Origin of the sequence: Sabulicella glaciei (genome assembly GCF_026183895.1) — a bacterium.
GTDB lineage: Bacteria > Pseudomonadota > Alphaproteobacteria > Acetobacterales > Acetobacteraceae > Roseococcus > Roseococcus glaciei.
The window spans coordinates 1-51,748 of sequence record NZ_JAPFQI010000009.1; the positions used below are offsets into that span (position 1 = coordinate 1).

The following is a 51,748-nucleotide window of genomic DNA, read 5'->3' on the forward strand; positions in this document are numbered from 1 at the left end:
GTGTCGATGGACGTCGAGCTGATCGCGCCCATCGCCATGGACGAGGGGCTGCGCTTCGCCATCCGCGAGGGCGGCCGCACCGTCGGCGCCGGCGTCGTCGCCTCCATCGCGAACTGAGGCGCGGAACCATGGACAGCCAGAATATCCGCATTCGCCTCAAGGCGTTCGATCACCGCGTGCTCGATGGCAGCACGCGGGAGATCGTGCAGACCGCGAAGCGGACCGGCGCGCGCGTGCGGGGCCCGATCCCGCTGCCAACCGAGATCGAGCGTTTCACCGTGAACCGCTCGCCGCATGTGGACAAGAAGAGCCGCGAGCAGTTCGAGATCCGGACGCATCGCCGGCTCCTGGATATCGTGGACCCCACGCCGCAGACCGTGGACGCGCTGATGAAGCTCGACCTCGCCTCCGGCGTGGACGTCGAGATCAAGATCTGAGGACCGGACGATGGCCAGCCAGATCCGGACGGGGCTGATCGCGCGCAAGCTCGGCATGTCCCGCCTGTTCAACGAGGACGGGTCTTCCACCCCCGTCACCCTGCTTCACGTGGACTCCGTCCGCGTCGTCGCTGCCCGCACCGAGGAGAAGGACGGCTATGTCGCCCTGCAGCTCGGCTTCGGCAAGGCGAAGGCGAAGAACGTGTCCAAGGCCAATCGCGGCCACTTCGCCAAGGCGGGCGTGGAAGCGCCGGCGAAGCTCGCCGAGTTCCGCGTCTCCACCGACGCGGCGGTCGAGCCGGGCACGGCGCTTTCGGTCGAGCACTTCGTGAAGGGGCAGTGCGTCGACGTGACCGGCACCACGAAGGGCAAGGGGTTCCAGGGCGCCATGAAGCGCTGGAACTTCTCTGGCCTCGAGGCGACGCACGGCGTGTCGATCAGCCATCGCTCGCACGGCTCCACCGGCAACCGCCAGGATCCGGGCAAGACCTTCAAGAACAAGAAGATGGCCGGCCATCTGGGCCAGGAGCGCGTGACCACGCAGAACCTGGTGATCGCCGGCCACGACGCCGAACGCGGCCTGCTGCTCGTCAAGGGCGCAATTCCGGGTGCGACGGGTTCCTTCGTGCTGGTGCGCGACGCCGTGAAGCGCGCTCGCCCGGCCGAGGCGCCTTTCCCCGCGGCGACGGCCTGAGGACACGATCATGCAGGTGAAAATCGTCACCCTCGACAACGCCGCCGCCGGCGAGGCCGAACTGCCGGAGGACATCTTCGGCGCGGCCCCCCGCCCGGACATCATGGCGCGCGTCGTCCATTGGCAGCTCGCGAAGCGCCGTGCCGGGACCCACAAGGCCAAGGGCATGGGCGAGGTTTCGGGCACGACCAAGAAGCCGTACCGCCAGAAGGGCACGGGCTCGGCCCGCCAGGGCTCGCTGCGCGCGCCGCAGTTCCGCACCGGCGGCGTCGTGCATGGCCCGGTCGTCCGCGACCATGGTTACTCGCTGCCGAAAAAGGTCCGCCGCCTCGGCCTGATCTCCGCCCTGTCGCAGAAGGCGCGGGACGGGCAGCTCGTGGTGCTGGACGCCGCTTCCGTCGAGGAGGGGGCCAAGACCTCCGCCATGGCGAAGCGCGTCAAGGCGCTGGGCTGGAAGAAGGCGCTGGTCATCGACGCCGCGGTGGACGCGAACTTCATTCGCGTCTTCCGCAACATCCCGGGGATGGACGCGCTGCCGACGGCAGGCGCGAACGTCTATGACATCCTGAACCACGACGTGCTCGTCCTGACGCGCGCCGGCGTGGAGGCCCTGAAGGAGCGCCTGGCATGAGCGCGACGGTGAGCAAGCCGAAGGCGCCCGCGCCCATCGGCAAGGAGCGCATGTACCAGGTGGTGCTGTCGCCCATCGTGACCGAGAAGGCGACGGCGATGAGCGAGACGGGGCAGTACGCCTTCCGCGTCACGCTCGACGCCACGAAGCCTGAGATCAAGCAGGCGATCGAGGGGCTGTTCGGCGTCTCCGTCACCGCGGTGAACACGCTGGTGATGAAGGGCAAGACCAAGCGCTTCAAGGGCCGTCCTGGCCAGCGCTCGGATTACAAGAAGGCGATGGTGCGCCTGGCCGAGGGCCAGAGCATCGACCTCACGACGGGGCTCGCGTAAGCCATGGCGCTGAAGAACTACAACCCGGTCACGCCAAGCCTGCGCGGCACGGTGCTGATCGACCGCTCGGGCCTTTGGAAGGGCAACCCGGTCAAGGGGCTGACGGAGGGCAAGTCCTCCTCCGGCGGGCGCAACAACCATGGCCGCATCACGGTGCGGTTCCGGGGCGGCGGGCACAAGCAGGCCTATCGCCTCGTGGACTTCAAGCGCCGCGCCAAGTGGAACGTGCCCGGCACGGTGGAGCGCCTGGAATACGACCCGAACCGCACGGCCTTCATCGCGCTGGTGAAGTACGCGGACGGCGAACTGGCCTATATCCTGGCCCCGCAGCGTCTGAAGGCCGGCGACCCGGTCGTTGCCGGCGATCGCGCGGACATCAAGCCGGGCAACGCCATGCCGCTGGGTGCGATCCCGGTCGGCACGGTCATCCACAACATCGAGCTGAAGCCCGGTGCGGGCGGCAAGGTCGCGCGCTCGGCGGGCACCTTCGCGCAGCTGGTTGGCAAGGATGCCGGCCTAGCGCAGATCAAGCTGATGTCCGGCGAGCTGCGGACGGTGCGGGCGGAGTGCATTGCCTCCATCGGCGCCGTGTCCAACCCGGACAACAGCAATCAGCAGCTGGGCAAGGCCGGGCGCTCGCGCTGGCTGGGCCGCAAGCCGCATAACCGTGGCGTGACCATGAACCCGGTCGACCACCCCCATGGCGGTGGCGAGGGCCGGACCTCCGGTGGCCGCCACCCGGTGACCCCCTGGGGCAAGCCGACCAAGGGCGCCAAGACCCGCAACAACAAGCGGACGGATCGCCAGATCGTGCGCCGCCGCAACGCGACGAAGGGCTGAGGGCGATGCCGCGCAGCGTTTGGAAAGGGCCGTTCGTGGACGGCTACCTCCTGAACAAGGCCGAGGCGGCCCGCGCCTCGACCCGCAACGAGGTCATCAGGACCTGGTCGCGCCGTTCCACCATCATGCCGCAGTTCGTCGGCCTGACCTTCGGTGTCTACAACGGGCGGAAGTTCCTGCCCGTGCAGGTGACCGAGAACATGGTCGGCCACAAACTGGGCGAGTTCTCGCCGACGCGCACCTTCGGTGGGCACTCGGCGGACAAGAAGGCGAAGCGAGGCTGATGCGATGAGCAAGCCGAAGCACCCCCGCGGCCTCGCGGATTCCGAAGCGCAGGCCATCGCGCACAACATCCGCGTGAGCCCGCGCAAGCTGAACCTCGTGGCCGGGCTGATCCGCGGCGCGAAGGCCCAGGACGCGATCGCGACCTTGACCTTCAGCAAGCGCCGCATCGCGCAGACCGTGAAGAAGACGCTGGAAAGCGCCATCGCCAACGCGGAGAACAACCACCAGCTGGACGTCGACCGCCTCGTCGTGTCCCGCGCCGAGGTGGGCCGCGCCATCGTGATGAAGCGCTTCCACGCCCGCGGCCGCGGCAAGTCGTCGCGCGTCGAGAAGTGGTTCAGTCACCTGAAGATCGTGGTGGCCGAGCAGGAAGCACCGAAGGCGGAGGCCGCGTAACATGGGTCACAAAGTCAATCCGATCGGGCTTCGTCTCGGCATCAACCGCACCTGGGACAGCCGCTGGTACGCCGACCGCGACTATGCGCGCCTGCTGCACGACGACGTGAAGCTGCGCGACACGCTGAAGGAGCGGCTGAAGTCCGCCGGCGTGGCCAAGGTCGTGATCGAGCGCCCGGCCAAGAAGCCCCGCGTGACGATCCACGCCGCCCGCCCGGGCGTCGTGATCGGCAAGAAGGGCGAGGGCATCGACTCCCTGCGCAAGGACCTGTCGGCCAAGGCCGGCGCGGACGTGTCGCTGAACATCCTCGAGATCCGCAAGCCGGAGCTGGACGCCACGCTGGTGGCCGAGAGCATCGCGCAGCAGCTCGAGCGCCGCGTGGCCTTCCGCCGTGCGATGAAGCGCGCCGTCCAGTCCGCCATGCGCCTCGGCGCCCTCGGCATCCGCATCAACTGCGGCGGCCGCCTGGGCGGCGCGGAGATCGCGCGGCTCGAGTGGTACCGCGAGGGCCGGGTGCCGCTGCACACGCTGCGCGCGGATATCGACTACGGCATCGCGACCGCGAAGACGACCTATGGCACCTGTGGCGTCAAGGTCTGGATCTTCAAGGGCGAGATCATGGCCCATGACCCGATGGCCCAGGACCGCCGCGCCCATGACCAGGCGCCGCAGCGGTAAGGTGACAGACAATGTTGCAGCCTAAGCGAACCAAGTACCGCAAGGCCCACAAGGGCCGGATCAAGGGCGTGGCCAAGGGCGGCTTCTCGCTGACCTTTGGCGGCTTCGGCCTGAAGGCGCTGGAGCCTGAGCGCGTCACGGCGCGGCAGATCGAGGCGGCTCGCCGCGCGATCACCCGTGCCATGAAGCGCCAGGGCCGCGTCTGGATCCGCATCTTCCCGGACGTTCCCGTTTCGACGAAGCCGGCCGAAGTCCGCATGGGCTCGGGCAAGGGCGCGCCGGAGTACTGGGTGGCCCGGGTGAAGCCCGGCCGCATCATGTTCGAGATCGACGGGGTCCCGGTGGACACGGCGCGCGAGGCCCTGGGCCTAGGCGCGGCGAAGCTGCCGATCCGGACGAAGATCGTGACGCGCCTCGGCGCGGCGGAGGCTTGATCCGATGACCAAGATCGCCGATATCCGCGCGAAGTCCGCTGACGAACTCAGCGGACTGCTCATCGACCTTCGCAAGGAGCAGTTCAATCTCCGTTTCCAGCGGGCCACGGGCCAGCTGGAGGCGACCGGACGTATCAAGGCCCTGCGCCGCGACATCGCCCGGGTGAAGACCATCCTGGCCGAGCGCGAGCGCGCGGCCGCCCACACCAGCAAGGCTTGAGGAGACCCCGGCCGATGCCGAAGCGAGTCCTCACGGGCCGGGTTGTCAGCGACAAGATGGACAAGACGGTCACCGTCTTGGTCGAGCGTCGCGTGATGCACCCGCTCTACAAGAAGTTCATCCGGCGCTCGAAGAAGTACGCCGCCCACGACGAGGCCAACCTGTGCAAGGAAGGCGACCTCGTGAGCATCGAGGAGTGCCCGCCCCTGTCCAAGCGCAAGGCCTGGATGGTGGTCGAGCGCAACGGGCAGCCCCTGGCCGCTGAAGGAGCGCAGGCATGATCGGCGTCGAGGCGAACCTGGACGTGGCCGACAACTCCGGCGCGCGCCGCGTCCAGTGCATCAAGGTGCTGGGCGGCTCCAAGCGGAAGACGGCCAGCGTCGGCGACGTGATCGTGGTTTCCGTGAAGGAAGCGATCCCCCGCGGCAAGGTGAAGAAGGGATCGGTGGAGCGCGCGGTGATCGTGCGGACCGCCTACCCGGTGCGCCGGGCCGATGGCTCAGCGATCCGCTTCGATCGCAACGCTGCCGTGCTGATCAACAAGCAGGGCGAGCCGATCGGGACCCGCATCTTCGGGCCGGTGGTGCGCGAACTACGCGCCCGCAAGTTCATGAAGATCATCTCGCTGGCGCCGGAGGTGCTGTAACCCATGGCCGCCAAGATCAAGAAGGGCGACCGCGTGCAGGTGCTGACCGGGCGCGACAAAGGCAAGCGCGGCGAGGTGCTGCGCGTGCTCCCGACCGAGAACCGTGCCTTCGTCCAGGGCGTGAACCTGGTGAAGAAGCACACGAAGCAGACGCGCGTGGGCGAGACGGGCGGTATCGTCTCCAAGGAGGCGGGCATCAACCTGTCGAACCTCGCGCTGATCGACCCCAAGACGGACAAGCCGACCCGCGTGGGCTTCCGCGTCCTCGAGGACGGGAAGAAGGTGCGCGTGGCCAAGGCTTCTGGTGAGGTGCTCGACCGATGAGCGGCACGAAGAAGGGCAACGCCCCCGCGGCGAAGAAGGGCGACGCGCCCGCCGAGAGCAGCGGGCGTCGCGTCGATGCGATCCCGGCCGCTTCCGGCCCGGCGGCGGCGACGCCGTCCGAGATGGCGCGGCTGCAGAGGCACTATCAGGAGGTCGTGAAGGCCGCGCTCCAGCAGGAGTTCGGCTACGACAACCCGATGCAAGTGCCGAAGCTCGAGAAGATCGTCCTGAACATGGGCGTCGGCGAGGCGGCGGGCGACCAGAAGAAGCTGGACGCGGCCGTGGCCGACATGACGCTCATCTCCGGCCAGAAGCCGGTGCGGACGCGCGCCAAGAAGGCCATCGCGGGCTTCAAGATCCGTGAGGGCCAGGCGATCGGCTGCAAGGTCACGCTTCGCAAGGCGCGCATGTACGAGTTCCTGGACCGCCTGGTCACGATCGCGCTGCCGCGCGTCCGCGACTTCCGCGGCATCCCGGGCAATCGCGGCTTCGACGGGCGCGGGAACTACTCCCTCGGCCTGAAGGAGCAGATCGTCTTCCCCGAGATCAACTACGACAAGGTTGATCAGGTTCGGGGCATGGACATCGTGTTCGTCACGACCGCGAAGACGGACAAGGAAGCCAAGGCCCTCCTCAAGGGCTTCGACCTTCCCTTCGTCAATTGATTCATCGGAAAACCGTGGGCCCGAGGCCCGCAGGTTCCAGGAGACCCTGACGTAATGGCCAAGACCTCTTCCGTCGAGAAGAACGAGTTCCGCAAGAAGCTCGCCGCGCAGCACGCTGCGAAGCGCGCCGCGCTGAAGGCTGTGGTGATGGACCGCGAGGCGCCGATCGAGGATCGCTTCGAGGCGACGCTGAAGCTTGCGGAGATGCCGCGCAACGGCGCGCGGGTCCGCGTGCGGCTGCGCTGCGAGCTGACGGGCCGCCCGCGCGGCAACTACCGGAAGTTCAAGCTGAGCCGCAACATGCTGCGGGACCTGGCCAACAAGGGCCAGCTCCCCGGCGTGGTGAAGGCGAGCTGGTAAGGAGCCCCCGGCATGTCCATGTCCGATCCGCTGGGCGACCTGCTCACCCGCATCCGCAACGCCCATGGCGCGCGGCAGACCAAGTGCCTGGCCCCCGCCAGCCGTCTCAAGACGGACGTGCTGGAGGTGCTGAAGCGCGAGGGCTACATCCGCGCCTGGCGCGTGGCTGAGCTCCGTCCCGGCGTCAGCCAGATCGAGATCGAGCTGAAGTATTCTGAGGGCGAGCCCGCCATCAAGGAAATCAGCCGCGTCTCCAAGCCCGGCCGTCGCGTGTACAGCAAGATCAAGGAGCTGCCGAAGTTCTACAACGGCCTCGGCATCCAGATCCTGTCCACGCCGCGCGGCGTCATGAGCGATGCAGAAGCACGCGCTGCCAATGTTGGCGGCGAAGTGCTCTGCCGCGTGTTCTGAGCCAGGAGGGAATACGATGTCCCGAGTTGGCAAGTATCCTGTGCCGGTTCCGGCGGGCGTCTCGCTCGCGCTGAACGGCCGCACCCTCACCGCCAAGGGCAAGCTGGGCGAGCTTTCGCTCGACCTCACCGACGCGGTCGACGTCGAGATCCGCGAAAAGGAAGTGGCGGTCAGCCCGCGCGGCGAGGACCGGCGCTCCCGCACGCTGTGGGGCACCACGCGCTCCCTGGTGCAGAGCATGGTGCATGGCGTTTCCACGGGCTTCTCGAAGTCCATGGAGATCACCGGCACCGGCTATCGCGCGGCGATGCAGGGCAACGACCTGGTGTTGAACCTCGGCTACAGCCACGAGATCCGGTACCCGGCCCCGGCCGGGATCAAGATCACGACCGAGCGTCCCACCGCCATCAAGGTGGAGGGGATGGACAAGCAGAAGGTCGGCCAGGTGGCAGCTGAGATCCGTTCCTATCGCGGTCCCGAGCCCTACAAGGGCAAGGGCGTGAGGTACGACAACGAGGTGATCCTCCGGAAGGAGGGGAAGAAGAAGTAATGGCCGACAAGCTCGCCATGATGGAGCGCCGCCGCCAGCGGCTGCGCTACCAGATCAAGCAGAAGGGCGCCGGGCGCCCCCGCCTGTCCGTGTTCCGGTCAGGCCGGCACATCTATGCCCAGGTGATCGACGACGCGGCAGGCCGCACCGTCGCCTCCGCCTCGTCGCTCGAGAAGGACATGCGTTCCTCGCTCAAGACCGGCGCCGACAAGTCGGCGGCGGAGGCGGTGGGGAAGCTGGTCGCCGAGCGCGCGGTGGCCGCAGGCGTGACCGCCGTGGTCTTCGACCGTGGGCCCTTCCTGTACCATGGCCGCGTCAAGGCGCTGGCCGATGCCGCCCGCGAGGGCGGGCTGAACTTCTGACGCGAGGGCAACGACATGGCACGTGAACCGCGCGGCGGCGGCGACAACAACGAGAACCGGGGGCGCGGCCGCGGTCGCGACCGCGACCAGAACCGCAATCAGCCCGAGCGGGATCAGGGCGACGAGCTGCAGGACAAGCTCGTCACCATCAACCGCGTCGCCAAGGTGGTGAAGGGCGGCCGTCGCTTCTCCTTCGCCGCCTTGGTGGTGGTGGGCGACCAGAAGGGCCGCGTCGGCTGGGGTTCCGGCAAGGCGCGTGAGGTGCCGGAGGCGATCCGCAAGGCGACGGAGCGTGCCAAGAAGGGCATGATCCGCGTGCCGATGCGCGAGGGACGCACCCTGCACCACGACGTGATCGGCGAGTTCGGCGCCGGCCGCGTGATCCTGCGCGCGGCTCCGGCCGGCACGGGCATCATCGCGGGTGGTCCGATGCGCGCCGTCTTCGAGACGCTGGGCATGGGCGACGTGGTGGCGAAGTGCACCGGATCGACCAATCCCCACAACATGGTGAAGGCGACCTTCGCGGCGCTGGGGCGCGCGGCGAGCCCGCGCGCGGTGGCGAACCGCCGCGGCAAGAAGGTCGCGGACCTGCTCGGCCCCCGCAAGGATGGCGCGGAGCCGGCCCAGGAGGCGGCGAATGTCTGACGCGAAGAAGACCGTGAAGGTCACGCAGGTGTCCAGCGGGAACGGGCGCAAGCCCGGCCAGCAGGACACGCTGAAGGGCCTTGGCCTGAACAAGATCGGCCGCACGCGCGAGCTGGAGGACACCCCCTCCGTGCGCGGCATGATCCGCAAGGTGCAGCACCTGGTGAAGGTGGACGACTGAGATGAAGCTCAACGAACTGCGCGACAACGAGGGCGCGCGGCCCAAGTTCAAGCGCGTCGGGCGCGGCATCGGGTCCGGCAAGGGCAAGACCGCGGGCCGAGGCGTGAAGGGCCAGAAGGCGCGCACCGGCGTGTCGCTGAACGGGTTCGAGGGCGGTCAGCTCCCGATCTACCGGCGTCTGCCGAAGCGCGGCTTCAAGAACATCTTCCGCGTCCAGTACGCGCCGCTGAACGTCGGCGCGCTGCAGGAGGCGATCGAGGCCGGGCGCATCAGCGCCGAGGGCGAGATCACCGAGGCGGCGCTGCGCGAGGCGGGCGTGGTCCGCAGCGGGCCGAAGTATGCCGGCGTCCGGCTGCTGGGCCGCGGCGAGATCAAGAACGCGGTCCGCATCACCGTCTCCGGCGCATCGGCCACGGCCAAGGCGGCGATCGAGGCGGCGGGTGGCACCCTGACCCTGCCGGAAGCGGCGGCCGGGACCGAGGCGGCGTCCGAGTGACGCCGGGGGCGTGCCGCCACGGCGCGCCATGCTAACATGGCGACGGCGCGGGCCGGGGTGGACCCCTGGCCGGCGCCGTTCGCGTGAGACGGGATAGGGACGCGCATGGCTTCGGCCACCGAACAACTCGCGGGCAGCATGAACCTCGGCGTTCTCGCCAAGGCCACCGAGCTCAAGAAGCGCATCTGGTTCACCCTGGGGGCGCTGATCGTCTACCGCATCGGGACCTACGTGCCGGTGCCGGGCGTCGATGCGCAGGTGATGGGCGAGATGCTGCGCCAGCACGGCGGCGGCATCCTGGGCATGTTCGACATGTTCACGGGCGGCGCGCTTGGGCGCATGACCGTCTTCGCGCTGAACATCATGCCCTACATCTCGGCCTCGATCATCACCCAGCTGATGACCGCCGCCATCCCATCCTGGGAGGCTCTCAAGAAGGAGGGCGAGTCCGGGCGCAAGAAGCTGAACCAGTACACGCGCTACCTCACCCTCGTCATCGCCATCGTGCAGGCCTGGGGCATCGCCGTGGGGCTGGAGGGGATCCGGGGCAGCACCGGGGCGGCCGTCGCCGACCCGGGCATGTTCTTCCGCGTCTCGGCCGTCATCACCCTGGTGGGCGGCACCATGTTCCTGATGTGGCTGGGCGAGCAGATCACCGCGCGCGGCGTGGGCAACGGCATCTCGCTGGTCATATTCGCGGGCATCGTGGCGAACCTGCCCTCGGCGCTGGTCTCCACGCTGGAACTGGGCCGCACCGGCGCGCTCTCGACCTTCTTCATCATCTTCTTCCTGCTCGCAGCGCTGTCCGTGATCGCCTTCGTGGTGTTCATGGAGCGCTCGCAGCGGCGCATCCCGGTGCAGTACCCGAAGCGACAGGTGGGCAACCGCATGTTCGGCGGCGAGGCGACGCACCTGCCGCTGAAGCTGAACACGGCGGGCGTGATCCCGCCTATCTTCGCCTCGTCCCTGCTGCTGCTGCCGGCAACGGTCGCGGGCTTCTCCACGGACCAGAGCGCCGATAGCTGGCTGACCACGGTCGCCAACCTTCTGGCGCATGGGCAGCCGCTCTACATGGGGCTTTATCTGGCGCTGATCGCCTTCTTCGCCTTCTTCTACACGGCCGTGGTGTTCAACCCGGCGGAGACGGCGGACAATCTGAAGAAGTACGGCGGCTTCGTGCCGGGCATCCGGCCGGGCCAGCAGACGGCGGATTACCTCGACCGGGTGCTGACGCGCCTCACCGTGGTCGGCGCGGCCTATCTCTGCATCGTCTGCATCATTCCCGAGCTGCTGATCAGCAATTACGGCGTGCCCTTCTATTTCGGCGGCACGTCGCTCCTCATCATCGTGACGGTGACGATGGACACGGTGGCGCAGATCCAGTCCCATCTCTTCGCCCATCAGTATGAGGGGCTGATCAAGAAGGCCCGCCTCGGCGGGCGTGGGCCGCGGCCGCGGTAAGACGGGGGCAGACCGATGAACCTCATCCTTCTGGGGCCGCCGGGGGCTGGCAAGGGCACCCAGGCGAAGCGCCTCGAGGAGCGCTTCGGGATCGTGCAGATCTCGACGGGCGACATGCTGCGGGCCGAGGTGAAGTCCGGCTCGGCGATCGGGCAGGAAGCCAAGGCGATCATGGAGAGCGGGGCGCTGGTCCCGGACTCCATGATCACGGCCATGCTCGCCGCCCGGGTGAAGCAGCCCGACGCCGCCAAGGGGTTCATCCTGGACGGGTTTCCACGCACCGTGCCGCAGGCCGAGGCGCTGGACGGGATGCTGAAGGAGAAGGGCCTCGGTCTCGACCACGTGATCGAACTGAAGGTGGACGATGCGGCCCTGGTGCGGCGCATCTCCGGCCGCTTCACCTGCGCCAAGTGCGGCGAGGGGTATCACGACGAATTCAAGCGCCCCCGGCAGGAAGGGGTTTGCGAGGTGTGCGGCTCGACCGAGTTCAGCCGCCGCGCCGACGACAAGGCGGAGACGGTGGGGGCGCGGCTCGAGGCCTATCACCGCCAGACCGCGCCGCTGCTGCCGTACTATGCGGCGCAGGGAAAGCTTCGGCAGGTGGATGGCATGGCCGACATGTCCGTAGTGACGGAGGAATTGAACCGTCTCCTCGCGAACGCGGCTTGACGGAAACGACCTCACGGCGTAAGACCCCGCCTCTCGCGGGCGGGGCGTGCCGGGTGTGGCTGCCTTCGGCCGCGTTCGGCTTTTGGATCATAGAGGATAGGACCGGCTGTTCCGGTCCGTACGTGTGTGGGCCGAGAGGCCCCAGAGGAGCTGAGACGTGGCGCGCATCGCTGGCGTGAACATTCCCCCCAACAAGCGCGTCGAAATCTCGCTGCGCTACATCTACGGCATCGGTCCGGTGAACGCGAAGCAGATCTGCGACACGGTCGGGATCCCGGTCGAGCGTCGCGTGAACCAGCTCACCGACGACGAGATCATGAAGCTGCGCGAGATCATCGACCGCGACTTCCGCGTCGAGGGTGACCTGCGCCGCGAGACGGCGATGAACATCAAGCGCCTGATGGACATGGCCTGCTATCGCGGCCTCCGTCATCGCCGTGGCCTGCCGGTCCGTGGCCAGCGCACCCACACCAATGCCCGCACGCGCAAGGGCAAGGCCGTGCCCGTGGCCGGCAAGAAGAAGGTGACCAAGTAACATGGCCCGCTCTCCCGCCGCCGGTTCCCGCCCAAAGAAGAAGGAGCGGAAGAACATCTCCTCCGGCGTGGCGCATGTTCTCGCCACCTTCAACAACACCATCGTGACCATCACGGACGCCCAGGGCAACGCGATTGCCTGGTCCTCCTCGGGCACGAAGGGGTTCAAGGGTTCGCGCAAGTCCACCCCCTATGCCGCGCAGGTCGCGGCCGAGGATGCGGGGTTGAAGGCGCGTGACCACGGCATGGAGACGCTCGAGGTCGAGGTGTCGGGCCCGGGTTCGGGCCGTGAGTCGGCGCTGCGCGCGCTGCAGTCCGTGGGCTTCCACGTGACCGCGATCCGCGACGTGACGCCCATCCCGCACAATGGCTGCCGCCCCCGCAAGCGCCGCCGCGTCTGACCGGGGCCAGGAGAAGCACCTTGCTCGAACGGAACTGGGAAACCCTGATCAAGCCGGAGAAGCCGCGCGTTGACTCCGTCAGCGCCGACGGCCGCGGGGCTGAGCTTGTGGTGGAGCCGCTGGAGCGTGGCTTCGGCATGACGCTCGGCAACGCGCTGCGTCGCGTGCTGCTGTCCTCGCTGCAGGGCGCGGCGGTGACGGGCGTCCGCATTGACGGCGTGCTGCACGAATTCAGCAGCCTGGTCGGCGCGCGCGAGGATGTGACGGACATCATCCTCAACCTCAAGCAGCTGGCAATCCGCTACGAGGGCGAGGGCGCCAAGCGCCTGATGCTGACGGCCACCGGCCCTGGCGAAGTGCGTGCCGCCGACATCCAGGTGACTGGCGACATCGAGATCAGCAACCCCGAGCTGCTGATCTGCACGCTGGACGAAGGCGCGAACCTCAACATGGAGCTGACGGTCGAGACTGGCCGCGGCTATGTGCCCGCCTCGCAGAACCGCAAGGAAGACAGCCCGATCGGCCTGATCCCGATCGACGCCATCTTCTCGCCGGTGCGCAAGGTCGCCTATCGCGTCGAGCCGACGCGCGTGGGCCAGCAGACCGACTTCGACAAGCTCGTCATGTCGGTCGAGACCAACGGCACGGTGCCGCCGGAGGACGCGGTGGCGCTGGCCGCCCGCATCCTGACGCATCACCTCGGCATCTTCATCACCTTCGAGGAGCCGCGCGAGCAGCGCCGCGACGAGGTGCAGGACGACCTGCCCTTCAACCGCAACCTGCTTCGCAAGGTGGACGAGCTCGAGCTGTCGGTCCGTTCGGCGAATTGCCTGAAGAACGACAACATCGTCTACATCGGCGACCTGGTGCAGAAGAGCGAGCAGGAGATGCTCCGCACGCCGAACTTCGGCCGCAAGTCGCTGAACGAGATCAAGGAGGTCCTCGCCTCCATGGGGCTCAGCCTCGGCATGCCCGTGTCGGGCTGGCCCCCGGAGAACATCGAGGATCTCGCGAAGAAGGTCGAGGAGCCGTTCTGAGCGGCATCCCACGGCGGGGAGGAGGCTTCCCGCCGCCACTGCACGGATAGGCGGGCCGCGCGCCCGGGAGTTTGAAAGATGCGTCACGGAATGGCCGGCCGGAAGCTCGGCGTCACCTCGGCCCACAGGGTCTCGATGCTCCGCAACATGGCGACGAGCCTGTTGAAGCATGAGCAGATCACGACGACCCTGCCCAAGGCGAAGGAGCTGCGTCCCTATGTCGAGCGCATCATCACGCTCGGCAAGCGCGGCGGGCTGCATGCGCGGCGCCAGGCCTATGCGCAGATCCGTGACGAGAAGGTGGTGGACAAGCTGTTCTCCACCATCGCCGAGCGCTACCAGGCGCGCAGCGGTGGCTACACCCGCGTGCTGAAGGCCGGCTTCCGCTACGGCGACATGGCCTCCATGGCCGTGATCGAACTGATGGACCGCGACCCGGCCGCCAAGGGCCAGGATAGCGGCCCGAAGCCCGAGGCGGCCGAGGAGCAGGAGGCGGTCTGAACCCGCGAGGGTCGGGCCACCGAAAGGGGCGGCGGGGAAACCCGGCCGCCCTTTTTCTTTGTGCGGCCGCTCCTCACAGAAAGCGCATCTGGTCCGGAATCTGTGGGTTGAAGCGGCGCAACGGCTCGCGCAGCCCGCCGGGCCAGGGGGCGTAGCGTGGCGGGATGAAGAGGGAAGGGCGGTTCCCTTCCCACAGCATCACCGCGATCTGCTCGCTGATCGGCGAATAGGCCAGGAAGACATGAGCAGGGCCGTGGGCATGGCCGGAAAGCCAGCCCTCCTCCCAGGCGATGCCGGGGCCCTCGCCGCGCAGCGCGTCGCTGATGACGCGCTGCCGCCCGCCAGTCACCGGGCGCAGCCGCGGCGTCACCGCGGGATGCACGGCCAGAGCCAGGACGGGCTGGCCGGGCAGGCCGGCGAACTCCTCCGGCAGTTCCGCGGAAATCGGTGCCGCGGCGAGGAGGAGGAGGTCGCGTCTAGTCAATGCGGATATTCGCCTCGCGCACCAGCGTCGCCATGGCGGTGCGGCCCTCCGCCACGAAGCGCGCGAAGGTGGCGGGATCGCTGCCGACCGGCACAGCGGCCAGTTGCGCGAGGCGGCGCTGCACGTCGGCCTCGGCCAATGTCGCGGCCAGGGCACCGTGGATCTGCGTCACAAGGGCAGGCGGCGTGCCGGCAGGGGCGAAGAGGGCGCACCACTCGCTGAGTTCGATGCCTGGCGTGCCCGCCTCGGCGAAGGTGTGCACATCGGGGCGCAGGGAAACGCGCTGCGGCGCGGAGACGGCCAGGAAACGCGCGCGGCCGCTATCCACGATCGGCCCGGCGGAAAGCATGGTGATGAAGGCGCCGTCGAGCGTCCCGGCTGCGAGGTCACGAGCCGCGTCGGCACCGCCCCTGTAGGGGACATGCGTCAGCTCGATCCCGGCAGCGCGGGCGAATTGCACGAGTCCGAGATGCCCAGCCGTGGCGTTGCCCTGGGTGCCGATATTCATCGTCTGGCGCCGGGCGAGGGCGATGAACTCGCGCAGGTCGCGGGCCGGGAGGTCGTTCTTCACCGCCAGCACCTGCGGGAAGGTGACGGCCAGCGAGATGGGCGCGAACGCCGTAGCGTATTCGAAGGCGAGGCCGCGCAGCAGGGCGGGGTTCACCAGGTGCGAAGAGGCATCCATCAGCAGCGTGTGCCCGTCCGGTGCGGCGCGCGCCACCTCGTTGCCGCCCAGCGAGCCGCCGGCGCCCGTGCGATTCTCCACCACGATGGTGGCGCCGAGGCGCTGTGACAGACCGGGCGTGAGGGCGCGCGTGGCGCTGTCGGCCGCCCCGCCGGCCGCAAAGGGCACGATGACGCGGATGGGACGGCTGCCGAAGCTCTGCGCCGACGCGGTGGCCGGCAGAAGAGCGGGGAGGGCGAGAAGGGTGCGGCGCTTCATGCGATTCTCTTTCTCCGGCATGGCCGGCCCGTCAAGACGGACTGGTGGTGCGCGTCTGCCCAGAATGGGAGAAACCCGTCCGGCACATTGCCGTTGTTCCAAGGTCATCACAGGAAGGTGGGACCATGAACAACATTGTTTACATCGTTGGCGCCATCGTCATCGTCATCGCGATCCTGAGTTTCCTCGGCCTGCGCTGAAGCGCCGGACGTGAAGCGGGGGCGGCCGGTGGATCCGGCCGCCCCCTTTTTGTATCCGGCCGAGAAGCGCTGGAGAACGCTCAGGCCGCGCGGCGCCGTCGCAGGAGGGCGACGCCCAGCACGCCTGCACCCAGCAGCGAAAGCCCCGCCGGGACCGGAACCGGTACCGGGATCGTGGCAGACCCGCCCGAGAAGGCGAAGCTGCCGACGAGGTTCAGCCCGTCCGTTTGACCGGAGAAGGTGAAGGTCCCGGGTGTGTCGTCGAACCCGGCCGCGCGCAGCACCCCCACGCCGTTGATGAGCAGGTAGTCCGTCGGCTGCGCCTGAGGCGAGGCAGCAGGGATCGTGTACTGGGTCACCGCGACGTCCTGCAGGTCGAACGACAAGCCGCCGACCGTGAAGAAGTCGGTGATCGGTCCCGAGAACCCCGCGAAGACGAAGTCCTGAATCGTCCCGATGTCGCCGGCCGTGACGGGCAGGTTGGATCCGGTATCCACGTTGTTGACCAGGAAGGCCCCGGTCCCGCCGCCCGCTCCGGCATCGGTGACGCAGGGGCCCGACACGGAAGCGCAGAAATCGACCGCCACCGCGTCCGCGAGACGAACGGTGTTACCACCGGCATCCTCGCCCTGGAACAAACCCGTGAAATCGATGGAGCCGCTCAGAGGCACTGCCTGTGCGGCTATGGGGGCCAGCAGCACCCCCAGCCCCAAGGCCATTCCTTGGATGATTTTTGATTTTGCCATTCCACGGCACCTCCCCCCGGCCAAGGCGCGCACAGCGCGCACCCTGATGGGGCCAGGGTCATGAGTAGAATTCCTGGAATGGTCATGTCGTTATGCGTGCATTCTGTTTTATTAACGAACCGTTCATTGAAATATGGGATGTCGCATTACTTGCGATTGAGACAATCATGACATTAACAATTAAGGAGGGTGGCCAGCCTGCTTACAGGCTGGAAGGGCAAAAGTCAGTGGAAGAAAGCCAGCAAAGCTGCCCGGGCGAAGGGAGACCGACGCCCCCGCCGCCCGATCGGTGCAGCTGGATCGCAAACAAGCCGGCGTGGTCGCGTCGAAGGAAAGATCTAAGGGCCGGTGCCCAGCAGCGAGAGGCCGCCGAGCACGGGCCGGATCATCAGCGCGGCAGCGTCCCGAGGCCTTGCTCCAGATCGGCGAGCAGGTCGGGCACTTCCTCCAGCCCCACATGAATGCGGAAGGTCGGTCCACCGAAGTCACCGGTTTCTGCCGTGCGGGTCAGGAAGCCCGTGGTCGGGATGGCCAAGCTCTCGAACCCGCCCCACGACGCCCCGATCCCGAAGAGCCGCAGCGAGTCCACGAGGCGGAACATGTCCTCCTGGCTGTAGCGCGGCTGCAGCACCACGCCGAACAGGGAGCATGTGCCGGAAAAGTCCCGCTTCCACAGCGCGTGCTGCGGGTGGGAGGGAAGGGCCGGGTGCAGCACCTGCTTGACCTCGGGCCGGGCCTCCAGCCAGCGCGCCACTTCCAGCCCGGCCTCCGCCTGGGCCTTCAGCCGCATCGCCATGGTGCGGACGCCACGCAGCGCCAGCCAGCAATCATCCGGGGAGGCGTACTGGCCGAGGATGGAGGCGGCGGAGCGCACGGCGAGGTGATCCTCCTCCGAATTCACCGTCGCGGAGCCGAGCAGGATGTCGGAATGCCCGCCGACATACTTGGTGAGCGCCTGGATGGAGACGTCCACCCCGTGCCGGAAGGGCTGGAAATGATGGATGCCCCAGGTGTTGTCCATCAGCACCTTGCAGCCCCGCGCATGGGCGGCGCGGCTGATGGCGGGGACGTCCTGCACCTCGAAGGTGTGGGACCCCGGGCTCTCCGTGTAGACGACCTTGGTGTTCGGGCGGATCAGCGCCGCCATCCCCGCCTCGTCCACGCAGGGGTCGTAGAAGGTGGTCTCGATCCCCCAGCCCTGCATCAGCGTGGTGGCAAGGTTTCGCGCCGGGCCATAGACGCTGTCCGGCATCAGGCAATGGTCGCCGGCCTTCAGGAAGGCCAGCAGCGGCACCGCGACGGCGGCGAGGCCGGTCCCGAGGATGGTGCAGCGCGTGCCGCCCTCAATCTCCGCAATCACGTCCTCCAGCGCGTAGTGCGTCGGCCCGCCCTGGGTGCCGTAGGTCATGAACTGGTCGTAGCGCTTCTTCGCACCAGCAACTCGGGACTCGCAATCGGGGAAGAGGACGGTGGAGCCGCGATGCACGGGCGGGTTCACGAAGCCGTGGATGCGAACGCCGGCGCGCCCCGCATGGCTCATGCGGGTGGCGAAGCCGTGCTTGCCATGGGGAGCCTCAGGCATCAGGAAGCGACCTTCTCGGTTTCGGGGCGCGAGGCCCATTCGGTCCAGGAGCCGTCATAGACGGCCGGTTCGGGCAGTCCGGCGCGCAGTGCGCCCAGGGAAAGGATGCAGGCGGTCACCCCCGTCCCGCAGGAGGTGATGAGCGGGCGTGACCCGTCCGCGCCCGCCTGGGCGAAGCGGGCGCGCAGCGCCTCGGGCGGCAGCATGGTGCCGTCGGCGGCGAAGAGCTCGTTGAAGGGCAGGTTGGCCGCACCGGGCATGTGGCCGGAGGGCAGGCCGGGGCGCGGTTCCGGCGCCGTGCCGTCGAAGCGGCCCTTTGCGCGCGCATCCAGCACCAGCGCCGAGCCGTCGCGCAGCGCCGCCTTCACGTCACCGATGCCGCGCAACCGCGCCGTGGAGAGATCGGCCGTGTAGCTGGACTGCGGGCGCTCCGCCGCCTCCCCGGACTCCACGGGGCGTCCCTCGGCGAGCCACTTGGGCAGGCCGCCATCCAGCACGGCGGCCTTCGTGTGGCCCATCAGCCGCATGAGCCACCAGCCGCGCGCCGAGGATTGCAGCCCCTTCTGGTCGTAGAACACGACGGGCGTGTCATTGCCTACGCCCATCCAGCCCAGGAGCCGCTCGAACCGCGCTGGGGTGGGGGCCATGTGCGGCAGGGTGGCGTCGGGATCCGCCACCTCGTCGATGTCGAAGAAGGCGGCGCCCGGGATGTGGGCCTCGCGGAACTTCGTGCGCCCATCGTGCGGCTCGTTGGGCAGGTACTTCGTCGTGTCGAAGACCCGCACCTCAGAGAGGTTCGCGGCCAGCCATTCGGTGGAGACGAGGTGCTCCATCTGTCTCAATCCTCCAGCCCGATGGAGATGCGGCGATTCTGCCGCCCCTTGCTTTCCAGCTTCAGCACCGTAACCCGGCCGATCTCGCCGGTGCGGGCGACATGGGTGCCGCCGCAGGGCTGGAGGTCCACGGGCTTCTCCTCGTCGCCGATCCGCACCAGCCGGACCTGTCCGCCGCTGCGGGGCGGTTGCACCGACAAGGTGCGCACCAGCCCGGGATTGGCGTCCAGCTCCGCCTCGCTGATGGAGGAGAAGGACACCGGGTGATCTTCCGCCACCAGTGCATTCAGCCTCTCCTGCCACCATTCCTTGGGCGGCGGCTCGGGCAGGTTGAAATCGAGGCGCGACTTCTCCGCACCGATCTGCCCGCCCGTGACGCCGATGCCCGGCGTGAGCGAGCAAAGCAGGTGCATGGTGGTGTGCATCCGCATGTGGCGGTGCCGCCGCGCCCAGTCGAGCGCGACCGTCACCTCCGCGCCGACGGGTGGCGCCTCGCCTTCGATGGGATGGACGACCACGCCGTCCTCGCCCTTCAGCGCCTCGCCGATCGCGGCCTCGCCGCCGGGCCAGCGCATCGTGCCGGTGTCGCCCGGCTGCCCGCCGGAGCGCGCATAGAACACGGTGCGGTCCAGCACGATGCCGGCCGGCCGGTGCTCGACGATGCGGGCGGTGCATTCGCGCAGTGCCGCGTCTTCCAGGAAGAGTTTTTCGGTCATGTCCAGGCCTCGCGCAGGCGTGCGCGGTTCTGCCGCAGCCAGAACAGGCAAAGCGCGGCGGTGGCGTTGCGGATCGCGCCGCCGTCGAGGCGGGCGAAACCCTCCTCCGCGGGCAGCAGCAGGGTGCGGATGTCCTCGCCCTCGGCGGCGAGGCCATGGTTGGCCCCGGAATCGGGCAGGCGGGTGCGGCCGCAATACAGGTGGATGTGCTCATCGCAGCCACCCTGCATCAGCATGTAGTGGCCGATGGATTCGAGCCGGTCGGTTTCCAGCCCTGCTTCCTCCGCCGTTTCGCGGCGGGCGCAATCCGCGGGGTCCTCGCCGGCTTCCAGCAGCCCGGCGACGCATTCCGTCATCACCGGCTCGAAGCCGGCGGCGAGGGCGGGGAGGCGGAACTGCTCGATCAGGCAGATCCGGTCGGTCCAGGGGTCGTAGGGCAGCACGGCCACCGCCCCGCCACGGCGCCACAGCTCCCACACCAGCTCGGGCGAGCGGGCGCCGTCGAAGCGGCGATAGGTGAAGCGGACGCGTTGCACGGGGAAGCGGCCATTCCAGGCCACCTCATCCTCCCGCACCTCGAGTCCCGGATGCGGCGGGATCGTCGGAGCCTTGCTTGGTCTGGCGCTCATCGGCCGCGGAGCCTAGCCTCGCCCCCGACGCCCGTCCACATGACCAACCCCGACATCAAATCCGCCCGAAGGCGCGCCATCCTCGCCATCCTGCTGGCCGCCTTGCTTTTCGCGGGCGCGGCGGCCTGCGTGAAGGCGCTGGGCGGGGAGGTGCCGCTGGCGCAGATCATCCTGTTCCGGTCCGCCTTCGCGCTGCCCGTGCTCCTGCCGCTGCTGCGTGCCGCCGGGGGCTGGAGGGCGCTGCGGACGACGCGCCCGGGCGGGCACGCGCTGCGCCTCGCCTTCGGCTTCGCGGGCATGGTGGGCGCGTTCTACGGCTATGCGCACCTGCCGCTCGCGACGGTGACGGCGCTGGGCTTCACCATGCCGCTCTTTCTCGCGCTGCTCGCCGTGCCGCTGCTGGGGGAAAAGCTGGAGGCGGCGCGCGGCCTCGCCGCGCTGGTGGGGTTCGGCGGCGTGCTGCTGATGGTGCGCCCCGGGGCGGGCGGCGATGGCTGGACCATGCTGGTGGTGCTGGGCGCGGCCCTGGCCTGGGCGCTGGCGATGATCACCATCCGGCGCATGGGCGCGCAGGGGGAAAGCGGCGTTGCCATCGTGCTGTGGTTCTCCTTCGGATCCACTCTCGTCGCCCTGGCCTGGAGCGTTCCGGGCTGGGTCTGGCCCACCCCCACCCAATGGCTGTTGCTGGCCGTGATCGGCGGCGTGTCCGCCTTCGCGCAGATCCTGATGACGGAGGCGTACCGCGTCGCCGAGCCCACGGTGGTCGCGCCCTTCGAGTATTCGGGCATCGTCTGGACGACCGCGCTGGGCGCGCTGATCTGGGCGGAGGCGCCGGATGGCTGGGACGCGCTGGGGATCCTCCTGCTGGTCGGGGCGGGGCTGGCGCTGTGGCGGCGCGAGGCGATGGCGGCAGGCTTGAAGCGGTGAGGCTTCCGGCCGCACATGGCGCCATGCCCGCGCGCATCGCCTGGCCCCTGGCCCTCCTGCTTCTGCCGCTGATCGCGCTGGGGCTGCGCTGGGCTTCCTTTCTCCCTTCCGTGATCGACTGGGACGAGAGCCTGTACCTCCTCCAGGCGCGGGAATGGCTGCGCGGGAACTGGCCGCTGTCCGGCGTGTGGGACATGCACCCGGTGGGCGCGCCGGGGATGATCGCCCTGGCCTTCCTCCTGTTCGGCGAGAATCTCTGGGCGGTTCGGCTGCTCGGCGCGCTTTGCGTCGCGGCGACGGGGTATGCGCTGATCTGGTTGATCCGCAATCTCGGCGGCGGGCGGCCCATGGCCTATGCGGCGGCGCTTCTCTACGCCGCGCATTCGGTGCTGCTGGGCGGGCTGGCCTCGAACACCGAGATCCTGTTCGCGCCGATGGTCGTCTCCGCCCTGGCCCTCGCCGTGGCGCCGGGCGGGCCGTGGCGGCGCCTGCTGCCCATGGGGGCGCTGGTCGGGCTGGCGCTGCTGGTGAAGCCGGTGGCGACGCCGGAAGGCTGCCTCGCCTTCGCCCTGCTCGTCCTGCCGGTGCTGCGCGCGCGGCGGTGGCGCGAGGTGGCGGCCATGGCGCTCGCCTATGCGGTGCTTTGCGCCGCGCCGACGCTGCTCACCGGGCTGGTCTATGCGCTGCGCGGCGAATTCTCGGACTGGCTCAACTCCTCCATCCTCGCGCCGCTGCAATACGCCTCGGGCCGCATGTCGGCGGAGCAGGCGCTGTGGCGCAGCACCCTGGCGGGGCTGGAGTTCCGCTGGCTGCTCCTGCTGGCGCTGCCCGCTTTCGCGGCGCTGGACGCGGCGGAGGAAGGGCCACGCCGGGTCGCACGCTTCGGGTTGCTGTGGCTTGCCGTCGCGCTGGTGGCTGTGGTGGGGCCGGGGCATTTCTTCGGGCATTACTTCCTGATCCTGCTGCCGCCGCTGTCGCTGCTGGCGGCGCTCGGGCTGTTCCTGGGCGTGCGCGCTCTTGCTGCGGCGCGCGCCCGCGCCGCGATGCTGATGGTCCTCGCCCTTGTCGGGACGGACCTCGTCGCGCGCGACCTTTCGCCGCGGCTGTCGCGCGGCTTCGCCCTGGGCAGCCCGGACACGCCGCGCCGCATAGCGAACCTCATGAACGAGGAACTGCAGGAGGGCGACACGATCTTCGTGCCGAACTACCAGCCCGTCGTGTACTTCCTCACCGAGGCGCGGCTGCCGACGCGCTTTCCATTTCCGGTCCATCTGACCGGTTCCTTCGCCACGCTGGCCGGGGTGGACACGGATGCGGAGGTGCGGCGCATCCTGGAATCCCGCCCGCGCTTCATCGTGCTCGACCGCTCGGAATGGTTCGCCATGCGCGTCAGCGCCATGGCGATGCTGAGCGAGGCGCTGGAGGAAGGCTACGAACTCGCCGCCTCCTTTGTGGAGGAGCGGGGGACGGTGGAGCTGTGGCGGCGGCTGGAGTCGGAGTAGCGTGGTTCAGGACATCCTCTTCTTCGCCTCGAAGATCTTCTGGCTCTTCGCCCGGCCCAACACCTTCGCGCTGCTGCTCCTCGCCATCGGCCTGGCGCTGCTGTGGCGCGGGCGGCGCTGGGGCCACTGGCCGGCGCTGCTGGGCTTTTGCTGGTATGCGGCGGTGCTGCTGACGCCGCTCGCCGCCTGGCTCACCCTGCCGCTGGAGGACCGCTTCCCGCGCCCCGCCCCGCCCGAGCGGGTGGATGGCATCGTGATCCTCGGCGGAGCGGTGGAAACCAAGCTGACCGAGGGCCGCGGCCTTCCGTCGCTGAACGGCGCGGCGGAGCGCATGACGGAGGCGGTGGCATTGGCGCGCCGCTATCCGGAAGCGCGGATCGTGTTCAGCGGCGGCACCGGCTCGCCCATCCCGGGCCAACTCACCGAGGCGGAGGTGGCGCGGCGCCTCTGGGCATCGCTCGGGCTGGAAGGGGAGCGGGTGATCTTCGAGGACCGCTCGCGCAACACCTGGGAGAACGCGACCGAGACCCACGCCCTGCTGGACCCGCGGGAGGGGGAGACATGGCTGCTCGTCACGAGCGCCAGCCACATGCCGCGCTCGGTGGGGTGCTTCCGGCAGGCCGGGTGGCGCATCACGGCTTGGCCCGTGAACTACTCCACCCTGCCAGGCGGGGCGGGATGGTTCGACCCCCCGCTCTCGATGCGGCTGGGGCAGGCGGAATGGGCGGTGCGGGAGTTCGTGGGCCTCGTGGCCTACCACCTGTTGGGGCGCACGGACGCGCTGTTTCCGGCGCCCAGGTCTCGTGAGCCAGCGTGATCCGGCAGTGGACCCAAGAAAGGATCCCCGCTTGGTGACGCCGAGATCAAGAGCCGGTTGAGGCAGGACGAAGCCGACATCCACTGCCACACCCAAGCAGCCGGCCCATTTTGGAATGCTCGTGAAAGCGAGAGTCCAGTTTTCGCTTCTCTGCGGATCGCTGGTTCACCAAGCGCGCCAAGCATCATTTTTTGGAGAATTGCCGCGGCGGCCACCGTGACAGCGGTTTCAAAGTTGGGATAATGTCGCAAGCGATGTCCAGCGCCGCTGAACGTTCGGCTATCTCAGCCCGGGCTCACGCACAGCAATTCCCTGACCGCAAGGATTCTCCGGCAACCATCCTCGTCATCCATGATGGGTTGGGCGTCCTTCGGGGCAGCGAGAAAGTCATGCTTGACCTCATGGCTGGCCTTCCGCACCACCGCTGGTGTGTCCTGACCAACCACGCTGAGTTTGCTGACGCCGCCGAGGCCCAGGGACACGTCGCTTCGGTGCGGCTGGAGACGTTGAAGCCGGTGTTTGACCATGGCTTCGGTCCCTCCAGCGTGCCACTCCTGTTGCGTCAAGCGCGACTCGTCGAGCGCCTCGTCCGGGAAACCGGGGCGGAACTGATCCACGTCAACAACGCGACCTTCTCCAACTGGGCGGCACTGGCAGCCTGGTGGTGCGGGATTCCGATCTTGGCCCATATCCACTCATTCCTGTCGCGACGAACGCGGGTCCTTCTGGGCGTTCACGCCGTGGACCGGATCGTTGGCGTTTCGCGCGCCGTTCTTGAGCCCTCCCTCGGGGACCCTTCGCTCCACGCCAGATGCGTCGTCATCCATAACGGTCATGATTGGGCGGCCCGGTCACGCATTGATCGCAGCACGCTACGCGCGGATCTGGGCATCCCGGCGTCGAGCATTGTCCTTGCGGTGGTCGGTGTCCTGTTGCCGTTGAAGCGGGTTGATGTGGCCTTCGAGGCACTGCGGCACCTCCCTGCCGAGTTGTTGGCGGGGACGACGCTGCTCGTGATCGGCGACGGGCCGGAGCGGGCAGCCCTGGAAGATCACGCCCGGGGCTTGCCTGTGCTGTTCCTTGGTCAGCGAGACGATGTTCCATCGCTGCTTGCGGAGGTGGCCGACATCCTTCTGATGCCTTCCGAGAAGGACGCTTTCCCGACTGTTCTCCTCGAGGCGGCAGCTGCTCGCATTCCGCGCATTGGCGCAGATGCAGGTGGAACTCCCGAAGCCATCATGGACAGCGTGGACGGAGTTCTTGTTCCTCCCGGCGACCCCGAGGCCCTGGCTCGGGCAATCGCAGAGTTGGCCAATGATGCGCAAAAGGCTCGGCGTCTCGCCGATGCCGCCGAGCGACGGCTCGCCGAAGACTTCAGCTCCGCCCGCTTCCTGGAGGCGTTCGAGATCCTTTATCGCGACATGCGGCACAATTCTCCCAGCCGTGTGCGGCGAATCGCCACGGCGCTGCGCTCGTTCCTGCACACGATGAGATCGTGATTCGCCTCGCCGGCTCGGCAGAATGTCTGAGTGACGCCGATCTGTCGCTGCAACCCTGCAAGCGGAAACGCTCCTAAAGCTCCGTGATCCGCCCCGGATGGGCGCGGCCGCGCAGCAAATCCCACAAGCCGCGCAGATTGCCGCGCAGTCGGCCGAACCGGTCCACCTCCTTTTCCGGCCAGGGCGACTTCAGGAGGTTCACCAAAAGGTGCCGCCCGGCGGAGGGAAGGGCATGCGACCACGGAAACGACCCCTTCCGTGCCAGGTAGACCGGGTTCACCACCTGCGAGTAGCCGAGCCGCCGCCCCGGCACGCGCCCGGACTTGGTGCCGAGATGCACCCCCCGCGCCGCCAGCAGCCGCAGGATCGTGCCGTGCGGCAGGAGGCGGCGCGACAGGTCGATGTCCTCGTACCAGGCATAGAGCGGCAATTCCTCGTCGAAGCGGAGGCCGTGTTTGCGCAGCGGGGCGAGGCGCAGCGCCATGTTGCAGCCATAGGCGTTGAAGGCCGGCGCGGTGTCCAGCGGTGCGGCCGCTGGCGGAGCGGTGGCGAGCACGGCGCGCGCCTCCATTGGCGAGAGGCCGGGGCCCTTGGCGCCATCGGCGAGAACGACGCCCGTTGCCACGGAGCAATCGGGCCGGTCCTTCAGCACCGCCTCCAGCACCGCCAACCACTCGGGCGCGGGCAGGAAGTCGTCGTCGAAGAAGGCCACGGCGTCGCAATCGCCGAGCGCGGCGATGATGCGGTTGCGCTGGCGCGGCAGCCCGGCCTCGCCGCGCAGCAACTCGACGCCGGGGAAGCGGGCGGCGATGCCGGAGACGTCATCGTCCGAAACGTGGCAGACCAGGATGCGGTCCGGCGCGCGTGTCTGCCGGTCCAGCTCCGCGAGGGTTTCGGCCAGGATGGCAGGACGGCCGCGCGTGGCGATGCCGACGGCGATCCTCATGCGAGCGGCCCTGGCGGCGGCAGGGGCGCGGCGCGCATCCCGGCGAAGCGCCCGCGCAGCGTGGCGAGGTAGTAGCGCGCATGCAGCCCGCGTCCGCGCATCAGCGACAGCGCTGCCCCGGCCAGCGGGCGATACAGGAAGGGCGCCCAGACGCGCGCCGGCACGCGGTGGCGGCGCAACGCGAAGCCCATCCCCTCGCCGTAGCGGGCGGCGCGCGCCACCGCCTCGGGCGAAAGTCGCTTGTCGGGATGGATCACGCGCAGCGTCGGCTCGTAGCGCGCGGCGTGGCCCGCGACGATGGCACGGCAGACCAGGTCGTTGCCTTCCGCCGAGCCGAAGCGCGTGCCCGGCCCCATGCGCTCGTCGAAGCCGCCCAGCGCCAGGGCGATGTCGCGCCGGAGCCAAAGGTTGAACTCGATCACGCTGGTCCAGGCATTGCCGAGGGTGATCGGACCGCCTTCCGCGCGCCAGCGCCCGGAGCCCAGCCCGCCCTCCGGCCCCTCGGCCGGGCCGGTCAGCACGGCCAGCGCGGGGTCGGCGGCGAAGGCGGCGCGAACCTGGGCCAGCGTGCCGGGCTTCAGCAGGCAGTCATCGTCGGGAAAGGCGACGATCTCCCCACGCGCATGGCGCAGGCCGAGGTTGCGCCCCGCATTGGCATTGGCGACCTCGCTGCGGAGATGCAGCAGCGGGAAGCGGCCGCTCCATTCCGCCATGAGTGCATCCAACCGGCCATCCCCGTTCTGGTCAGCCAGGATCACCTCGAAGGGCGGCTCCTGCGCCGCGAGGCTCTCGAACAGCGCGCCGATCTCCGCGACGCGGCTGCGCGTAGCGACGACGAGCGAGATCATGCCGCCACCGCCCCCTTCAGCCGCTCGCGGAACTTCTCCTCGGAGAAATCCTCGGCGTTGCTGCGGCATGCGGCGGGCTGAAAGCGATTTTCCTCTGCCACGAAGGCGCGGACGGCGCCGACGATGCTGTCCACGCTCTGCTCGGCGAAGAGCAGGCCCGTCTCGCCCTCGCGCACGATGTCGGCGGCGCCGCCGCGTCCGTAGCAGATCAGGGGCGTACCGGCGGCCTGGGCCTCGACCAGCGCGATGCCGAAATCCTCCTCCGCCGCGAAGACGAAGGCGCGGGCGGTTTGCACCAGCTCCACCAGCCTCGGCTGCGGGACGCGGCCCAGAACCTGGATGTTGGGCGCGCCCTCCGCTGCCTTGGCCACCAGCGGCGCGGATGGTCCGTCCCCGGCGACGACCAGCCGGAGGTCGGGCATGCGGCGGAAGGCCTCCGCCACCAGTTCCACGCGCTTGTAGGGCACCTGGCGGGAGGCGACGGCGAAATGCGTGCGCGGTCCCGTGCCCATGGGAAAGCCGGCCACGTCCACCGGCGGGTGCAGCACCTCCGCGTCCCGCCGCCAGGTCTTGCGGATTCGCTCGGCGATGTAGCGGCTGTTGGCGAGGAGCTTGTCGGGGCGCGCCGCGCTGGCCTGGTCCCACAGGCGTAGGCGGTGCAACAGCCAGCGCGTGTAGGCGCCCTTCAGCCCGCCCTCGCTGCCCGACTGACGGAGATATTGGCCCTGGAGATCCCAGGCATAGCGCATGGGCGAATGGATATAGGAAACGTGGCGCGTGCCCGGCCCCGTCACCACGCCCTTGGCGACGGCGTGGGAGGAGGAAAGGACGAGGTCGAAGCCGCGCATCTCGAACTGCTCGATCGCGATGGGCATCAATTGCAGGTAGTTGCGGAACATGCGCCGCGCGAAGGGCATGCGCTGCAGGAAGGAGGTGTGCGGCACCACGCCGTGCAGGAACCCGCGCTGGCCTTCCGGCAGGAAGTCGCACAGCACGAACAGCTCGGCATCCGGGAAGCAGAGCAGCATCTGCTCCAGCACGCGCTCGCTGCCCGCGTAGCTGTCGAGCCATTCATGGACGATGGCCACCTTCATGCGGCAATGAACCCCAGCAGGCGGCGCGCGGCCGCATCCCAAGAAAACTGCGCGGCCTGGCGCCGCCCGGCTTCGGCCAGCCCAGCCCGCAGCGCGGCGTCGTCGGCGAGGCGCGCCACCGCCTCGCCCAGCGAGGCCGGGCGGCGGGGGTCGAACGGCACCGCCGCCTCGCCGCAGACTTCCGGCAGGGCGCCGAGGGGCGCGGCGACCACGGGGCAGCCGCACCACATCGCCTCCACCGGCGGCAGGCCGAACCCCTCGTAGCGCGAGGGGAAGAGCAGGGCGAGGGCCGCTTCGTAGAGGGCGCGAAGCTCGGCGTCGCTCACCCGGCCCAGGGCGCGCACCTCGCCGGGCAGGTCGGCGCCGCCTGCGCGGAACACGGCCGTGTCCTTGGCGCCGGCCACGGCCAGGACGAGGCCGCGCGATGCCAGCGCGCCCCCCGCCGCGTGCAGGGCGGCGAGGTTCTTGTGCGCCGCCCCGGTGCCGACCACGAGGGCGAAGCGTTCCGCCTCCAGCCCATACCGCGCGAGGATGGCGGCGTCCGCCGGTTCGCGCAGGATATGCTCGCCGCCTTCCAGCGTGGCTGGCGGTTCCGCGATGCGGAGGTGATGGGCGATGCGCCCGGCGGAGAAGTGCGAGACCGTCAGGATTCGCGCGCCGCGCCGCGCCAGCGTGGTCTGCACCCCGCGATACCAGAGGCGAAAGGCGGTCCCGTAGCTTTCCGGCGTGTCGAAGGCGCCCGCGTCGTGGATCACCACCGACTGGTGCCGGCCCGCCAGCAGCGGCCCCGTGTTGCCGAGGCTGAGCAGCGTCCCGCCGCGCGCGGCGCGGGGCAGGATCCATTGCTCCCAGATCTGGCCGCCGCGCGTGCCGACGATGCGCGGTGCGAGGCGGGGAAAAAGGTCGAGGTCGCGCGCATCGGGCGGGCAGAGCAGCGCGACCGGCGGCCGGTCCACCATCGCGTCCAGCGCGCGGGCGATCTCGCGCGCATAGCGCTGCACGCCGGTGAGGCCCTGGGCCAGGAAGCGGCCATTGAGGAAGATCATGCGCGCAAGAGCCTCCGCGCCTCGGCGGGACGGCGCAGCGCGCCTCGCTCCTCAACCGTCAACAGCGGCGCCAGCAGCAGCAGCGTTCCGAGCAGCCCCAGCGCCGCGGCGGCGGCGGCGAGCGGCAGGGTGGGCGCGGCGGCGGTGAGGGCCAGGGCCAGCACGGCGGCCATGATGGGCAGGACCATGCGGCGCAGCGCCGGTCGCGCGGCAGGGTAGAGCCGCGCGGCCAGCACCGACTTGCCCAGCGCGTCAGCGGTGGCGCGCAGCGCCCAGGCAACCGCCGCGCCCTCGATGCCGAAACCCTGCAGCAGCACCCAGAGCACCGGCAGGAACAGCACCAGCTCGGCGGCGATCAGCTTCGCCGCCGCATCCGGACGACCGATGGCATCCAGCAGCGCATTGGGCACGAAGGCGAGGCAGGAGAAGAACACCCCCGCGCCGAGGATGCGCGCCACCGTCCCGCCCTCCCGCGCGAAATCCGCGCCGAGCCACAGCCCGAGCAGCCAATCGCCCAGCCCAGCGAGAAGCAGGCAGGGCGGCAGCACTAGCGTGACGACCAGCAGCGCCCCGCGCCGCAGCAGCCCCGCCGTCACCTCGGGATGCGACCGGAAGGCGGAGGCCATGGGCGGCAGCAGCACCTGCGCCACCGCGACCGGCAGGATCCACATGCGCAGCACGAGGTCGAGCGGCGTCGCGTAATGCGCCACGGCGGCCAGCGTCAGCACCGCGCCGACCAGGAAGCGGTCGGCATAGATCAGCGCCTGGTTCAGCACGGAGGACACGGTCATCCATCCGCCCACGCGCAGCAGCGGCGCGACCAGCCGCGGCGAGCCGAGGCCGAGCGGCGGCAGGAGCGGCCGCGCGAGCCATGCGTAGGAGAGCGTGTTGAGAAGCCGGCACGCCACCAGCACCAGCATCACGCCGACGAGGCTCTGCCAGACCATGAGCACCAGCACCGGGCCCAGATAGTACATGGCGGAGACGGGGATGGTCGCGAGGTTGGCGGCGCGGAAACGCTGATGTGCCGCCAGCACGCCCCACAGCGCCGCATTCGCGGTGACAAGCGGCGCGGCGAGGGCGAGGATGCGGAAGGCCGTCACCGCCTCCGCCTCAAGCGCGGGCGGCACGTTCAGCACGCGGCCGACCAGCGCCGGCACGGCGAGGAACACCAGCACGGCGCCAAGCATGGCCAGCCCGCCCAGCGCCAGCAGTGCCGTGCCGACGAGCTGCCCGGCCTCCTCGCCGCGGCCCTCCGCCATGCGCTCCGATAAAGCGCGGGTAAGGGCGGGGCCGATGCCGAGGTCGAGGATGCCGAACACCCCGACCAGCGCCAGGGCAAGGGTGAAAAGGCCCCAGCGCTCCAGCCCCATCTGCGCCACCAGCACGGGGGTGAGCACGAGTGCGAGCAGGAGCGGCAGGCCGCGCCCCAGCGCGTTCCAGATCAGGCCGGAAAGGAGGCGTCCCGCCCCGGCCCGGGCCTCGGCGGTGTCGCCGGTCATGTCTTCGTGAACCCCTCGGAGGGGGGGCTTCTAGCTTAGTGCGCTCCCTTGCGCGACAGCACCGCCACGGGGGTGCGCAGCAGGATGCGGAGGTCGGCCAGCAGTGAGGGGCGCGACACATAGGCCACGTCGAGCGCGACGCGCTGGGCGTAGCTGGTCTCCGAGCGGCCGGACACCTGCCACAGCCCGGTGATGCCCGGACGGACGCTCATGTAGTGGATGGCGGCGGCGCCGTAGTAGCTTTCCAGCTCGGCCTGCTGCACCGGGCGGGGTCCGACCAGGGACATGTCGCCGCGCAGCACGTTGAGAAGCTGCGGCAGCTCGTCCAGCGAGGTGGCGCGGAGAATGCGGCCAATGCGGGTCACGCGCGGGTCCACGCGCAGCTTGCGGGTTTCCTCCCACTCGGCGCGGGCGGCGGGGTCGGCGGCGAGCAGGGCGGCGAGGCGCGCCTGGCTGTCCACCACCATGGAGCGGAACTTGAGGCAGCCGAAGACCTGGCCGTTCCGCCCGACGCGGGGATGAGCGAAGAAGGCCGGCCCGCCATCGGAGCGCACCAGCAGGGCCAGCAAACCGAAGACCGGCGCCAGGAAGAGCAACAGCGCCCCCGCGCCCAACACGTCGAGGCTGCGCTTGGCCACAGCGCGCCAGCCAGGACCACGCGACACCAGCACTGCCTGGGGCGGGGCGAAGGCGCCGAGCGCCGCGGTGTCACGCTGAAGGGACGAGAAGGCGTCCAGCCCGGTCATGTGCCGATCTTTCCTTCGTGATGCGGAGCGGTGCACCCGCCCCTGCCACGGAGCAGGTTTAACCTTGCCTCAAGGGCGGCTTTCGGACCTGCCCATGGCAGGATTGTGGCAAGCCCGTCCTTGCTGCGCCTGGATTTGCGCGCCAAGCAGGGCCATGCGCGCCGCCTTTTTCGCCTACGGGATCTCAGCCCTCCTTGGAGCGTTTCTTGCCAGCGCCTTGTTCCCGCTGGACTTCCTGCTTCCCCAATCTGGGCAGGATTGGCGCGCGGCGGGCGATGCGGCGCAGCATGCGATCGCCCAGCGTCATTTCCTGGCCGATGCCTGGCGCTGGCCGCCTTTGGACATCGCGACGCTGGCGGGAGCGAATCTGGCCTTCATGGATGGCATCCCAGCCCTCGCCCTGCCGCTCAAGCTCCTGGCACCTCTCCTGCCGGAGGGATTCCATGGAATCGGGCTGTTCTACGCCCTGGCCTGGGTAGGGCAGGCCGTGGCGGCGGTGTTCGCCCTGCGCGGATTCGGCGAGCGGCGCGTGGCGCCGGCCCTGGCCGTCGCGGTGATGGCGCTTTCCATGCCGGCCTTCGTCATGCGCTTCGGCCACGCCGCGCTGACCGGGCATTTCGTCATCCTCCTGGCGCTGGGGCTCTACGCGCGCGTGCTGGGCGATGCGCGCTGGTGGATGGTGGCGATTCCGTTCCTGGTGCTGGCGCTGCTGGTGCATCCCTACCTCGCGCTGATGGCGCTCGCGCTGCTGGCGGCGCCGCCGCTCACGTTGCTGCTGCGCGGGGAGGCATGGCGGGGCGCGGCGCTGGGCGCGGCGGGGGCGGCGGGCGCGATGGCCGCAACGATGGCGCTGCTCGGCTACCTGGGCGCGGAGGGGGATGGCGGGTTCGGTCAATACGCCATGAACCTGCTTTCGCCCTTCTGGCCGCATCGCTCCTGGTTCCTCGGCCACCTCGTTTCCGCGGAGGTGGATGCGACGGGCCATGGCGGGTGGGAGGGCTACACCTGGCTCGGGCTGGGACTGATCCTGGCGTTGGGGGCAGGGCTGCTGCTGCGCCCGGCGCGAATCGGGCGGCATTGGGGACTTGTCCTCGCTCTGTCGGGCCTTGCCGTGCTGGCCGTGTCTTTCCGGATCGGGCTGGGGAGCGCGGTGCTTCTGGACCTGCGGCCCGTGCCGGGATTCCTGGAGCAGTTCCGCGCCTCGGGCCGCTTCTTCTGGCCGGTCGCCTATACGCTGCTGATCGGCGCCGCGCTGCTGCTGCGCCGCGCCGGGCCGCGCGGCTGCGCGCTGCTCTGCGTCTGCGCCGGTGCGCAGTTCCTGGACGCGATGCCGGCGCGCGCCGCCCTACGCGCCTGGGCGCATGAGCGCGCCGCCTGGACGGTCGACGCCTCCGCCCTGCGTCCGCTGCTGCGCGAGGCGGAGACCGTGACGCTGTTGCCCGCTTGGCCCTGCATCCCGCGCGAGGACTGGCAGTCGCGGGTGCGCCTGCTGGAATTGCTGCTGCTGGCGAGCGAAACGCCGCGCCCGGTCAACACCGCCTACGTCGCGCGCTGGCGCACCCCGCCGCGCTGCGAGGCGCCGGGCCCCATGCGTCCGGGCGAATTGCGGATCGCCCTGCCGGGCACGGACCCGGCGGCGTCAGGCTGCGTCGCGCTGGGAGACCTGACGGTCTGCCGCCCGTGAGGGGATGTGCCGCTCGACGAAGTAAAGCGGCCTTCCCTTGGTTTCGTTGAAGATGCGGCCGAGATATTCGCCGATAACGCCCAGCATCATCATCTGCACCCCGCCCAGGAACAGCACCACCGCCATCAGCGAGGGATAGCCCGCGACCGGGTTGCCCCAGAGCATGGTGCGGACCAAGAGCAGCGCCAGGTAGAAGGCGGCTGCGAAGGACACGGCGAGGCCGAGATAGGTGGCGATCTTCAGCGGCCCGACGGTGAAGGAGGTGATGCCCTCCAGCGACAGGTTCCACAGCTTCCACCAGTTCCACTTCGTCTCGCCTGCCGCGCGGGGCGCGCGTTCATACGGAACGGCGACGGAGGGGAAGCCGACCCAGGCGAAGAGTCCCTTCATGAAGCGGTGCTGCTCCCGCATGGAGAGCAGCGCGTCGAGGGCGCGGCGCGACATCAGGCGGAAATCCCCCGTGTCGCGGGGCAGGGCGACGCGCCCGCCCAGCTTCTCCATCAGCCGGTAGAAGCCGGCGGCGGTGGTCTTCTTCAGCCAGGATTCGCCGTGGCGCACGCTGCGCTGCGCGTAGGCGATGTCGAAGCCCTCCCGCCACGCGGCGAGGAGGTCGGGGATGACCTCCGGCGGGTCCTGGAGATCCGCGTCGGTGACGATCACCGCCCCCGTCCCCGCCGCGTGGTCGAGGCCGGCGGTCAGCGCGATCTCCTTGCCGAAGTTGCGCGACAGGTTGACCACCGCCACGCGTCCGTCCCGCGCTGCCAGATCCTCCATGATCCGCAGCGTGGAGTCGCGGGAGCCGTCATTCACCAGCACCAATTCCCAGGGCAGCCCGGTTTCCTCCATCACGGCGACGAGGCGCCGGTGGAACTCGGGCAGCACCTCTTGCTCGTTGAAGCAGGGGACGACGATGGAAAGGGCGGGGCGGGACATGCGGGGCCTATACAAGCACGGCGATGATGGCGTTTCGTGGGCAGGCTTGCCACTGTAAACAGGACCGGATGGCGACGCCCGACGAGGATGAGGACGAGGACGGCATTCCCGGCCTGCCCCCCAACACCCCTTTCTACATGACGCCCGAGGGCCACCGGGCCATGCGCGACGAACTCCACGCGCTGTGGAGCGTGGAGCGCCCCAAGGTGGTGGAGGTGGTGTCCTGGGCCGCCGGCCTCGGTGACCGCAGCGAGAATGCCGACTACCAGTACGGCAAGAAGCGCCTGCGCGAGATCGACCGCCGCGTGCGCTTCCTCCGCAAGCGCCTCGACCGTGCCGAGGTGGTGGACCCCGCCACCCAGACCCGGCGAGACCAGGTCTTCTTCGGCGCCACCGTCACCTTCGTGCACGAGGATGACCGAGAGGTGACCGTGACCATCGTGGGCGCGGAGGAAGCGGATGCGGGGCAGGGGCGCATCTCCTGGCTGTCGCCGGTCGCACGGGCTCTGCTCGGCAAGCGCGTGGGCGACGTGGTCCGCCTCCGCAAGCCGGGGGGCGCGGAGGAGGTCGAGGTGCTGCGGATCGCCTATCCATGAGGACCGTGATCCTGCTCGGCACGGCGCAGACCTTCGCCTGGGCCGGGTCCTACTACGTGCCGGCGCTGCTGGCCGCGCCGATGGCGCGGGAGCTCGGCATCGCGCCTTCGCGCGTCTTCCTCGCCTTTTCCGTGGCGCTGCTGCTGACGGCCTTCCTGGGTCCCAGCGTGGGGCGCGCGATCGACCGCCATGGCGGGCGCGGCGTGCTGTCCTTCGGCAATGCGTGCCTCGCCTTGGGCTTGGCGCTGATGGCGATGGCGCAGGGCGAGGCGATGCTGTTCGTCGCCTGGGCGGTGATGGGGATCGGCATGGCGGCGGGGCTGTACGACGCCGCCTTCGCCACGCTGGCGCGGCTGCTGGGCAAGGAGGCGCGCGGCGCCATCACCGGCATCACGCTGATCGCCGGCTTCGCCTCGACGCTGGGCTGGCCGCTTTCCGCCGCCATGGAAGGGGCGTTCGGCTGGCGCGGGGCGCTTTGGGGCTGGGCGGCGATCCAGCTTTTCCTGTGCATCCCGCTGAACCTGCTGCTGCCGCGGCCGCCTGCGGTGTTGGAACCGGCCGCCGCGCCGGCCGCGCCGCTTGCCGATGCGCGGCGGGCCGGGCTGCGCGCCGCCATCCTGGTGTCAGTCGCCATCGCGGTGGGCGGGTTCGGCGCCTCGGCGTTGGGGGCGCACCTGCCGGGGCTGCTGATGGCGGGAGGCGCCACGCAGGGCGCCGCCATCGCCGCCGCCGCGCTGCTCGGCCCGGCGCAGGTGGGGGCACGGCTGCTGGAATTCGGTCTGCTGCGGCGGCTGCATCCGCTGCTTTCCGCGCGCATGGCGATGCTGATGCATCCGGCCGGTGCGGCGGCGCTGATGGCGGTGGGGGCGCCGGCCGCGCCGGTCTTCGCGGTGCTGCATGGCGGCGGCAACGGCATCATGACCATCGCGCGCGGCACGCTGCCGCTGGCGCTGTTCGGCGCGGCCGGATACGGCGCGCGCCAGGGGCTGATCGTCGCACCGGCGCGGTTCCTGGGTGCCCTCGCGCCGGCACTGTTCGGATTTGCCGTGGAAGGGTGGGGCGCGCAGGCGCTCTGGCTGACGGCCGGCCTGTCGGTGATCGGCTTCGCGGCGCTGATGCTGCTGTCCGTGAACAGGGAAGAGAACTAGGATGCGTCGTCGCCCGGACGCCGGATTGTGGCCGTGCAGCCGCCGGACCTGCGATGCCGCCGCTGGTGCAGAGCTTCCCGCCGGCCTCGATGCCCGTATGGTCCTGCCATGACGCCGCCACGCCTGCGTGCCGCAACACGGAACGACCTGCCACGCCTCTACGAGGTCCGTCATGGGACGGCCGAGAACCGCCTGACAAATCCCGCGCTCGTCACGGATGAGGAGGTCGCCTGGTATCTGGACCACGCCATCTTCCTGGTTTCGGAGGACGCCGGAGCGGTTCAGGGATTTATCTGCGTCAACCGCTAGACGGGCTATGTCTGGGCGTTGTTCGTGATCCAGGAAGCACAAGGCCAGGGCCATGGCAGCGGTCTTCTTGATGCTGCGATGGCGCGGCTGAGGGAGGCGGGCCACCGGCAAGCCTTCCTGTCCACGGGCCGCGGGACGATGGCGGAATCCTTCTATCTGGCCAGGGGCTGGCAGCCGATGGGCCTGAACCTGCAGGGCGAGGTCGTATTCCGCCTTTGGCTTTGACGCGGCCGGGCGCTGGCCGGCCTTAGCCGCCCCGCGCCGCCAGCACCTCCAGCAGCGCCGCGTTGAACTGGTCTGCCGCCTCATAGGCCACCCAGTGCCCGGCCTCGGGGAAGACGTACTCCATCAGCCCCGGGTCGATGCCGCGCAGCACGTCGAGCCGCGCGCGCACCTCGGGCCAGGCCACCGCGTCGCGCTCGCCCCAGATGCCGGCCAACGGGGCGTGGACGCGCAGGAGGGCGCGCTTGAGCGAATCGCCCGGCGCATAGCCGCGCGAGCGCAGGCGGGCATGGACCGTGTTGTGCTCCTGGATGTCCAGCGCGGTGTCGTCGATCCTTGTGCGGTCGAAGATCATCAGCCGGGCGAGGTTCTCGCGATTCGCCTCGCGCCGCTCCGCCCCCTGCTTGTCGCGCACCTTCAGCAGATCCAGCGGCGGCCGCGCGAGGCCGAGCGAGGCGGCGCCCACCACGGTGAGCGAGCGCACATGCGCCCCCTCCGCGGCGGCGAGGTGCCCGGCCACGTTGGCTCCAAAGGAAAACCCGCACAGGTGGTAGAAGCGCCGCTCGCCGAGGAGGAGGCGCAAGCCCTCGCGCAGCGGCTGCGCGGCGTTCTCAGGGCTGGGCTCCGGCGCTGGCGGCATGGCGCTCTCGCCCAGGCCGGGCGTGTCGGGGGCGAGGACGCGGTAATGGCGCGACAGCGGGCCGATGTTGCGCAGCCAGTGCATCCAGGAGCCGGAGCCGCCATGCAGCAGCACGAGCGGCGTGCCCGTGCCCCAGCTTCGCCACACCGCCTCGCCCGATCCGCAGGGGGTGCGGATCACCTCGGCGGTGGAGGACAGCGCTTCGATTTCAGGATTCATGGTTTCCGCTTCGCTTCCACACGCGCGATCCAGCTCGTGGCCGCGAAGATGACCAGACCGCCCACCAGGGTGGAGCGTTCCGGCACCTCCGAGAAGACCAGGTAGCCGAGCAGCGTGGCCCAGATCAGGTCCAGGAACCGCACCGGCTGCGCGGTGCTGATGTCGGCCAGCTTGAAGGCCGTGGTGAGCAGGAAATGCCCGAGCGTGCCGAGCACCCCGCAGAGAAGGACGATGCCCCACTGCGCGAGGCTGGGCGCCTGCCAGTCCCACAGCGCGAAGGGAAGGGTGAACAGCGCCACGGTGATGGACTGCCAGGCGACGATCACCTCCGGAGCGTCGCGCCGCGTCAGCGCCTTGGTGATGAGGAAGGAGGCGGCGAAGAGCGGCGAGGAGCAGAGCATGATGAGCGAGAAGCCGCCCCCCGCGCCCGTCAGGTTGGGCCCCACCACCACCAGCACCCCGGCGAAGCCGAGCAGCGCGGCGGCCCAGCGCTGCCAGATCATGCGCTCGCCCAGGAAGGCCACGGCGCCCAGCATGATGAAGAGCGGCGTGGTGAAGCCGATCGCCGTCATCTCCGCGAAGGGGATGTGGGGCAGGGCGGTGAACCAGAAGAACAGGCCCGAGGCATGCACCGCCCCGCGCCACATCTGCCCCGAGATTCCGTTCGGCTTGTAGGCCGCGAGGCCGGCGCGCCAGATCCAGGGCAGCAGCGGCAGGATTCCGGCGGCGTAGCGGAGGAACTGCACCTCGAAGGGCGGCAGGAGCTGGGCCAGGGCGCGAAGCTGGGAGTTCAGCAGCGCGAAGCACAGTCCCGCCCCGGCGGCAAAGAGCATTCCGGCGAGGTTGGGGTTCATCGGCGCGGGCAGCTTCGCAGGCATGGACCGGTTGCGGAAGCCCCGCCCCGGCCTACACTCACGCCATGCCCGACACGAACCTCGCCTTCGACCCCAGCCGGATGAAGTTCGGCATCGGCCAGCCCGTGCCTCGCCAGGAGGATCCGAAGCTCCTGCGCGGGGAGGGGCGCTACACGGACGACCTCGTCCTGCCGGGTCAGGCCTATGCCTATGTGGTCCGCTCGCCTTACGCGCACGGCATCCTGCGCGGCGTGGACGTTTCCGCCGCCAGGGAGGCGCCGGGCGTGCTGGCGGTGATCACCGCCGCCGACCTCGAAGCCTATGGAGAGATGGTCTGCGCCATGCCCCTGGGCGGGCTGAGGACGACGCGTCGCCCGGCCCTGGCGACCGACAAGGTGCGCTGGGTGGGCGACCCGGTGGCGGTGGTGGTGGCGGAAACGCGCGCCCAGGCCAAGGATGCCGGCGAGTTCGTCATGCTGGACGTTGAGCCGCTGGACGCGGTCACGGAAGCGTCGGAGGCCGCCGATGCGCCCGCGCTGTACGACGACATCCTCGGCAATTGCGTGCTGGACTTCTCCTATGGCGACCGCGCGGCACTGGATTCCGCCTTTGCCGGGGCGGCGCATGTGGAGCGGCTTTCCATCCGCAATAACCGGATCGTCGTGGCCTCCATGGAGCCGCGCTCGGCCATCGGCGAATATGCGGAGGGGCGCTTCACCCTGCATGTGGGCTGCCAGGGCGTGTTCGGGCTGCGGAACCAGCTGGCGGACGACGTCCTGAAGCTGCCGCGCGAGCAGGTGCGGGTGCTGACGGGCAATGTCGGCGGTTCCTTTGGCATGAAGGCCAATGCCTATCCGGAATACCTACCGCTACTGCACGCCTCCAAGCTGCTCGGTCGCCCGGTGAAGTGGACGGATGAGCGCTCGGGCGCCTTCCTGTCCGACCAGCACGGACGCGATCACGAGGTGGAGGCCGAGCTGGCCTTCGACAGGGAAGGGAAGATGCTGGCGGTGCGGCTGACCGCCTTCGCCAACATGGGCGCCTATCTGTCCACCGTGGCGCCGCTGATGGGCACCGGGAACTTCGTCAAGAACGTGCAGAGCAACTACGCCATCCCGCAGATCGGCGTCTTCACCCGCTGCATGCTCACCAACACCACGCCGGTCAGCGCGTATCGCGGCGCGGGGCGCCCCGAGGGCAACTACTTCATGGAGCGGCTGATCGAGGCCGCCGCGCCTCGCCTCGGCCTCCCCGCGAACGAGATCCGACGGCGGAACCACATCACGCAATTCCCCTACAAGGCGGCCAGCGGCTCCACCTACGACACGGGCGAGTTTTCCGTCGTGCTGGACAAGGCAATGGAGGCGGCGGACGTGGACGGCTTCCCCACCCGCCGGGCCGAAAGCGAGGCGCGCGGGATGAAGCGCGGCCTCGGCATCGGCAACTTCTTGGAATGCACCGCCCCGCCCGCCAAGGAGCAGGGCGGGCTGCGCTTCGAGAAAGACGGCACGGTGACCATCATCACCGGCACACTCGATTACGGCCAGGGCCACTGGACGCCCTTCGCGCAGGTGCTTCACGCCAAGCTCGGCGTCCCGTTCGAGAGCATCCGGCTGATGCAGGGCGATTCCGACCTGCTGGTGGCGGGCGGCGGCACGGGTGGTTCCAAGTCGCTGATGGCGAGCGGCGCGGCGATCCTGGAGGCGAGCGACCTCGTGATCGAGAAGGGGCGCGAGGCGGCGGCGCACGTGCTGGAGGCAGCGCCAGTGGACATCGAGTTCGCCGAGGGACAGTTCCGCATCGCCGGGACGGATCGCGGCATCGGGGTGATGGAGCTTGCGGCCAAGCTGCGCGAGACCCATTCCCTGCCGCCCGAGGTGCCCTCCAGCCTGGACGTTACCCATGTCTTCGACCAGGCGCCGATGGCCTACCCGAACGGCTGCCACGTCTGCGAGGTCGAGGTGGACCCCGACACCGGGGTGGCGAAGGTGGTGCGCTACACGGCCGTCAACGATTTCGGCGTGGTCGTGAACCCGCTGATGGTGGCGGGGCAGGCGCATGGCGGCATCGCCCAGGGGCTGGGCCAGGCGCTGCTGGAGCGCGTAGCTTATACCGAGGACGGCCAGCCCATCACCGGCACCTTTATGGATTACGGCGTTCCGCGCGCCGACGACCTTCCGGCCATCGAAACCCTGTCCCATGGCGTACCCTGCGAAACCAACCCGCTCGGCGCCAAGGGCTGCGGCGAGGCGGGCTGCGCGGGCAGCCTTCCGGCGGTGATGAATGCGCTGTGCGACGCCCTCGGCGTCAAGCACATCGACATGCCGGCGACGCCCGAGGCGGTGTGGCGGGCCTTGCACGCGGCGGGGTGAAACGGATGACGCCGCGGCTTAGCCGCGGCGTCGTGGTGCGACCGTGCAGGATGGGCGCCAGGACGGCACCCCGCGAAAGCTGCGAACCAACCTTCGCGGGGAGTTAATGCAAGGCGTAGCTGCGGAGGTGCCGGTGCTCGCGTTCCGCCACCATGCCGAGGGCGAGGTGGTCCACCGCCTCCATCGCCTGGCGGGCCTTCTGGTAGTGGATGCTTTCCGGTGCCGTTTCGCGCAGTACCTGGTTGCAAAGGCCGCGAAAATCCTCGGCGGCCTCCAGCACCTCGCGCACGGTTTCGGGCTTCAGCTTGCGTCGGCGTGGGGACCTGGTCATGCCCCTTTTCTAGCGCAGCCACGCGAACAAACCAAGAATGCGATGGTGGGAGGGTGGTCGCCCCGTATCGCGTCTCAGCCCAAGTATTTCTTCATTTCCGCCGCGTATTCGGCCTCACGGGTCCAGCGGGCCATGGCGCCTTTTTCCGGCATTCCGGGAACGGCGTGGCCCTCGCGCAACGCCGAAAGTGCGGCGAAAATCGCCTGCGCCGCCGCCTGGGAGGGGGCATGGCCGATCAGCGCCACCCGGACCCCGCGGCTGGCCAGGTAGTCGCGGTCGCGGATCTCCTCCGTCAGCGTGCCCAGGATGAGGGGAAGGGTCGCCGCCTCCGCCACCGCGTCCAGCTCTTCCCGGGTGGAAACCCCGGTCAGGAAGATCGCGTCGGCACCGGAACGGTTATAGACGGCGATGCGGCCCAGGCAGTCCTCCCGCCCCGTCACCGACATGGCCCCGGTGCGGGCGAAGACGCAGGTCGCCTTGTCCATGCGGGCCGCCAGCGCGGCGCGGACCTTGCCCACCCCTTCCTCGACCGAAAGCAGGCGCGGCTTGGGCGCGCCGAAGGGCCGGGGCAGGTCGGTGTCCTCGACCGAGAAGCCGGCGATGCCCGACGCCTCCAGCTCCTCCGTCGTGCGGGCGGCGTTCAGCGCGTTGCCGTAGCCGTGGTCGGCATCGGCCAGCACCGGCAGGCGGGTGGCGGCGCGGCAGATGCGGCGCGCCTGCTCGGCGAACTCGCTCAGCGTGATCAGGATGTGGTCCGGCGCGCCCAGGATGGCGAGGCTCGCCGTGGAGCCGGCGAACATGCCCAGCTCGTAGCCGATCTCTTCGGCGATGCGGGTGGAGAGCGGGTCGTGCACCGAGGCGGGATGGAGGCAGGAGGCGCCCGAAAGGACGGCGCGCAGGGCCTCGCGGCGTTGCGTGTGGGTCATGGTGGCAGTGTTGCCGCCCCAGCCGCCCACGCCTAGCCTCCCGACCGACCAGTCGAGGAGAGGGACGCATCCGATGGTGAGCGAGACGCAAGGCGACTACCTGTGCCTGCATGAATTCGTGAAGGCGGCGAAGCGCAAGCTGAACGGCAATATCTGGGACTACCTGGTCGGCGCCACCGAAACCGAGACGACGCTGAAGCGCAACCGCCTCGCCATCGACTCCGTCGCCCTGCGTCCGCGCGTGCTCAACAACGTGGAAAAGGTGGACACCTCGGTCGAGTTCCTCGGTCACCGCATCGCCCTGCCGGTGATCCTGGCGCCGGTCGGTTCGCTGGAAAGCTTCCATCCCGAGGGCGGCGCCGCGGTGGCGCGCGGCGCGGGCGATTTTGGCGTGCCCTACATGCTGTCCTCCGTCAGCCAGCCGGGGCTGGAGGAAACGGCGCAGGCCGGGAAGGGGCCGAAGATCTTCCAGCTCTACGTCCGTGGAGACCGCGCCTGGGTGGACGAGATCGCGGAGCGCGCCATCGCCGCCGGCTACGACGCCTTCTGCATCACGGTGGACACGGCGCATTACAGCCGGCGCGAGCGCGACATCGCCAAGCGCTTCGTGAAGACCTGGCGCGCCGCGAATTCCGGCATGGAATGGCAGGCGGCGCTGTCCTGGGCCGACATCGCGCACTTCAAGGCCAAGCATAAGATCCCGCTGATCCTGAAGGGCATCGGCACGGCGGAGGACGCGCTGATCGCCCTCGATCACGGGGTGGAGTACGTCTACGTCTCCAACCATGGCGGGCGGCAGCTCGATGGCGGGCGCGGCTCGCTCGACGTGCTGCCCGAGGTGGTGGAGGCGCTGTCCGGTCGCGCCCGCACCATCGTGGACGGCTCCTTCTCGCGCGGGACCGACCTCGTGAAGGCGCTGGCGCTCGGCGCGGATTATGTCGGGCTCGGGCGGCTCTACCTGTACGGCCTCGCTGCCGAGGGCTCGGCGGGGGTGCAGCGCGTGCTGGAACTGCTCCAGGACGAGACGATCCGCGCCCTGGGCCTGACCGGGGTGACCGGGTTTGGCGGGCTCAACCGCGGCCACATTCACATGAACGCCCCGATGGTGACGCTGCCGCATGTGCACAGCGCCTTCCCGCTGATCGGCGAGGGCTACTGAAGGCACCGCGGGTTCGCGGGGCGCGCGGCCCCTGCCCCAATCCCGCCGCGCGCCCGCCGCGACCTTGCCTCGGTCGCGGCGTTACCATGTCGTGAGGATTCACCCATGACCCGGAGGAACCGACGCATGGTGCGCAAGATTTTCTTGATGCCGCTCGCGGCGCTGGCCCTTTCGGGCTGCGTCGTCAACGAAGGCGTAGGGTATGTCAGCCCGGGCTACAGCCCCGGCTACTACGCGGCGCCCGCGCCCAGCTACTACGCCCCGCCCGCCGCATACTACGCCCCGCCCACGGCGTATTATGCCCCGGGGCCGCGCTACTACGCGCCGCCGCCGCGCTACTACGCGGCCCCGTCGCCGCGCTACTACGGGGGCGGGCCCCGCTACTCCGAGGGGCCGCGCCGTTGGGACCGCGGCGGCCAGCCCCCCGTGGTGACGGTGCCGCGCGGGCCTGGGCGCGACTACAGCGGCGGCCCCGGGCCGGGCTTCGGCAACCGCGGCTACTCGCAGCTGGAACGAGGGGCGGTGAACCTGTTGCCACGCTGAAGGGGCGCCGCTTCAGGCCGGTCGCGGTTCCGTGGCCGGCCGGGGCGGCAGCTTCCACAGCAGGAACAGCATCACCAGCAGGGCCGGCACGGCCGCGAAGGTGGTGAGCAGGAAGAAGCTTGGCCAGTCGAGCCACTCGGCCAGTTGGCCGGACCAGCCGCCCAGCACGCGCAGCGGCACCCCCGCCAGCGAGGACAGCAGCGCGTATTGCGTGGCGGAGAAGGAGCGGTTGGTGAGGCTCGTCAGGTAGGCGACGAAGGCCGCGTCGGCGAGGCCGTCCGTGAAGTTCTCCACCCCCACCTGGGCGTAGAGCATCCCCATGTCGCGCCCCGCATGGGCGAGGGCGACATACATCAGGTTGGACAGCATCTGCGCCAGCCCGGTGATGACCAGCGCCCTGCCGGTGCCGATGCGGCGGACGAACCAGCCCCCCGTCACCACCCCGGCCAGGGTCGCGACCAGGCCGAAGACGCTGCCCACCGCCGCCACCTCGCCGCGGGTGAAGCCGAGTTCGCGGTAGAAAGGCGCGGTCATGATGCCCGCCAGCGCCTCGCCCAGCTTGAACAGCGCGACGAAGAGCAGGATGGCGAACCACCAGCGCCGGCCCATGAAATCGCGGAATGGGTTCACCACCGCCACCTGGATGCGCCGGCTCCAGGACATGCGCTCGCGCGGCGGCGCATCGGGCTCGGGCGCCAGGAGGACGGCGATGAAGCCGATGCCGACCAGGGCGGCGCAATAGGCGAAGGCCCCTGACCAGCCGATGAGGGCGACCAGCGCCAGCGCCCCGGCATTGGCCGCCAGCAAGGCGAAGCGGTAGCCCCAGACATAGCAGGCGAAGCCGTAGCCCTGCTCTTCCTCCTCCAGGATCTCGATGCGGTAGGCATCCACCACGATGTCCTGCGAGGCAGACAGGAAGGCGACCAGCACCGCCACGGCCGCCGTGACGGCGGGGGCGGAGATGGGGTCGGTGAAGCCCAGCGCGACGATCGCCAGCATCAGCGGCGGCTGGATGCTGGCCATCCATCCGCGGCGCCGTCCCAGCCGCGCCATCAGCGGCGGAGTCGCGTGATCCAGCACCGGCGCCCAGAGGAATTTGAGCGAGTAGGAAAGGCCGATCAGCGCGGTGAAGCCGATCGCCGCCAGCGACACGCCGGATTCCGAGAACCATTGCCGCAGGACGAAGCCGGTGAGCGGCAGCGGCACCCCCGCGGCGAAGCCCAGGGCGAGCATGACAAGGAAGCGGCGGTCGCGAAGCAGCATGGCGCATGGCTACCAGCGCCCGCGCCCCGGGGCTACACGCCCTTCCATGGACGTCACCCGCTTCTTTCTCCTCCGTCACGCCCTCGTCGAACCCTCGGCCCGTGCGGTCCTCTACGGCTCCATGGACGTGGCGCTGTGCGACGCCGCCCTGCGCGAGGAGGCGGCGCTGTATCGCTGGCTGGCGGCGCGCCTGCCCCAGCCGGCGCGCTGGGTCACCTCGCCCTTGTCGCGCACCCGCGCCACGGCGGCCGCGATCTTCGCCGCCGGCTACCCGGAGCAGGTCCTCGACACGGAGGAGGATCTGCAGGAGCAGCATCTGGGCGAGTGGCAGGGCGTCACGCACGAGGCGCTGGTGGAGCGGCTGCGGCACCCGGCCCACCCCTTCTGGCCCCATGGCGCGGAGGAACGACCGCCCGGCGGCGAAAGCCTGGATGACGTGCGTGTCCGCGTCGGCCGCGTGCTGGAAGGCCTGTCCCAGACCTGCCGTGGCGGTGACGTGGTCGTCGTGGCGCATGGCGGCTCGATCCGCGGCGCGCTGGCCCATGCGCTGGGGCTTTCCGCGCATCAGGTCCTGTCCTTCTCCATCCGCAATCTCGGGCTGACGCGGCTGGAGCGGCACGGGACGGATTGGCGCGTCGTCGCGGTGAACGAGGAGCCCTGGACCCCGGCCTGAGCCGCGTCTAGAAATATGGTGTAACAGGGGCTTGGGGGAGACCGTTGATGCGGCGATGGATGATTATGGCCGGGGCTGCGCTCCTGGCCGCGTGCAGCGCGACGCCTCAGGGGACGGAGCCCCAGGTGCTCGTGGACCGCTCGGCCCTGACCGTGCAGGAAATCCTGGGCGACGGGAATGACCGGCTCGACGCCGCCTCCCTGCTGCGCCGAGCGCGCGGGGCGCTGATCTGCCCGCGTTCCTTCCGCGTCGCCTTCTTCGCTGGAGGCGAAGGCGGCGGCTGCGTGCTGCTGGGGCGTGACGCCGCCGGGTCCTGGTCCTCGCCGGCCTTCTACGGGGTGGGGGCAGGCTCGATCGGCTTCCAGGCCGGCATCCAGGACAGCCAGACGCTGCTCCTGCTGATGAACGAGCGCGCGCTGAACGCCATCATCGACGGGCAGTTCAAGTTCGGCGCCGACGCCTCGCTCGCCGTCGCGCATGTCGGCGGCTCGGTGGAGGCGGCGACCACAACCGCGCTGGGCGCCGACATCCTGTCCTTCTCGCGCTCGCGGGGGCTCTTCGCGGGGCTGGCCATCGAGGGTGCGGTGGTGAACGCCCAGCCTGCCTGGAACTCGGCCTATTACGGGCGCGAGGTGACGCCGCGCGACATCGTGGTGAACATGGTCGCGCACAACCCGGCGGCGGATCCGCTGCGCGGAGCGCTGCTGCGCTTCGGCCAGGGCTCTGGCGCCCGTGCGATGCCTGCCCCGGCGCCGATGGCCGACGTGGCGCCAGGGCCGCAGCCCATCGTTCCCATGAGCGCGGTTCCCGCAGCGCCGACCCGGCGCGGACCGGTCACGGGCGGGGGCGGCGTGTCGCGCGCGCCTCTGGCCCCGATCAGGTGAGGCGCCTTCTTCCGCTTCTTTTCCTTGTCCTCCTCGCCCTCCCGGCCCGTGCGCAGGGACGCGAGGAGGCGCAGATCCTCGTGGACCAGGCGGCGATGGCGCTGCCGGAACTCGTGGGCGACCTCGACTCCGCGTCGCGGGACCAGCTTTCGCTGCTGCTGCGCGAGGCGCGCGGCGTCCTGATCTGCCCGCGCATCCTGCGCGCCGGCTTCCTGATCGGCGGGCGGGGCGGCGGCTGCGTGCTGATGGGGCGGGAGCCCTGGGGCTGGTCCGCCCCCGCCTTCTACGGGCTCGGCGGGATCGGCTTCGGCCTGCAGATCGGCATCCAGGACATGGCGCTGATGATGCTGGTCCGCACGGAGCGGGGGCTGCGGGCGCTGATGGAGGAATCCTTCACCCTTGGCGGCGACCTTGGCGTGTCGGTGGCCGGGTTCGGCGCCACGCTCCAGGGTGCAACCACCGCCGCGCTCGGGGCGGACCTCGTGTCCCTGGCGCGGGCGCGGGGGCTGTTCGTCGGGGCCTCTTTGGAAGGGGCGCTGCTTTCCGCCCGGCCCGGCTGGCTTGCGGATTACTATGGCGAGGCGCTGACGCCCCGGCAGGTCGTGGTGGAAGGGCTGGGGCGAAATCCCGGCGCGGACCGGCTGCGCGCCCTCCTTGCCCGCATCACCGCACCCACGCGGTAGGCACCCGGCTGGCCCGCGGGACGCGGCGGGTGGCCCGGAGCCGGTTCTGGGCTAAAACCCCCTGGTGTCCGAACCCGCCACCCCCTTCTGGCGCGAAAAGCCCCTGGCCGCGATGAGCGACGCCGAGTGGGAAAGCCTGTGCGACGGTTGCGGCCGCTGCTGCCTGCACAAGCTGCGCGAGGACGACACCGGCCGCCTCCATCACACCGAGGTCGCGTGCCGCCTGCTCGATGTCGGCTCCGCCCGCTGCACGGACTATGCGAACCGCCGCCGCCGCGTGCCCGACTGCATCCGCCTGACGCCCGACATGCTGGACGGGCTGGACTGGCTTCCCCCGACCTGCGCCTACCGCCTGCTTTCCGAGGGGCGGGACCTACCCCCATGGCACCCGCTGCGCTCCGGCGACCCGGACAGCGTGCGCCGCGCGGGCATCTCTGTCGCCGGGCGCTGCGTGAGCGAGCGCCAGGCCGGCGCCCTCGAGGATCACATCGCGCGCTGGCCGGGGCAGTGGCCCCGCCGCGCCGGACCGCGACCGCTTCCCAACCCGAAAGGAAACGCCCGATGAAGGACGCCCTCTATGGTGGCATCAACGCCGCCGTGCTCACCGCGCTGAAGGAGGATCTTTCCCCCGATCTGGACCGCATGGCGGAGCATGCGAACTGGCTGCTCGCCAATGGCTGCAACGGCCTCGGCGTGCTGGGCACGACCGGCGAGGCGAACAGCTTTTCGGGCAGCGAGCGCAAGGCGATCGTCGAGGGGCTGATCCAGCGCAGCATCCCGGCGGCGAAGATGATGCCTGGCACCGGCGTGAGCAGCATCACCGAGACGGTGGAGCTGACGCAGCACGCCCGCGCCCAGGGGTGCCGCGGCGTCCTGCTTCTGCCGCCCTTCTACTACAAGAACCCGTCCGATGACGGGCTCTTCGCCCATTTCGACGAGGTGGCGAAGCGCGTCGGCGGCGGCATCGCCCTCTACCTCTACCACTTCCCGCAGCAGAGCGCGGTGCCGCTCTCGCTGAACCTCCTCGGCAAGCTGCTGGACGCGCATCCGGGCGTGTTCAAGGGCGTGAAGGACAGCTCGGGCGACTACGCGAACATGAAGGCGATGATCGACGCCTTCGCGCCGCGCGGCTTCGAGGTGTATTCCGGCTCGGACGAGTACGTGCAGCGCATCCTGGCCGAGGGCGGCGCGGGCTGCATCACGGCGGCGAGCAACGCCAACTGCCACTGGGGCGGCATCGTCTACGCGAAGCGCACGGGTCCCGAGGCCGACAAGGCCCAGGCCATGCTGACCGCGACGCGCAAGGCCGCCACTGCCGCGCCGCTGATCCCCAACCTGCGCGAGGTGATCGCCCGCTCCCGCAACGACGACGCGTGGCGCCGCATCCGCCCGCCGCACCTGCCGCTGGACAAGGCGGCCGCCGACAAGGCCTGGGAGGCGTGGGTCGCCACCGGCGCCATCCCGCTGCCCGGCCTGTCCGGCGCGTCGCGCGCGGCCGCGGAGTGATGAAGGAGCCGCTGCGCTGCCGCCCGCCGGCGATGCCGACGACCCAGGTGGATGACGACAAGCTGCGCGTCATCCGCTGGGACTTCGAGCCGGGGGCGGAAACCGGCTTCCACCGGCACGGGTGGCTCTATGTCGTCGTGCCGGTGACGGACGGGACGCTGCATATCGAGTTTCCGGACGGCTCCACGACCAGTGCGGAACTCAAGGCGGGGGTGGCGTATCACCGCCCGGCCGGGGTGGAGCACAACGTGGTGAACGGGGGCGCCGCGCCCCTGAGCTTCGTCGAGACCGAGGTGAAGGCGTTTCCCGGCTGACGGGATGGGGCGGGGCGAACCCCCGCCCCGCTCCGGCGTTGCCGGCTTGATGTACCCGCAATTCATCTTCGCCACCGGCATCGAGAACAGCTACCCGACCGTCGCCGGCAGGCGCGTGGACCAGATGGAGGCCTGTGGCCATTATCGCCACTGGCGCGAGGATTTCGCCCTGGTGCGGGAGCTGGGCCTCAGCTTCCTGCGCTACGGCCCGCCACTGCACCGCGTCTGGCAGGGCGATGGACGCCACGACTGGGAATGGACCGACCAGGCCTTCGCGGAGTTGTTGCGCCTCGGCATCGTTCCCATTGTCGACCTCTGCCATTTCGGCGTGCCCGACTGGGTGGGCGACTTCCGCAACCCGGATTTCCCGGCCCTCTTCGCCCGCTACGCCGGCGCCTTCGCCGAGCGCTTCCCCTGGGTGCAGCTCTACACCCCCGTGAACGAGATCTTCATCTGCGCCCAGTTCTCCGGCCGCTATGGCTGGTGGAACGAGGGGGAGCGGACGGATCGCGGCTTCGTCACCGCGCTCAAGCACCTCGTGAAGGCGAACGTGCTGGCGATGGAGGCGATCCTCGAGCGGCGGCCCGACGCGCTCTTCATCCAGAGCGAGTCGAGCGAATACTTCCATGCCGTCAACCCCGCCGCCATCGCGCCGGCGGAGGCGATGAACCAGCAGCGCTTCCTGTCGCTCGACCTCAATTACGGGCGGCGGGTGGATAGCGGCATGTACGAGTTCCTGCTCGACAACGGCATGACGCGGGACGAGTACCATTTCTTCCTGGGCCGTCACCTTCGTCGCCACTGCGTCCTGGGCACCGACTACTACGTGACCAACGAGCACCTGGTGGAGGCGGACGGGCGCACGCGCGCGGCGGGCGACATCTTCGGCTATGCGGAGATCACTCGGCAGTATCACGAGCGCTACCGCATGCCGGTGATGCACACGGAAACCAACCTCCTCGAAGGCCCGACCGGGGGCGAGGCCGTGGCCTGGCTGCGCAAGCAATGGGCCAACGCGCTGCGCATCCGCAATGCCGGCATCCCGATGCTCGGCTTCACCTGGTACTCGCTCACCGACCAGGTGGACTGGGACACGACGCTGCGCGAGGCGAACGGCAACGTGAACCCGCTGGGCCTCTACGACCTCGACCGCAAGATCCGCGCGGTGGGGCGCGAGTACCGGCGCATCGTCGAGGAATGGTCCAGCGTGCTGCCGACCCACAGCCACAGCCTCGTCCTGCCCGTGCGACCTTTGGGGGAGCACGGGTGATGCGCTTCGCGGGGCGCCATGCGCTGGTGACGGGCGGCAGTTCCGGCATCGGGCGGGCCACCTGCGAAAGGCTGGCGGCGGAAGGCGCGCACGTCGCCGTGGTGGCGCGCGACAAGGCCGCGGTCGCGGAGGTGGCGGGGCGCATCGGTGGCCTCGCCATCGCGGCCGACCTGGCCGAGGAGGCAGCGATCGGCGAGGTGACGGCGCGGATCGGGCGGGAATGGGGCGCTCTGGACTTCCTGGTGAGCAACGCGGCGACGATGGGCTTCACCCCGATCCTCGAGACCGGCGCGGCGGAGTTCGACCGGGTGATCGCGGTCAATCTGCGCGCGCCCTTCCTGCTGCTGCATCACCTGGGCGGGATGATCCGGCGCGGCGGGGCCGTGGTGCATGTTTCCTCCGTCCATGCGGCGGCGACCACGGCCAATGTCGCGCCCTACGCCGCCAGCAAGGGCGGGCTGGAGGCGCTGACGCGCGCCGCCTCCATCGAGTTCGCGCCGCGCGGCGTGCGGGTGAATGCCGTGGCGCCCGGCGCGGTGGAAACGCCCATGCTGCGCGGCAATCCCAACATCGCGAGCGGTGCGGAGAAGCTGGAAGGGCCGGTCGGCACCCCGGCTCAGATCGCCGCCGCCATCTGCTTCCTGTTGAGCGAGGAGGCCGGCTTCGCGACCGGCGCGGTGCTCGCCGTGGATGGCGGGCGGCTGGCGGCGCTTTGACGCGGGAGGCGCGCGACACGCCTCCCGCGCCGGGCGCTCAGGCGGGATGGGCTTCCGCCGCGCCGCGCATCGCGGCCGCCTGCGCCGCGGCGAAGCCCGCCACCGCCGCGGCCTGGGCCAGCACGAAAACGGTGCCGAGGGCAGTGGGCGCGAGCCCCGCCAGGGCCGGGCCGAAGGCCAGCAGCGCGACGCTGTCCAGAACCCAGACCAGGTTCACGGCGATGATGGCCCGCACCGCGGCGCGCGGCGGCGCGGCGCTGCGCCCCACCCAGGCGACGAAGGCGGCATAGGGCAGCAGGGCCAGCCCCGCCACGCGCAGCAGGGCTTCCGGCAGGCTGAGAAGCCCGGCAATGGGCGCGCCGGCGAGCAGGAGGCCGGTGGCGGCGCTGGCCGCCGCGTCGCCCAGCAGGGCGAGGCGCAGGAAACGAGTGGGTCGAAGCGTCATGGCGTGAACTCCCGTGTTTCGAGCAACGGGACGACCCTTTCCCATCGCGCGGCGCAAAGCGATGACCTCGGAGGTCATCGCGACGCGGCGTTCTGCGGCCTATCCTCCCAGCCATGGCCCAGGCTCAACACCGTCCCGCCTCGCCGCCGCCCGTGGGGGCGATGCTGCGCGAATGGCGCCAGCGACGCCGCCGCTCGCAGCTGGATCTGTCGCTCGACGCCGCCGTGTCGCAGCGCCACCTGTCCTGCGTGGAAAGCGGCCGCGCCGCGCCGAGCCGCGAGATGGTGCTGCGCCTCGCGGCGGAGCTCGACGTGCCGCTGCGGGAGCGCAACGCGCTGCTGCTGGCCGCCGGCTTCGCCCCCGCCTTCCGCGAGCGCGGGCTTGACGACCCCGAGATGGCGGCCGCGAGCAAGGCGGTGGAGACGCTGCTCCACGCCCACATGCCGCACCCCGCCCTGGCCGTGGACCGGGGCTGGAACCTTGTTTCCGCCAATGCGGCGGTGACCGCCCTGCTCGGCGCCCTGGTGGACCCCGCGCTTCTGGCGCCGCCACTCAACGTGCTGCGCCTGTCCCTTGATCCCGGGGGGCTGGCGCCTCGCATCCGCAACCTGGCCGAATGGCGCGCCCACCTGCTGGAGCGGCTGCGGCGCGAGGTGGCCGCCAGCGCCGATGCCGGGTTGGCGGCGCTGCTGGCGGAGCTTTCCGCCCTACCGGCACCGGAGAGCGGTTCCGCCGCGCCGCAGGGCGGGATCCTGGTGCCGCTGGTGCTAGACACGCCCTCCGGCGTGCTGTCGCTGATCTCCACCA

The 51,748-nt window shown here is 70.0% G+C and carries 68 protein-coding genes and 1 pseudogene (1 of these 69 cut by a window edge); 49 read left to right on the forward strand and 20 right to left on the reverse strand.

Features of this window, described 5'->3' with window-relative positions; genetic code table 11:
* The 28 genes from OF850_RS12355 to rplQ form a co-directional block, all read left to right on the forward strand.
* Positions 1 to 117: EF-Tu C-terminal domain-related protein (locus OF850_RS12355; protein ID WP_301590675.1), on the forward strand; the 117-nt coding region annotated here is incomplete at its 5' end.
* Between the two features lie 11 nt (positions 118 to 128).
* A complete protein-coding gene (gene rpsJ, locus OF850_RS12360) occupies positions 129 to 437 on the forward strand; it encodes a 30S ribosomal protein S10 (RefSeq protein WP_207540231.1) in 309 nt (102 codons plus the stop codon).
* A gap of 22 nt (positions 438 to 459) precedes the next feature.
* On the forward strand, positions 460 to 1,131 hold the full coding sequence (gene rplC, locus OF850_RS12365) for a 50S ribosomal protein L3 (protein WP_301590676.1): 672 nt from the start codon (positions 460 to 462) through the stop codon (positions 1,129 to 1,131).
* 10 nt (positions 1,132 to 1,141) lie between these two features.
* Positions 1,142 to 1,762 carry a 50S ribosomal protein L4 gene (gene rplD, locus OF850_RS12370; RefSeq protein WP_301590463.1) on the forward strand — a complete coding sequence of 207 codons (621 nt, stop codon included), beginning with the start codon at positions 1,142 to 1,144 and terminating at the stop codon, positions 1,760 to 1,762.
* Positions 1,763 to 1,797: 35 nt separating this feature from the next.
* On the forward strand, positions 1,798 to 2,094 hold the full coding sequence (locus OF850_RS12375) for a 50S ribosomal protein L23 (protein WP_301590677.1): 297 nt from the start codon (positions 1,798 to 1,800) through the stop codon (positions 2,092 to 2,094).
* 3 nt (positions 2,095 to 2,097) lie between these two features.
* Positions 2,098 to 2,934 carry a 50S ribosomal protein L2 gene (rplB, locus tag OF850_RS12380; RefSeq protein WP_301590464.1) on the forward strand — a complete coding sequence of 279 codons (837 nt, stop codon included), beginning with the start codon at positions 2,098 to 2,100 and terminating at the stop codon, positions 2,932 to 2,934.
* Positions 2,935 to 2,939: 5 nt separating this feature from the next.
* Positions 2,940 to 3,218: a 30S ribosomal protein S19 gene (rpsS, locus tag OF850_RS12385; RefSeq protein WP_207540235.1), complete on the forward strand. Its 279-nt coding sequence runs from the start codon at positions 2,940 to 2,942 to the stop codon at positions 3,216 to 3,218.
* Positions 3,219 to 3,222: 4 nt separating this feature from the next.
* A complete protein-coding gene (gene rplV, locus OF850_RS12390) occupies positions 3,223 to 3,615 on the forward strand; it encodes a 50S ribosomal protein L22 (RefSeq protein WP_301590465.1) in 393 nt (130 codons plus the stop codon).
* A 1-nt stretch (position 3,616) separates the two neighbouring features.
* The gene (rpsC, locus tag OF850_RS12395; protein WP_207540237.1) at positions 3,617 to 4,294 is read left to right on the forward strand and encodes a 30S ribosomal protein S3; all 678 of its coding nucleotides are present in this window, start codon (positions 3,617 to 3,619) and stop codon (positions 4,292 to 4,294) included.
* A gap of 11 nt (positions 4,295 to 4,305) precedes the next feature.
* The gene (gene rplP, locus OF850_RS12400) at positions 4,306 to 4,728 is read left to right on the forward strand and encodes a 50S ribosomal protein L16 (protein WP_207540238.1); all 423 of its coding nucleotides are present in this window, start codon (positions 4,306 to 4,308) and stop codon (positions 4,726 to 4,728) included.
* Positions 4,729 to 4,732: 4 nt separating this feature from the next.
* Positions 4,733 to 4,948, forward strand: a complete 216-nt coding sequence (rpmC, locus tag OF850_RS12405) for a 50S ribosomal protein L29 (protein WP_301590467.1) — start codon at positions 4,733 to 4,735, stop codon at positions 4,946 to 4,948.
* Between the two features lie 14 nt (positions 4,949 to 4,962).
* Positions 4,963 to 5,229 carry a 30S ribosomal protein S17 gene (gene rpsQ / locus OF850_RS12410; protein WP_207540240.1) on the forward strand — a complete coding sequence of 89 codons (267 nt, stop codon included), beginning with the start codon at positions 4,963 to 4,965 and terminating at the stop codon, positions 5,227 to 5,229.
* Entirely contained in the window at positions 5,226 to 5,594 is a 369-nt protein-coding gene (rplN, locus tag OF850_RS12415; protein ID WP_207540241.1) for a 50S ribosomal protein L14, read from the forward strand. The genes rpsQ and rplN overlap by 4 nt, the downstream gene beginning before the upstream one ends.
* Before the next feature lie 3 nt (positions 5,595 to 5,597).
* Positions 5,598 to 5,918: a 50S ribosomal protein L24 gene (gene rplX, locus OF850_RS12420; RefSeq protein ID WP_301590468.1), complete on the forward strand. Its 321-nt coding sequence runs from the start codon at positions 5,598 to 5,600 to the stop codon at positions 5,916 to 5,918.
* 122 nt (positions 5,919 to 6,040) lie between these two features.
* The gene (gene rplE, locus OF850_RS12425) at positions 6,041 to 6,583 is read left to right on the forward strand and encodes a 50S ribosomal protein L5 (RefSeq protein WP_301590678.1); all 543 of its coding nucleotides are present in this window, start codon (positions 6,041 to 6,043) and stop codon (positions 6,581 to 6,583) included.
* Positions 6,584 to 6,637: 54 nt separating this feature from the next.
* Entirely contained in the window at positions 6,638 to 6,943 is a 306-nt protein-coding gene (gene rpsN, locus OF850_RS12430) for a 30S ribosomal protein S14 (protein WP_301590469.1), read from the forward strand.
* A 12-nt stretch (positions 6,944 to 6,955) separates the two neighbouring features.
* Positions 6,956 to 7,354, forward strand: coding sequence for a 30S ribosomal protein S8 (rpsH, locus tag OF850_RS12435; RefSeq protein ID WP_301590470.1), 399 nt, complete (start codon positions 6,956 to 6,958; stop codon positions 7,352 to 7,354).
* A 16-nt stretch (positions 7,355 to 7,370) separates the two neighbouring features.
* Entirely contained in the window at positions 7,371 to 7,904 is a 534-nt protein-coding gene (rplF, locus tag OF850_RS12440) for a 50S ribosomal protein L6 (protein WP_301590471.1), read from the forward strand.
* Positions 7,904 to 8,266, forward strand: a complete 363-nt coding sequence (gene rplR / locus OF850_RS12445; protein ID WP_301590474.1) for a 50S ribosomal protein L18 — start codon at positions 7,904 to 7,906, stop codon at positions 8,264 to 8,266. Before rplF ends, rplR begins: the two co-directional genes overlap by 1 nt.
* Positions 8,267 to 8,281: 15 nt before the next feature.
* The gene (gene rpsE / locus OF850_RS12450; RefSeq protein WP_301590476.1) at positions 8,282 to 8,911 is read left to right on the forward strand and encodes a 30S ribosomal protein S5; all 630 of its coding nucleotides are present in this window, start codon (positions 8,282 to 8,284) and stop codon (positions 8,909 to 8,911) included.
* Complete coding sequence (gene rpmD / locus OF850_RS12455; RefSeq protein WP_301590477.1) at positions 8,904 to 9,092, forward strand: 50S ribosomal protein L30; 189 nt, start codon at positions 8,904 to 8,906, stop codon at positions 9,090 to 9,092. The genes rpsE and rpmD overlap by 8 nt, the downstream gene beginning before the upstream one ends.
* A 1-nt stretch (position 9,093) precedes the next feature.
* Entirely contained in the window at positions 9,094 to 9,588 is a 495-nt protein-coding gene (gene rplO, locus OF850_RS12460) for a 50S ribosomal protein L15 (RefSeq protein ID WP_301590479.1), read from the forward strand.
* Positions 9,589 to 9,693: 105 nt separating this feature from the next.
* Positions 9,694 to 11,049, forward strand: a complete 1,356-nt coding sequence (gene secY / locus OF850_RS12465) for a preprotein translocase subunit SecY (RefSeq protein ID WP_301590481.1) — start codon at positions 9,694 to 9,696, stop codon at positions 11,047 to 11,049.
* A 15-nt stretch (positions 11,050 to 11,064) separates the two neighbouring features.
* Positions 11,065 to 11,718: an adenylate kinase gene (locus tag OF850_RS12470; protein WP_301590483.1), complete on the forward strand. Its 654-nt coding sequence runs from the start codon at positions 11,065 to 11,067 to the stop codon at positions 11,716 to 11,718.
* A gap of 157 nt (positions 11,719 to 11,875) precedes the next feature.
* Positions 11,876 to 12,253 carry a 30S ribosomal protein S13 gene (gene rpsM / locus OF850_RS12475; RefSeq protein WP_301590484.1) on the forward strand — a complete coding sequence of 126 codons (378 nt, stop codon included), beginning with the start codon at positions 11,876 to 11,878 and terminating at the stop codon, positions 12,251 to 12,253.
* Position 12,254: 1 nt separating this feature from the next.
* The gene (gene rpsK / locus OF850_RS12480) at positions 12,255 to 12,653 is read left to right on the forward strand and encodes a 30S ribosomal protein S11 (RefSeq protein WP_207540253.1); all 399 of its coding nucleotides are present in this window, start codon (positions 12,255 to 12,257) and stop codon (positions 12,651 to 12,653) included.
* A 20-nt stretch (positions 12,654 to 12,673) separates the two neighbouring features.
* Positions 12,674 to 13,690: a DNA-directed RNA polymerase subunit alpha gene (locus tag OF850_RS12485; RefSeq protein WP_301590486.1), complete on the forward strand. Its 1,017-nt coding sequence runs from the start codon at positions 12,674 to 12,676 to the stop codon at positions 13,688 to 13,690.
* A 78-nt stretch (positions 13,691 to 13,768) separates the two neighbouring features.
* A complete protein-coding gene (rplQ, locus tag OF850_RS12490; protein WP_301590488.1) occupies positions 13,769 to 14,191 on the forward strand; it encodes a 50S ribosomal protein L17 in 423 nt (140 codons plus the stop codon).
* A 73-nt stretch (positions 14,192 to 14,264) separates the two neighbouring features.
* On the opposite strand, the gene OF850_RS12495 is transcribed toward rplQ, so the two are convergent.
* The 7 genes from OF850_RS12495 to OF850_RS12525 form a co-directional block, all read right to left on the reverse strand.
* A complete protein-coding gene (locus OF850_RS12495) occupies positions 14,265 to 14,675 on the reverse strand; it encodes a hypothetical protein (protein ID WP_301590490.1) in 411 nt (136 codons plus the stop codon).
* Positions 14,668 to 15,618 (reverse strand): Bug family tripartite tricarboxylate transporter substrate binding protein, encoded by a 951-nt coding sequence (locus OF850_RS12500; RefSeq protein ID WP_301590492.1) that lies wholly within the window; start codon positions 15,616 to 15,618, stop codon positions 14,668 to 14,670. The genes OF850_RS12495 and OF850_RS12500 overlap by 8 nt, the downstream gene beginning before the upstream one ends.
* A 280-nt stretch (positions 15,619 to 15,898) precedes the next feature.
* Positions 15,899 to 16,531 (reverse strand): hypothetical protein, encoded by a 633-nt coding sequence (locus tag OF850_RS12505; RefSeq protein WP_301590494.1) that lies wholly within the window; start codon positions 16,529 to 16,531, stop codon positions 15,899 to 15,901.
* Between the two features lie 421 nt (positions 16,532 to 16,952).
* Positions 16,953 to 18,146, reverse strand: coding sequence for a cystathionine beta-lyase (gene metC, locus OF850_RS12510; protein ID WP_301590495.1), 1,194 nt, complete (start codon positions 18,144 to 18,146; stop codon positions 16,953 to 16,955).
* Positions 18,146 to 18,979 carry a sulfurtransferase gene (locus OF850_RS12515; protein WP_301590497.1) on the reverse strand — a complete coding sequence of 278 codons (834 nt, stop codon included), beginning with the start codon at positions 18,977 to 18,979 and terminating at the stop codon, positions 18,146 to 18,148. The genes metC and OF850_RS12515 overlap by 1 nt, the downstream gene beginning before the upstream one ends.
* A gap of 5 nt (positions 18,980 to 18,984) precedes the next feature.
* Positions 18,985 to 19,695 (reverse strand): alanyl-tRNA editing protein, encoded by a 711-nt coding sequence (locus OF850_RS12520; protein WP_301590499.1) that lies wholly within the window; start codon positions 19,693 to 19,695, stop codon positions 18,985 to 18,987.
* A complete protein-coding gene (locus OF850_RS12525; protein ID WP_301590501.1) occupies positions 19,692 to 20,324 on the reverse strand; it encodes an NUDIX domain-containing protein in 633 nt (210 codons plus the stop codon). The genes OF850_RS12520 and OF850_RS12525 overlap by 4 nt, the downstream gene beginning before the upstream one ends.
* A gap of 39 nt (positions 20,325 to 20,363) precedes the next feature.
* On the opposite strand from OF850_RS12525, the gene OF850_RS12530 reads away from it, so the two are divergent.
* The 4 genes from OF850_RS12530 (at position 20,364) to OF850_RS12545 (ending at position 25,069) form a co-directional block, all read left to right on the forward strand.
* Complete coding sequence (locus OF850_RS12530; protein ID WP_301590503.1) at positions 20,364 to 21,251, forward strand: DMT family transporter; 888 nt, start codon at positions 20,364 to 20,366, stop codon at positions 21,249 to 21,251.
* Positions 21,248 to 22,753, forward strand: coding sequence for an ArnT family glycosyltransferase (locus tag OF850_RS12535; protein WP_301590505.1), 1,506 nt, complete (start codon positions 21,248 to 21,250; stop codon positions 22,751 to 22,753). The genes OF850_RS12530 and OF850_RS12535 overlap by 4 nt, the downstream gene beginning before the upstream one ends.
* A gap of 1 nt (position 22,754) precedes the next feature.
* Positions 22,755 to 23,570, forward strand: a complete 816-nt coding sequence (locus OF850_RS12540; protein WP_301590507.1) for a YdcF family protein — start codon at positions 22,755 to 22,757, stop codon at positions 23,568 to 23,570.
* Positions 23,571 to 23,824: 254 nt separating this feature from the next.
* Positions 23,825 to 25,069: a glycosyltransferase family 4 protein gene (locus OF850_RS12545; RefSeq protein ID WP_301590508.1), complete on the forward strand. Its 1,245-nt coding sequence runs from the start codon at positions 23,825 to 23,827 to the stop codon at positions 25,067 to 25,069.
* Positions 25,070 to 25,142: 73 nt separating this feature from the next.
* Here the strand turns inward: OF850_RS12545 and OF850_RS12550 are convergent, their stop codons facing one another.
* Genes OF850_RS12550 through OF850_RS12575 form a run of 6 tightly spaced genes read right to left on the reverse strand, consistent with a single transcriptional unit; the run spans position 25,143 to position 31,251 of the window.
* Entirely contained in the window at positions 25,143 to 26,015 is an 873-nt protein-coding gene (locus OF850_RS12550; RefSeq protein ID WP_301590509.1) for a glycosyltransferase family 2 protein, read from the reverse strand.
* On the reverse strand, positions 26,012 to 26,863 hold the full coding sequence (locus OF850_RS12555) for a glycosyltransferase family 2 protein (protein ID WP_301590511.1): 852 nt from the start codon (positions 26,861 to 26,863) through the stop codon (positions 26,012 to 26,014). The genes OF850_RS12550 and OF850_RS12555 overlap by 4 nt, the downstream gene beginning before the upstream one ends.
* A complete protein-coding gene (locus tag OF850_RS12560) occupies positions 26,860 to 27,957 on the reverse strand; it encodes a glycosyltransferase (RefSeq protein ID WP_301590513.1) in 1,098 nt (365 codons plus the stop codon). Before OF850_RS12560 ends, OF850_RS12555 begins: the two co-directional genes overlap by 4 nt.
* A complete protein-coding gene (locus OF850_RS12565; protein WP_301590514.1) occupies positions 27,954 to 29,003 on the reverse strand; it encodes a glycosyltransferase family 4 protein in 1,050 nt (349 codons plus the stop codon). Before OF850_RS12565 ends, OF850_RS12560 begins: the two co-directional genes overlap by 4 nt.
* On the reverse strand, positions 29,000 to 30,505 hold the full coding sequence (locus OF850_RS12570; RefSeq protein WP_301590516.1) for an oligosaccharide flippase family protein: 1,506 nt from the start codon (positions 30,503 to 30,505) through the stop codon (positions 29,000 to 29,002). Before OF850_RS12570 ends, OF850_RS12565 begins: the two co-directional genes overlap by 4 nt.
* Positions 30,506 to 30,540: 35 nt before the next feature.
* Positions 30,541 to 31,251, reverse strand: a complete 711-nt coding sequence (locus OF850_RS12575) for a sugar transferase (protein ID WP_301590519.1) — start codon at positions 31,249 to 31,251, stop codon at positions 30,541 to 30,543.
* A gap of 154 nt (positions 31,252 to 31,405) precedes the next feature.
* Here OF850_RS12575 and OF850_RS12580 point away from each other — a divergent pair, with 154 nt between their 5' ends.
* A complete protein-coding gene (locus tag OF850_RS12580) occupies positions 31,406 to 32,935 on the forward strand; it encodes a DUF6311 domain-containing protein (RefSeq protein ID WP_301590521.1) in 1,530 nt (509 codons plus the stop codon).
* On the opposite strand, the gene OF850_RS12585 is transcribed toward OF850_RS12580, so the two are convergent.
* Positions 32,891 to 33,868 (reverse strand): glycosyltransferase family 2 protein, encoded by a 978-nt coding sequence (locus tag OF850_RS12585; RefSeq protein WP_301590523.1) that lies wholly within the window; start codon positions 33,866 to 33,868, stop codon positions 32,891 to 32,893. The two genes, OF850_RS12580 and OF850_RS12585, sit on opposite strands and share 45 nt — an antisense overlap.
* 68 nt (positions 33,869 to 33,936) lie before the next feature.
* Here OF850_RS12585 and greB point away from each other — a divergent pair, with 68 nt between their 5' ends.
* The 4 genes and pseudogenes from greB to OF850_RS12605 all read left to right on the forward strand — a co-directional run.
* A complete protein-coding gene (gene greB / locus OF850_RS12590) occupies positions 33,937 to 34,464 on the forward strand; it encodes a transcription elongation factor GreB (RefSeq protein ID WP_301590524.1) in 528 nt (175 codons plus the stop codon).
* Complete coding sequence (locus OF850_RS12595; RefSeq protein ID WP_301590527.1) at positions 34,461 to 35,612, forward strand: MFS transporter; 1,152 nt, start codon at positions 34,461 to 34,463, stop codon at positions 35,610 to 35,612. The genes greB and OF850_RS12595 overlap by 4 nt, the downstream gene beginning before the upstream one ends.
* Before the next feature lie 108 nt (positions 35,613 to 35,720).
* Positions 35,721 to 35,921: a hypothetical protein gene (locus OF850_RS12600; protein ID WP_301590529.1), complete on the forward strand. Its 201-nt coding sequence runs from the start codon at positions 35,721 to 35,723 to the stop codon at positions 35,919 to 35,921.
* A 12-nt stretch (positions 35,922 to 35,933) separates the two neighbouring features.
* Positions 35,934 to 36,146 (forward strand): annotated as a pseudogene (locus tag OF850_RS12605) (GNAT family N-acetyltransferase); the annotation flags it as partial.
* A gap of 22 nt (positions 36,147 to 36,168) precedes the next feature.
* On the opposite strand, the gene OF850_RS12610 reads toward OF850_RS12605, so the two are convergent.
* Entirely contained in the window at positions 36,169 to 37,002 is an 834-nt protein-coding gene (locus OF850_RS12610; protein WP_301590531.1) for an alpha/beta fold hydrolase, read from the reverse strand.
* Positions 36,999 to 37,880, reverse strand: coding sequence for a DMT family transporter (locus tag OF850_RS12615; RefSeq protein WP_301590532.1), 882 nt, complete (start codon positions 37,878 to 37,880; stop codon positions 36,999 to 37,001). The genes OF850_RS12610 and OF850_RS12615 overlap by 4 nt, the downstream gene beginning before the upstream one ends.
* A gap of 41 nt (positions 37,881 to 37,921) precedes the next feature.
* Between OF850_RS12615 and OF850_RS12620 the strand changes: the two genes are divergently transcribed.
* Complete coding sequence (locus OF850_RS12620) at positions 37,922 to 40,228, forward strand: xanthine dehydrogenase family protein molybdopterin-binding subunit (protein ID WP_301590534.1); 2,307 nt, start codon at positions 37,922 to 37,924, stop codon at positions 40,226 to 40,228.
* A 103-nt stretch (positions 40,229 to 40,331) separates the two neighbouring features.
* Here OF850_RS12620 and OF850_RS12625 read toward each other — a convergent pair whose 3' ends face one another.
* On the reverse strand, positions 40,332 to 40,559 hold the full coding sequence (locus tag OF850_RS12625; protein WP_301590535.1) for a hypothetical protein: 228 nt from the start codon (positions 40,557 to 40,559) through the stop codon (positions 40,332 to 40,334).
* Between the two features lie 74 nt (positions 40,560 to 40,633).
* Positions 40,634 to 41,515 (reverse strand): isocitrate lyase/PEP mutase family protein, encoded by an 882-nt coding sequence (locus tag OF850_RS12630; RefSeq protein ID WP_301590536.1) that lies wholly within the window; start codon positions 41,513 to 41,515, stop codon positions 40,634 to 40,636.
* A gap of 43 nt (positions 41,516 to 41,558) precedes the next feature.
* Between OF850_RS12630 and OF850_RS12635 the strand changes: the two genes are divergently transcribed.
* Complete coding sequence (locus OF850_RS12635; RefSeq protein WP_301590538.1) at positions 41,559 to 42,644, forward strand: alpha-hydroxy acid oxidase; 1,086 nt, start codon at positions 41,559 to 41,561, stop codon at positions 42,642 to 42,644.
* Between the two features lie 126 nt (positions 42,645 to 42,770).
* On the forward strand, positions 42,771 to 43,187 hold the full coding sequence (locus OF850_RS12640; RefSeq protein ID WP_301590540.1) for a hypothetical protein: 417 nt from the start codon (positions 42,771 to 42,773) through the stop codon (positions 43,185 to 43,187).
* Between the two features lie 12 nt (positions 43,188 to 43,199).
* Here the strand turns inward: OF850_RS12640 and OF850_RS12645 are convergent, their stop codons facing one another.
* Positions 43,200 to 44,450: an AmpG family muropeptide MFS transporter gene (locus OF850_RS12645; protein ID WP_301590542.1), complete on the reverse strand. Its 1,251-nt coding sequence runs from the start codon at positions 44,448 to 44,450 to the stop codon at positions 43,200 to 43,202.
* A 46-nt stretch (positions 44,451 to 44,496) separates the two neighbouring features.
* Between OF850_RS12645 and OF850_RS12650 the strand changes: the two genes are divergently transcribed.
* The 8 genes from OF850_RS12650 to OF850_RS12685 all read left to right on the forward strand — a co-directional run bounded on the left by OF850_RS12650 (position 44,497) and on the right by OF850_RS12685 (position 50,496).
* On the forward strand, positions 44,497 to 45,123 hold the full coding sequence (locus OF850_RS12650; protein ID WP_301590544.1) for a histidine phosphatase family protein: 627 nt from the start codon (positions 44,497 to 44,499) through the stop codon (positions 45,121 to 45,123).
* A gap of 47 nt (positions 45,124 to 45,170) precedes the next feature.
* Positions 45,171 to 46,007, forward strand: a complete 837-nt coding sequence (locus tag OF850_RS12655; RefSeq protein ID WP_301590545.1) for a lipid-binding SYLF domain-containing protein — start codon at positions 45,171 to 45,173, stop codon at positions 46,005 to 46,007.
* Positions 46,004 to 46,690, forward strand: a complete 687-nt coding sequence (locus OF850_RS23685) for a lipid-binding SYLF domain-containing protein (protein ID WP_301590548.1) — start codon at positions 46,004 to 46,006, stop codon at positions 46,688 to 46,690. The genes OF850_RS12655 and OF850_RS23685 overlap by 4 nt, the downstream gene beginning before the upstream one ends.
* Before the next feature lie 64 nt (positions 46,691 to 46,754).
* Positions 46,755 to 47,255: a YcgN family cysteine cluster protein gene (locus OF850_RS12665; RefSeq protein WP_301590549.1), complete on the forward strand. Its 501-nt coding sequence runs from the start codon at positions 46,755 to 46,757 to the stop codon at positions 47,253 to 47,255.
* Positions 47,252 to 48,196 (forward strand): dihydrodipicolinate synthase family protein, encoded by a 945-nt coding sequence (locus tag OF850_RS12670; RefSeq protein WP_301590551.1) that lies wholly within the window; start codon positions 47,252 to 47,254, stop codon positions 48,194 to 48,196. Before OF850_RS12665 ends, OF850_RS12670 begins: the two co-directional genes overlap by 4 nt.
* The gene (locus OF850_RS12675; RefSeq protein WP_302474337.1) at positions 48,196 to 48,510 is read left to right on the forward strand and encodes a cupin domain-containing protein; all 315 of its coding nucleotides are present in this window, start codon (positions 48,196 to 48,198) and stop codon (positions 48,508 to 48,510) included. The genes OF850_RS12670 and OF850_RS12675 overlap by 1 nt, the downstream gene beginning before the upstream one ends.
* A 49-nt stretch (positions 48,511 to 48,559) precedes the next feature.
* A complete protein-coding gene (locus tag OF850_RS12680) occupies positions 48,560 to 49,780 on the forward strand; it encodes a family 1 glycosylhydrolase (protein WP_301590552.1) in 1,221 nt (406 codons plus the stop codon).
* Positions 49,780 to 50,496 (forward strand): SDR family NAD(P)-dependent oxidoreductase, encoded by a 717-nt coding sequence (locus tag OF850_RS12685; protein ID WP_301590554.1) that lies wholly within the window; start codon positions 49,780 to 49,782, stop codon positions 50,494 to 50,496. The genes OF850_RS12680 and OF850_RS12685 overlap by 1 nt, the downstream gene beginning before the upstream one ends.
* A 37-nt stretch (positions 50,497 to 50,533) precedes the next feature.
* Here OF850_RS12685 and OF850_RS12690 read toward each other — a convergent pair whose 3' ends face one another.
* Complete coding sequence (locus tag OF850_RS12690) at positions 50,534 to 50,941, reverse strand: hypothetical protein (protein ID WP_301590556.1); 408 nt, start codon at positions 50,939 to 50,941, stop codon at positions 50,534 to 50,536.
* A gap of 113 nt (positions 50,942 to 51,054) precedes the next feature.
* Here OF850_RS12690 and OF850_RS12695 point away from each other — a divergent pair, with 113 nt between their 5' ends.
* A protein-coding gene (locus OF850_RS12695; protein WP_301590558.1) for a helix-turn-helix transcriptional regulator crosses the window boundary here: on the forward strand, positions 51,055 to 51,748 show its 5' portion. 107 nt of this gene lie beyond the right edge of the window; the window shows 694 of its 801 coding nt (coding positions 1-694); its start codon is at positions 51,055 to 51,057; the stop codon falls past the right edge of the window.

Coding starts and splice junctions, on each gene's coding strand:
- rpsJ (WP_207540231.1), top strand. CDS start 129: ATGGACAGCCAGAATATCCGCATTCGCCTCAAGGCGTTCGATCACCGC.
- rplD (WP_301590463.1), top strand. CDS start 1,142: ATGCAGGTGAAAATCGTCACCCTCGACAACGCCGCCGCCGGCGAGGCC.
- rplB (WP_301590464.1), top strand. CDS start 2,098: ATGGCGCTGAAGAACTACAACCCGGTCACGCCAAGCCTGCGCGGCACG.
- rpsS (WP_207540235.1), top strand. CDS start 2,940: ATGCCGCGCAGCGTTTGGAAAGGGCCGTTCGTGGACGGCTACCTCCTG.
- rplV (WP_301590465.1), top strand. CDS start 3,223: ATGAGCAAGCCGAAGCACCCCCGCGGCCTCGCGGATTCCGAAGCGCAG.
- rpsC (WP_207540237.1), top strand. CDS start 3,617: ATGGGTCACAAAGTCAATCCGATCGGGCTTCGTCTCGGCATCAACCGC.
- rplP (WP_207540238.1), top strand. CDS start 4,306: ATGTTGCAGCCTAAGCGAACCAAGTACCGCAAGGCCCACAAGGGCCGG.
- rpmC (WP_301590467.1), top strand. CDS start 4,733: ATGACCAAGATCGCCGATATCCGCGCGAAGTCCGCTGACGAACTCAGC.
- rpsQ (WP_207540240.1), top strand. CDS start 4,963: ATGCCGAAGCGAGTCCTCACGGGCCGGGTTGTCAGCGACAAGATGGAC.
- rplN (WP_207540241.1), top strand. CDS start 5,226: ATGATCGGCGTCGAGGCGAACCTGGACGTGGCCGACAACTCCGGCGCG.
- rplX (WP_301590468.1), top strand. CDS start 5,598: ATGGCCGCCAAGATCAAGAAGGGCGACCGCGTGCAGGTGCTGACCGGG.
- rplE (WP_301590678.1), top strand. CDS start 6,041: ATGGCGCGGCTGCAGAGGCACTATCAGGAGGTCGTGAAGGCCGCGCTC.
- rpsN (WP_301590469.1), top strand. CDS start 6,638: ATGGCCAAGACCTCTTCCGTCGAGAAGAACGAGTTCCGCAAGAAGCTC.
- rpsH (WP_301590470.1), top strand. CDS start 6,956: ATGTCCATGTCCGATCCGCTGGGCGACCTGCTCACCCGCATCCGCAAC.
- rplF (WP_301590471.1), top strand. CDS start 7,371: ATGTCCCGAGTTGGCAAGTATCCTGTGCCGGTTCCGGCGGGCGTCTCG.
- rplR (WP_301590474.1), top strand. CDS start 7,904: ATGGCCGACAAGCTCGCCATGATGGAGCGCCGCCGCCAGCGGCTGCGC.
- rpsE (WP_301590476.1), top strand. CDS start 8,282: ATGGCACGTGAACCGCGCGGCGGCGGCGACAACAACGAGAACCGGGGG.
- rpmD (WP_301590477.1), top strand. CDS start 8,904: ATGTCTGACGCGAAGAAGACCGTGAAGGTCACGCAGGTGTCCAGCGGG.
- rplO (WP_301590479.1), top strand. CDS start 9,094: ATGAAGCTCAACGAACTGCGCGACAACGAGGGCGCGCGGCCCAAGTTC.
- secY (WP_301590481.1), top strand. CDS start 9,694: ATGGCTTCGGCCACCGAACAACTCGCGGGCAGCATGAACCTCGGCGTT.
- OF850_RS12470 (WP_301590483.1), top strand. CDS start 11,065: ATGAACCTCATCCTTCTGGGGCCGCCGGGGGCTGGCAAGGGCACCCAG.
- rpsK (WP_207540253.1), top strand. CDS start 12,255: ATGGCCCGCTCTCCCGCCGCCGGTTCCCGCCCAAAGAAGAAGGAGCGG.
- rplQ (WP_301590488.1), top strand. CDS start 13,769: ATGCGTCACGGAATGGCCGGCCGGAAGCTCGGCGTCACCTCGGCCCAC.
- OF850_RS12500 (WP_301590492.1), bottom strand. CDS start 15,618: ATGAAGCGCCGCACCCTTCTCGCCCTCCCCGCTCTTCTGCCGGCCACC.
- metC (WP_301590495.1), bottom strand. CDS start 18,146: ATGCCTGAGGCTCCCCATGGCAAGCACGGCTTCGCCACCCGCATGAGC.
- OF850_RS12515 (WP_301590497.1), bottom strand. CDS start 18,979: ATGGAGCACCTCGTCTCCACCGAATGGCTGGCCGCGAACCTCTCTGAG.
- OF850_RS12520 (WP_301590499.1), bottom strand. CDS start 19,695: ATGACCGAAAAACTCTTCCTGGAAGACGCGGCACTGCGCGAATGCACC.
- OF850_RS12525 (WP_301590501.1), bottom strand. CDS start 20,324: ATGAGCGCCAGACCAAGCAAGGCTCCGACGATCCCGCCGCATCCGGGA.
- OF850_RS12530 (WP_301590503.1), top strand. CDS start 20,364: ATGACCAACCCCGACATCAAATCCGCCCGAAGGCGCGCCATCCTCGCC.
- OF850_RS12545 (WP_301590508.1), top strand. CDS start 23,825: ATGTCCAGCGCCGCTGAACGTTCGGCTATCTCAGCCCGGGCTCACGCA.
- OF850_RS12550 (WP_301590509.1), bottom strand. CDS start 26,015: ATGAGGATCGCCGTCGGCATCGCCACGCGCGGCCGTCCTGCCATCCTG.
- OF850_RS12555 (WP_301590511.1), bottom strand. CDS start 26,863: ATGATCTCGCTCGTCGTCGCTACGCGCAGCCGCGTCGCGGAGATCGGC.
- OF850_RS12560 (WP_301590513.1), bottom strand. CDS start 27,957: ATGAAGGTGGCCATCGTCCATGAATGGCTCGACAGCTACGCGGGCAGC.
- OF850_RS12565 (WP_301590514.1), bottom strand. CDS start 29,003: ATGATCTTCCTCAATGGCCGCTTCCTGGCCCAGGGCCTCACCGGCGTG.
- OF850_RS12570 (WP_301590516.1), bottom strand. CDS start 30,505: ATGACCGGCGACACCGCCGAGGCCCGGGCCGGGGCGGGACGCCTCCTT.
- OF850_RS12575 (WP_301590519.1), bottom strand. CDS start 31,251: ATGACCGGGCTGGACGCCTTCTCGTCCCTTCAGCGTGACACCGCGGCG.
- OF850_RS12580 (WP_301590521.1), top strand. CDS start 31,406: ATGCGCGCCGCCTTTTTCGCCTACGGGATCTCAGCCCTCCTTGGAGCG.
- OF850_RS12585 (WP_301590523.1), bottom strand. CDS start 33,868: ATGTCCCGCCCCGCCCTTTCCATCGTCGTCCCCTGCTTCAACGAGCAA.
- greB (WP_301590524.1), top strand. CDS start 33,937: ATGGCGACGCCCGACGAGGATGAGGACGAGGACGGCATTCCCGGCCTG.
- OF850_RS12595 (WP_301590527.1), top strand. CDS start 34,461: ATGAGGACCGTGATCCTGCTCGGCACGGCGCAGACCTTCGCCTGGGCC.
- OF850_RS12600 (WP_301590529.1), top strand. CDS start 35,721: ATGACGCCGCCACGCCTGCGTGCCGCAACACGGAACGACCTGCCACGC.
- OF850_RS12610 (WP_301590531.1), bottom strand. CDS start 37,002: ATGAATCCTGAAATCGAAGCGCTGTCCTCCACCGCCGAGGTGATCCGC.
- OF850_RS12615 (WP_301590532.1), bottom strand. CDS start 37,880: ATGCCTGCGAAGCTGCCCGCGCCGATGAACCCCAACCTCGCCGGAATG.
- OF850_RS12620 (WP_301590534.1), top strand. CDS start 37,922: ATGCCCGACACGAACCTCGCCTTCGACCCCAGCCGGATGAAGTTCGGC.
- OF850_RS12625 (WP_301590535.1), bottom strand. CDS start 40,559: ATGACCAGGTCCCCACGCCGACGCAAGCTGAAGCCCGAAACCGTGCGC.
- OF850_RS12635 (WP_301590538.1), top strand. CDS start 41,559: ATGGTGAGCGAGACGCAAGGCGACTACCTGTGCCTGCATGAATTCGTG.
- OF850_RS12640 (WP_301590540.1), top strand. CDS start 42,771: ATGGTGCGCAAGATTTTCTTGATGCCGCTCGCGGCGCTGGCCCTTTCG.
- OF850_RS12645 (WP_301590542.1), bottom strand. CDS start 44,450: ATGCTGCTTCGCGACCGCCGCTTCCTTGTCATGCTCGCCCTGGGCTTC.
- OF850_RS12650 (WP_301590544.1), top strand. CDS start 44,497: ATGGACGTCACCCGCTTCTTTCTCCTCCGTCACGCCCTCGTCGAACCC.
- OF850_RS12655 (WP_301590545.1), top strand. CDS start 45,171: ATGCGGCGATGGATGATTATGGCCGGGGCTGCGCTCCTGGCCGCGTGC.
- OF850_RS12670 (WP_301590551.1), top strand. CDS start 47,252: ATGAAGGACGCCCTCTATGGTGGCATCAACGCCGCCGTGCTCACCGCG.
- OF850_RS12675 (WP_302474337.1), top strand. CDS start 48,196: ATGAAGGAGCCGCTGCGCTGCCGCCCGCCGGCGATGCCGACGACCCAG.
- OF850_RS12680 (WP_301590552.1), top strand. CDS start 48,560: ATGTACCCGCAATTCATCTTCGCCACCGGCATCGAGAACAGCTACCCG.
- OF850_RS12685 (WP_301590554.1), top strand. CDS start 49,780: ATGCGCTTCGCGGGGCGCCATGCGCTGGTGACGGGCGGCAGTTCCGGC.
- OF850_RS12690 (WP_301590556.1), bottom strand. CDS start 50,941: ATGACGCTTCGACCCACTCGTTTCCTGCGCCTCGCCCTGCTGGGCGAC.